The sequence below is a fragment of the Streptomyces sp. NPDC007901 genome (genome assembly GCF_042959465.1).
GTDB lineage: Bacteria > Actinomycetota > Actinomycetes > Streptomycetales > Streptomycetaceae > Streptomyces.
Window position 1 is genome coordinate 1071177 of sequence record NZ_JBIBKW010000001.1, and the last position, 55712, is coordinate 1126888.

Annotated in this window: 54 protein-coding genes, 1 tRNA gene and 3 pseudogenes (1 of these 58 only partly in view); 37 read left to right on the forward strand and 21 right to left on the reverse strand. The window is 70.1% G+C overall.

The window, feature by feature from the left end; all coding sequences use genetic code 11:
- The 8 genes and pseudogenes from ACFZDK_RS05100 to ACFZDK_RS05135 all read left to right on the forward strand — a co-directional run.
- A pseudogene (locus tag ACFZDK_RS05100) lies at positions 1-522 on the forward strand (histidine kinase); the annotation flags it as partial.
- Positions 519-1022, forward strand: a complete 504-nt coding sequence (locus tag ACFZDK_RS05105) for a roadblock/LC7 domain-containing protein (RefSeq protein ID WP_390969822.1) — start codon at positions 519-521, stop codon at positions 1020-1022. The pseudogene ACFZDK_RS05100 and the gene ACFZDK_RS05105, both read left to right, overlap by 4 nt.
- Entirely contained in the window at positions 1019-1444 is a 426-nt protein-coding gene (locus tag ACFZDK_RS05110) for a DUF742 domain-containing protein (protein WP_390969824.1), read from the forward strand. Before ACFZDK_RS05105 ends, ACFZDK_RS05110 begins: the two co-directional genes overlap by 4 nt.
- On the forward strand, positions 1425-2060 hold the full coding sequence (locus ACFZDK_RS05115) for an ATP/GTP-binding protein (RefSeq protein WP_355718474.1): 636 nt from the start codon (positions 1425-1427) through the stop codon (positions 2058-2060). The genes ACFZDK_RS05110 and ACFZDK_RS05115 overlap by 20 nt, the downstream gene beginning before the upstream one ends.
- A 27-nt stretch (positions 2061-2087) precedes the next feature.
- On the forward strand, positions 2088-3344 hold the full coding sequence (locus ACFZDK_RS05120) for a styrene monooxygenase/indole monooxygenase family protein (RefSeq protein ID WP_390969826.1): 1257 nt from the start codon (positions 2088-2090) through the stop codon (positions 3342-3344).
- A gap of 155 nt (positions 3345-3499) precedes the next feature.
- Positions 3500-4153 (forward strand): TetR family transcriptional regulator, encoded by a 654-nt coding sequence (locus ACFZDK_RS05125; protein ID WP_390969828.1) that lies wholly within the window; start codon positions 3500-3502, stop codon positions 4151-4153.
- 10 nt (positions 4154-4163) lie between these two features.
- Positions 4164-4448, forward strand: coding sequence for a hypothetical protein (locus ACFZDK_RS05130; RefSeq protein WP_390969830.1), 285 nt, complete (start codon positions 4164-4166; stop codon positions 4446-4448).
- A 116-nt stretch (positions 4449-4564) separates the two neighbouring features.
- The gene (locus ACFZDK_RS05135; protein WP_390969832.1) at positions 4565-5779 is read left to right on the forward strand and encodes an NlpC/P60 family protein; all 1215 of its coding nucleotides are present in this window, start codon (positions 4565-4567) and stop codon (positions 5777-5779) included.
- Between the two features lie 2 nt (positions 5780-5781).
- Here ACFZDK_RS05135 and ACFZDK_RS05140 read toward each other — a convergent pair whose 3' ends face one another.
- The 7 genes from ACFZDK_RS05140 to ACFZDK_RS05170 all read right to left on the reverse strand — a co-directional run bounded on the left by ACFZDK_RS05140 (position 5782) and on the right by ACFZDK_RS05170 (position 13068).
- On the reverse strand, positions 5782-6720 hold the full coding sequence (locus ACFZDK_RS05140; RefSeq protein ID WP_390969834.1) for a diiron oxygenase: 939 nt from the start codon (positions 6718-6720) through the stop codon (positions 5782-5784).
- Positions 6721-6896: 176 nt separating this feature from the next.
- The gene (locus ACFZDK_RS05145) at positions 6897-8390 is read right to left on the reverse strand and encodes a penicillin-binding transpeptidase domain-containing protein (protein WP_390969836.1); all 1494 of its coding nucleotides are present in this window, start codon (positions 8388-8390) and stop codon (positions 6897-6899) included.
- On the reverse strand, positions 8387-9757 hold the full coding sequence (locus ACFZDK_RS05150) for an FtsW/RodA/SpoVE family cell cycle protein (RefSeq protein ID WP_390969838.1): 1371 nt from the start codon (positions 9755-9757) through the stop codon (positions 8387-8389). The genes ACFZDK_RS05145 and ACFZDK_RS05150 overlap by 4 nt, the downstream gene beginning before the upstream one ends.
- Before the next feature lie 43 nt (positions 9758-9800).
- Complete coding sequence (locus tag ACFZDK_RS05155; protein ID WP_390969840.1) at positions 9801-10298, reverse strand: SH3 domain-containing protein; 498 nt, start codon at positions 10296-10298, stop codon at positions 9801-9803.
- Positions 10299-10518: 220 nt separating this feature from the next.
- Positions 10519-11748: an ATP-binding protein gene (locus ACFZDK_RS05160; RefSeq protein ID WP_390969842.1), complete on the reverse strand. Its 1230-nt coding sequence runs from the start codon at positions 11746-11748 to the stop codon at positions 10519-10521.
- On the reverse strand, positions 11748-12515 hold the full coding sequence (locus ACFZDK_RS05165) for a hypothetical protein (protein WP_390969844.1): 768 nt from the start codon (positions 12513-12515) through the stop codon (positions 11748-11750). Before ACFZDK_RS05165 ends, ACFZDK_RS05160 begins: the two co-directional genes overlap by 1 nt.
- A gap of 46 nt (positions 12516-12561) precedes the next feature.
- Positions 12562-13068 carry a protein phosphatase gene (locus ACFZDK_RS05170; protein ID WP_390969846.1) on the reverse strand — a complete coding sequence of 169 codons (507 nt, stop codon included), beginning with the start codon at positions 13066-13068 and terminating at the stop codon, positions 12562-12564.
- A gap of 100 nt (positions 13069-13168) precedes the next feature.
- Between ACFZDK_RS05170 and ACFZDK_RS05175 the strand changes: the two genes are divergently transcribed.
- Positions 13169-13972 carry an NERD domain-containing protein gene (locus ACFZDK_RS05175; RefSeq protein WP_390969848.1) on the forward strand — a complete coding sequence of 268 codons (804 nt, stop codon included), beginning with the start codon at positions 13169-13171 and terminating at the stop codon, positions 13970-13972.
- A gap of 44 nt (positions 13973-14016) precedes the next feature.
- Here ACFZDK_RS05175 and ligD read toward each other — a convergent pair whose 3' ends face one another.
- Positions 14017-14898, reverse strand: coding sequence for a non-homologous end-joining DNA ligase (ligD, locus tag ACFZDK_RS05180; RefSeq protein ID WP_390969850.1), 882 nt, complete (start codon positions 14896-14898; stop codon positions 14017-14019).
- A gap of 59 nt (positions 14899-14957) precedes the next feature.
- Here ligD and ACFZDK_RS05185 point away from each other — a divergent pair, with 59 nt between their 5' ends.
- From ACFZDK_RS05185 to ACFZDK_RS05195, 3 genes are all read left to right on the forward strand, one after another.
- On the forward strand, positions 14958-15929 hold the full coding sequence (locus ACFZDK_RS05185; protein WP_390969852.1) for a Ku protein: 972 nt from the start codon (positions 14958-14960) through the stop codon (positions 15927-15929).
- Between the two features lie 374 nt (positions 15930-16303).
- Positions 16304-16375: transfer RNA gene (locus ACFZDK_RS05190), tRNA-Arg, on the forward strand.
- A 637-nt stretch (positions 16376-17012) separates the two neighbouring features.
- Complete coding sequence (locus ACFZDK_RS05195) at positions 17013-17249, forward strand: hypothetical protein (protein ID WP_360522535.1); 237 nt, start codon at positions 17013-17015, stop codon at positions 17247-17249.
- 138 nt (positions 17250-17387) lie between these two features.
- On the opposite strand, the pseudogene ACFZDK_RS05200 reads toward ACFZDK_RS05195, so the two are convergent.
- Positions 17388-17681: pseudogene (locus ACFZDK_RS05200) on the reverse strand (site-specific integrase); the annotation flags it as partial.
- Here ACFZDK_RS05200 and ACFZDK_RS05205 point away from each other — a divergent pair.
- The gene (locus ACFZDK_RS05205) at positions 17660-17803 is read left to right on the forward strand and encodes a hypothetical protein (protein ID WP_390969854.1); all 144 of its coding nucleotides are present in this window, start codon (positions 17660-17662) and stop codon (positions 17801-17803) included. The pseudogene ACFZDK_RS05200 and the gene ACFZDK_RS05205 sit on opposite strands and share 22 nt — an antisense overlap.
- Positions 17804-18787: 984 nt before the next feature.
- Here ACFZDK_RS05205 and ACFZDK_RS05210 read toward each other — a convergent pair.
- The 3 genes from ACFZDK_RS05210 to ACFZDK_RS05220 form a co-directional block, all read right to left on the reverse strand.
- Positions 18788-20245, reverse strand: a complete 1458-nt coding sequence (locus ACFZDK_RS05210; RefSeq protein WP_390969856.1) for an NF041680 family putative transposase — start codon at positions 20243-20245, stop codon at positions 18788-18790.
- Between the two features lie 202 nt (positions 20246-20447).
- The gene (locus ACFZDK_RS05215; RefSeq protein WP_362755256.1) at positions 20448-20843 is read right to left on the reverse strand and encodes a VOC family protein; all 396 of its coding nucleotides are present in this window, start codon (positions 20841-20843) and stop codon (positions 20448-20450) included.
- An 88-nt stretch (positions 20844-20931) separates the two neighbouring features.
- Positions 20932-21309 carry a MerR family transcriptional regulator gene (locus tag ACFZDK_RS05220; protein WP_306927063.1) on the reverse strand — a complete coding sequence of 126 codons (378 nt, stop codon included), beginning with the start codon at positions 21307-21309 and terminating at the stop codon, positions 20932-20934.
- 75 nt (positions 21310-21384) lie between these two features.
- Between ACFZDK_RS05220 and ACFZDK_RS05225 the strand changes: the two genes are divergently transcribed.
- A complete protein-coding gene (locus tag ACFZDK_RS05225) occupies positions 21385-22113 on the forward strand; it encodes an SDR family oxidoreductase (protein WP_390969858.1) in 729 nt (242 codons plus the stop codon).
- Positions 22114-22192: 79 nt separating this feature from the next.
- Here the strand turns inward: ACFZDK_RS05225 and ACFZDK_RS05230 are convergent, their stop codons facing one another.
- Positions 22193-23434, reverse strand: a complete 1242-nt coding sequence (locus ACFZDK_RS05230; RefSeq protein ID WP_390969859.1) for an IS701 family transposase — start codon at positions 23432-23434, stop codon at positions 22193-22195.
- 480 nt (positions 23435-23914) lie between these two features.
- Between ACFZDK_RS05230 and ACFZDK_RS05235 the strand changes: the two genes are divergently transcribed.
- Positions 23915-24133 (forward strand): hypothetical protein, encoded by a 219-nt coding sequence (locus ACFZDK_RS05235; protein ID WP_390969861.1) that lies wholly within the window; start codon positions 23915-23917, stop codon positions 24131-24133.
- A 344-nt stretch (positions 24134-24477) separates the two neighbouring features.
- On the opposite strand, the gene ACFZDK_RS05240 is transcribed toward ACFZDK_RS05235, so the two are convergent.
- Together ACFZDK_RS05240 and ACFZDK_RS05245 are read right to left on the reverse strand one after the other, a co-directional pair.
- Positions 24478-25197 carry a hypothetical protein gene (locus tag ACFZDK_RS05240; protein ID WP_390969863.1) on the reverse strand — a complete coding sequence of 240 codons (720 nt, stop codon included), beginning with the start codon at positions 25195-25197 and terminating at the stop codon, positions 24478-24480.
- A gap of 276 nt (positions 25198-25473) precedes the next feature.
- On the reverse strand, positions 25474-26223 hold the full coding sequence (locus ACFZDK_RS05245; protein ID WP_390969865.1) for a DUF6928 family protein: 750 nt from the start codon (positions 26221-26223) through the stop codon (positions 25474-25476).
- Between the two features lie 427 nt (positions 26224-26650).
- On the opposite strand from ACFZDK_RS05245, the gene ACFZDK_RS05250 reads away from it, so the two are divergent.
- The 3 genes and pseudogenes from ACFZDK_RS05250 (at position 26651) to ACFZDK_RS05260 (ending at position 28978) form a co-directional block, all read left to right on the forward strand.
- Positions 26651-27499, forward strand: coding sequence for an LppX_LprAFG lipoprotein (locus ACFZDK_RS05250; RefSeq protein ID WP_390969867.1), 849 nt, complete (start codon positions 26651-26653; stop codon positions 27497-27499).
- Positions 27500-27991: 492 nt separating this feature from the next.
- Positions 27992-28543: pseudogene (locus ACFZDK_RS05255) on the forward strand (transposase); the annotation flags it as partial.
- Positions 28544-28564: 21 nt separating this feature from the next.
- On the forward strand, positions 28565-28978 hold the full coding sequence (locus ACFZDK_RS05260; protein ID WP_390969869.1) for a cytidine deaminase family protein: 414 nt from the start codon (positions 28565-28567) through the stop codon (positions 28976-28978).
- A gap of 423 nt (positions 28979-29401) precedes the next feature.
- On the opposite strand, the gene ACFZDK_RS05265 is transcribed toward ACFZDK_RS05260, so the two are convergent.
- The 3 genes from ACFZDK_RS05265 to ACFZDK_RS05275 form a co-directional block, all read right to left on the reverse strand.
- Positions 29402-29836: an NUDIX domain-containing protein gene (locus ACFZDK_RS05265; protein WP_390969871.1), complete on the reverse strand. Its 435-nt coding sequence runs from the start codon at positions 29834-29836 to the stop codon at positions 29402-29404.
- A gap of 202 nt (positions 29837-30038) precedes the next feature.
- Positions 30039-30263: a hypothetical protein gene (locus ACFZDK_RS05270; protein ID WP_390969873.1), complete on the reverse strand. Its 225-nt coding sequence runs from the start codon at positions 30261-30263 to the stop codon at positions 30039-30041.
- A 149-nt stretch (positions 30264-30412) separates the two neighbouring features.
- A complete protein-coding gene (locus ACFZDK_RS05275) occupies positions 30413-30634 on the reverse strand; it encodes a hypothetical protein (protein WP_390969875.1) in 222 nt (73 codons plus the stop codon).
- A gap of 95 nt (positions 30635-30729) precedes the next feature.
- On the opposite strand from ACFZDK_RS05275, the gene ACFZDK_RS05280 reads away from it, so the two are divergent.
- The gene (locus ACFZDK_RS05280) at positions 30730-31647 is read left to right on the forward strand and encodes a phosphotransferase (protein ID WP_390969877.1); all 918 of its coding nucleotides are present in this window, start codon (positions 30730-30732) and stop codon (positions 31645-31647) included.
- A gap of 29 nt (positions 31648-31676) precedes the next feature.
- On the forward strand, positions 31677-33299 hold the full coding sequence (locus ACFZDK_RS05285; RefSeq protein ID WP_390969879.1) for a hypothetical protein: 1623 nt from the start codon (positions 31677-31679) through the stop codon (positions 33297-33299).
- On the opposite strand, the gene ACFZDK_RS05290 is transcribed toward ACFZDK_RS05285, so the two are convergent.
- Together ACFZDK_RS05290 and ACFZDK_RS05295 are read right to left on the reverse strand one after the other, a co-directional pair.
- Positions 33296-33856: a hypothetical protein gene (locus ACFZDK_RS05290; protein WP_390969881.1), complete on the reverse strand. Its 561-nt coding sequence runs from the start codon at positions 33854-33856 to the stop codon at positions 33296-33298. The two genes, ACFZDK_RS05285 and ACFZDK_RS05290, sit on opposite strands and share 4 nt — an antisense overlap.
- A 35-nt stretch (positions 33857-33891) precedes the next feature.
- Positions 33892-34677: an alpha/beta fold hydrolase gene (locus ACFZDK_RS05295; RefSeq protein ID WP_390969883.1), complete on the reverse strand. Its 786-nt coding sequence runs from the start codon at positions 34675-34677 to the stop codon at positions 33892-33894.
- A gap of 166 nt (positions 34678-34843) precedes the next feature.
- On the opposite strand from ACFZDK_RS05295, the gene ACFZDK_RS05300 reads away from it, so the two are divergent.
- The 7 genes from ACFZDK_RS05300 (at position 34844) to rho (ending at position 44094) form a co-directional block, all read left to right on the forward strand.
- Positions 34844-35362, forward strand: a complete 519-nt coding sequence (locus ACFZDK_RS05300) for a response regulator (protein ID WP_390969885.1) — start codon at positions 34844-34846, stop codon at positions 35360-35362.
- A 119-nt stretch (positions 35363-35481) separates the two neighbouring features.
- Positions 35482-36543 (forward strand): ArgS-related anticodon-binding protein NrtL, encoded by a 1062-nt coding sequence (gene nrtL, locus ACFZDK_RS05305; RefSeq protein ID WP_390969887.1) that lies wholly within the window; start codon positions 35482-35484, stop codon positions 36541-36543.
- 19 nt (positions 36544-36562) lie between these two features.
- Entirely contained in the window at positions 36563-37954 is a 1392-nt protein-coding gene (gene lysA, locus ACFZDK_RS05310) for a diaminopimelate decarboxylase (protein ID WP_390969889.1), read from the forward strand.
- A 144-nt stretch (positions 37955-38098) separates the two neighbouring features.
- Entirely contained in the window at positions 38099-39391 is a 1293-nt protein-coding gene (locus ACFZDK_RS05315; protein WP_359220741.1) for a homoserine dehydrogenase, read from the forward strand.
- Between the two features lie 6 nt (positions 39392-39397).
- Entirely contained in the window at positions 39398-40456 is a 1059-nt protein-coding gene (gene thrC / locus ACFZDK_RS05320) for a threonine synthase (protein ID WP_390969892.1), read from the forward strand.
- Between the two features lie 288 nt (positions 40457-40744).
- On the forward strand, positions 40745-41674 hold the full coding sequence (gene thrB / locus ACFZDK_RS05325) for a homoserine kinase (protein ID WP_390969894.1): 930 nt from the start codon (positions 40745-40747) through the stop codon (positions 41672-41674).
- A gap of 404 nt (positions 41675-42078) precedes the next feature.
- Positions 42079-44094 (forward strand): transcription termination factor Rho, encoded by a 2016-nt coding sequence (rho, locus tag ACFZDK_RS05330; RefSeq protein ID WP_390969896.1) that lies wholly within the window; start codon positions 42079-42081, stop codon positions 44092-44094.
- A 106-nt stretch (positions 44095-44200) separates the two neighbouring features.
- Here the strand turns inward: rho and ACFZDK_RS05335 are convergent, their stop codons facing one another.
- Positions 44201-44776, reverse strand: coding sequence for a hypothetical protein (locus tag ACFZDK_RS05335; protein ID WP_390969898.1), 576 nt, complete (start codon positions 44774-44776; stop codon positions 44201-44203).
- Between the two features lie 449 nt (positions 44777-45225).
- Here ACFZDK_RS05335 and ACFZDK_RS05340 point away from each other — a divergent pair, with 449 nt between their 5' ends.
- From ACFZDK_RS05340 to ACFZDK_RS05385, 10 genes are all read left to right on the forward strand, one after another.
- Positions 45226-46998, forward strand: a complete 1773-nt coding sequence (locus ACFZDK_RS05340) for a trypsin-like serine protease (protein WP_390969899.1) — start codon at positions 45226-45228, stop codon at positions 46996-46998.
- Positions 46999-47225: 227 nt separating this feature from the next.
- Complete coding sequence (locus ACFZDK_RS05345; protein ID WP_390969901.1) at positions 47226-48344, forward strand: LCP family protein; 1119 nt, start codon at positions 47226-47228, stop codon at positions 48342-48344.
- A gap of 138 nt (positions 48345-48482) precedes the next feature.
- The gene (rpmE, locus tag ACFZDK_RS05350; protein ID WP_030672379.1) at positions 48483-48707 is read left to right on the forward strand and encodes a 50S ribosomal protein L31; all 225 of its coding nucleotides are present in this window, start codon (positions 48483-48485) and stop codon (positions 48705-48707) included.
- Positions 48708-48821: 114 nt separating this feature from the next.
- The gene (prfA, locus tag ACFZDK_RS05355; RefSeq protein WP_390969904.1) at positions 48822-49898 is read left to right on the forward strand and encodes a peptide chain release factor 1; all 1077 of its coding nucleotides are present in this window, start codon (positions 48822-48824) and stop codon (positions 49896-49898) included.
- A gap of 30 nt (positions 49899-49928) precedes the next feature.
- The gene (prmC, locus tag ACFZDK_RS05360) at positions 49929-50774 is read left to right on the forward strand and encodes a peptide chain release factor N(5)-glutamine methyltransferase (protein WP_355721044.1); all 846 of its coding nucleotides are present in this window, start codon (positions 49929-49931) and stop codon (positions 50772-50774) included.
- A 94-nt stretch (positions 50775-50868) separates the two neighbouring features.
- Complete coding sequence (locus tag ACFZDK_RS05365; RefSeq protein WP_217555092.1) at positions 50869-51516, forward strand: L-threonylcarbamoyladenylate synthase; 648 nt, start codon at positions 50869-50871, stop codon at positions 51514-51516.
- Positions 51513-52196, forward strand: coding sequence for a protein-tyrosine-phosphatase (locus tag ACFZDK_RS05370; protein ID WP_355721041.1), 684 nt, complete (start codon positions 51513-51515; stop codon positions 52194-52196). Before ACFZDK_RS05365 ends, ACFZDK_RS05370 begins: the two co-directional genes overlap by 4 nt.
- Positions 52197-52280: 84 nt before the next feature.
- Entirely contained in the window at positions 52281-53552 is a 1272-nt protein-coding gene (gene glyA / locus ACFZDK_RS05375; protein WP_390969906.1) for a serine hydroxymethyltransferase, read from the forward strand.
- A 138-nt stretch (positions 53553-53690) separates the two neighbouring features.
- The gene (locus ACFZDK_RS05380; protein WP_390969908.1) at positions 53691-55046 is read left to right on the forward strand and encodes an MraY family glycosyltransferase; all 1356 of its coding nucleotides are present in this window, start codon (positions 53691-53693) and stop codon (positions 55044-55046) included.
- 302 nt (positions 55047-55348) lie between these two features.
- On the forward strand, positions 55349-55712 hold the 5' portion of the coding sequence (locus ACFZDK_RS05385) for a hypothetical protein (protein WP_390969910.1). The gene runs 68 nt beyond the window's last position; 364 of the gene's 432 nt are visible here — the first part of the coding sequence; the start codon lies at positions 55349-55351; its stop codon lies off the right edge, out of view.

Genomic DNA, 55712 nt, shown 5'->3' on the forward strand with positions numbered 1-55712 from the left:
GACCGGCCCCGGCGCCGGCGGGCCGAGGACGACGACTGGCCGAGCCCGCAGTCCGCGACCGCGGTCGCGGACGGTGAGCACGTCCCACCGGGGCCACCCGCACCTGACCTCGGTACCCGCACGGCTGGTGCGGGTGGGAGCGGCTTCGGCGCGGCCGAGGAGCACTCCCGCCCGCAGTCCGCGACCGCCGGCGCCGAGTACGCCCCGCAGACCGGTGGCGGAGCCGAGGGCGAGGACGACGCCGAGGACGAGGTCACCAGCAAGGGCCTCCCCAAGCGCACCCCCAGGATCACCGCCCCCGCCGCGCCGCCCCGCCAGCGTGGCACCGGCGTCGACGCCGACGCCCTGCGCCGCAGGCTCGGCGGCTTCCGCCGCGGAGCCGACGCCGGCCGCCGGGACGTGGAGGCGGAGATCGCCGAGCAGACCGGCCAGAACCAGGTGCCGAGCGTCGTACGCGCCGTACCCGGAACAGCCGTATCCGAAGAAGCCACGGGGGGCACAGTCGAGGAGGCAAGCAGTTGACCGCGCCCAGTACCTTCGGACTGAGCAGTGAGGCTCGTAACCTGCACTGGCTGCTGAGCAACCTCATCGAGGAGGTGCCCGGTATCCAGTCGGTCGCCGTGGTCTCCTCCGACGGTCTGCTCCTGCTCTCCTCCGACCCCGGCTTCACCGAGGCGGCCCGCGAGGCGAAGACCGAGAAGCGCAAGGGCCCGCGCGGCTCCGCCGCCGACCTCGCCACCATCGTCTCCGGCATCGGCAGCCTCACCGTCGGCGCCGCCAGGCTGATGGACTTCGGCCCGGTCAAGCACACGATGGTCGCCATGGACGAGGGCAGCCTGTTCGTGATGTCGATCAGCGACGGTTCGCTGCTCGGGGTGCACGGCAGCGCGGAGTGCGACATGAGCGTGGTGGCGTATCACATGGCACTGTTCGTCGGCCGCGCCGGCCACGTCCTCACCCCCGAACTCCGCACCGAGCTACGCAAATCCCTTGAGGGCGACGCGACGAGGAGCGGCCGATGAGCAGCGCCCCGAAGAACGGCAGGCAGAACAACCTCCCGGTACGCGGCGGCGACCGCAAGCCCGCCCGCGTCCGCCCCTACTCGCTCACCGGCGGCCGTACCCGCTTCGGTCACGTCCTCCTCGTGGAGACGTTCGTCGCGGCGCTCGAAGCCCCGGAGGAGCGCAAGGAACTGACGAATGGTTCCCTCAACTCCCGGGTGATGCCGGAGGTGCTGGCCATCGTCGAACTGTGCCGCCGGATGCGCACGGTGGCCGAGATCGCCGCGCTGCTGAAGATGCCGCTCGGTGTGGTCCGGGTCCTGCTCAGTGACCTCGCGGACCAGGGAAAGATCCGTGTGTACGGAACGGGGACCGGTCACGGCGTCGGCCGCCCGGACCGCGCTCTGCTGGAAAGGGTGCTGAGTGGACTACGCCGTCTCTGACGCCACCGGCGTCGCCCCGCTCCTCGACGAGGAGGAGCAGCCGCGGTCCTGGCAGACGGACCGCAGCCGGGCCCCCATCGCGACGAAGATAGTCGTGGCGGGCGGTTTCGGCGTCGGCAAGACCACGCTGGTCACGGCCGTCTCGGAGATCACGCCGCTGCAGACCGAGGCGCTGATGACCGAGGCGAGCGAGGAGACCGACGACCTCACCGCCACGCCCGGCAAGCTCACCACCACGGTGGCCATGGACTTCGGCCGCATCACGCTCGACGACGACCTGGTGCTCTACCTGTTCGGCACGCCGGGCCAGCAGCGGTTCTGGTTCATGTGGGACGACCTGGTGCGCGGCGCGATCGGCGCCGTCGTCCTCGCCGACACCCGGCGCCTGAAGGACTGCTTCCCGGCGCTGGACTACTTCGAGAGCTGCGGGCTGCCGTACGTCGTCGCGGTCAACCACTTCGACGGCAGCGAGCGCTTCGAACCGGAGGACGTGCGCGAGGCATTGACGATCCCTCCGCGCGTACCTGTAATGATCATGGACGCCCGCCGTCGGATCTCGGCCATCGAGACACTGCTGTCCCTGGTCGCCCACGCGCTGGACGAAACCCCCGAGTAATCCCCCGAGTAGGAGAGCAGCCCCCGTATGCGGAAGATACTCGTCGTGGGGGCCGGTCAGTCCGGTCTCCAGCTCGCCCTCGGCCTCCAGTCCCACGGCTACGAGGTCACCCTGATGTCGAACCGGACCGCGGACGAGATCCGCTCCGGCCGGGTCATGTCGACGCAGTGCATGTTCCACACGGCACTGCAGCACGAGCGCGATCTCCAGCTGAACTTCTGGGAGTCCCAGGCCCCGAAGATCGAAGGACTCGGCGTCTCGGTCGCCGCCCCCGGCTCCTGGGGCGAGGGTCCTGCGGCCCGCGCGATCGACTGGGTGGGCAAGCTCGACGGGTACGCGCAGTCGGTGGACCAGCGGGTGAAGATGGCCGGCTGGATGGAGACCTTCGCGCAGCGCGGCGGCCAGCTGGTCATCCACGGCGCGGCGGTCGGCGACCTCGACTACTTCGCCCGTACCTACGACCTGGTCATGGTCTCGGCGGGCAAGGGCGAACTGGTCTCCATGTTCGGCCGCGACGCCGCCCGCTCCCCGTACACGGAGCCCCAGCGGGCGCTGGCCGTCTCCTACGTCCACGGTCTCGGCCCCCGCCCCGAGCACCCGGACTACTACGCTGTCCGCTGCAACCTGGTACCCGGCGTCGGCGAGCTCTTCGTGATGCCGACCCTGACCACTTCCGGTCCGGCCGACATCCTCTTCTGGGAGGGCATACCCGGCGGCCCGCTGGACGTCTTCAACGGCGTCAAGGACCCCTCGGAGCACCTCTCCCTGACCCTGGAACTCATGGAGCGGTACACGCCCTGGGAGCACGCGCGGGCCACCAAGGTCGAACTGACCGACGCCGGCGGCACCCTCGCCGGCCGCTACGCCCCCACCGTCCGCAACCCGATCGGCCGCCTCCCCGGCGGCGGCCTGGTCCTCGGCGTCGCGGACGTCGTCGTCGCCAACGACCCGATCACCGGCCAGGGCTCCAACTCGGCCTCGAAGTGCGCCGCCGCGTACCTCGACGCCATCCTCGAACGCGGGGAGAAGGAGTTCGACGAGACCTGGATGCAGGAGACGTTCGACCGCTACTGGAACACGGCCCAGCACGTCACCAAGTGGACGAACGCCATGCTCGCCCCGCCGCCGGAGCACATCCTCAACCTCATCGGCGCCGCCGGCCAGCTCCCCCCGGTCGCCGACCGCTTCGCCAACGGCTTCAACGACCCCGCCGACTTCGAGAACTTCTTCTACGAGCCGGAGAAGACGGGGGCGTACCTGGCGTCGGTGACCGGGGCTGCCTGATCAGGCCCGTTCTCGGCCGCGGGTGCGTGGCGGTTGCTCGCGCAGTTCCCCGCGCCCCGTCAGGGGCGCGGGGAACTGCGCGACCAGCCACGACGGCGCCGCACCCGACCACCACCCCGTCGCGGCACCCCCAGCGGAACACATACCCTGCACACATGACCCCCCAGGCCGCCACCCCCGCCTACCGTCGGCTGTCCGTCGAGGAGCGGCGGAGCCAGCTGCTCGACGCGGCCCTCTCCCTCTTCGCGCACCGCGCGCCGGAGGAGGTCTCCCTCGACGACGTGGCGGAGGCGGCCGGGGTCTCCCGTCCCCTGGTGTACCGGTACTTCCCGGGCGGCAAGCAGCAGCTCTACGAGGCCGCGCTCCGGTCGGCCGCCGAGGAGCTGGAGCACTGCTTCGACGAACCCCGCGAGGGCCCGCTGCTGCCCCGTCTCTCCCGCGCCCTGGACCGCTACCTGGCCTTCGTCGACCAGCACGACGCCGGTTTCAGCGCCCTGCTCCAGGGCGGCAGCGTGGTGGAGACCTCCCGGACGACGGCGATCGTGGACGGCGTACGGCGGGCCGCCGCGCAGCACATCCTCAGCCACCTCGACGTCGCCGGCCCTGGGCCCCGGCTGCGGATGACCGTCCGGATGTGGATCACGGCGGTGGAGGCGGCCTCGCTGATCTGGCTCGACGAAGGCAAGCAGCCGCCCGTCGACGAGCTGCGGGACTGGCTGGTGGACCAGTTCGTCGCCGTACTGAGCGTGACCGCGCGCCGCGACCCGCAGACGGCCGCCCTCGTCGACGCCCTCGCGGCGGATGGCTGAGACTGGTGCCGTGAAGAGTCAGGACACCCCCTTCGAGGGCGGCCCCATGGACGGCCGCGTCCTCCCCGTGCTGCTCGGCATGACCGGCCACCCCCCGAAGACGTACCGCATCCCGGTGCCGGACCCGGCCGGCGGCAGGCCCACGGTCCTGGTCTACCGCCGGGTGCCCCGCGGGCACAGCAAGCGCCTGGGCCTCACCCAGGGCTGGAAGTACGCGTACGACCCGACGGGCAAGGGCGCCGGCGGCGGCAGTCCGAAGTGGCCGTGGTCGAAGCCGGACCATACCGACGAGTGACAGTTGTGCGCCGAACCGCGCACACCCGTCGCGCGAATCGAGCAGACATGTCCGATTATCACGTGTGATTACCACGATGCCGGGCGGAGAGACCGTTCCGCATCGGAGGTGATGGCATGTCAGAGAGGTTCCTGCGGCTGGCCTGTACGGCCGCGGTGGTGGCGGCCCAGGCCGTCCTCGCGCCCGTACCCGCACTGGCCGCACCCGGCCCCGAGCGGCCGGTGGCCGAGCTGCTGACCGACCTTCAGCAGGCGTACCGCCAGACCGAACAGGCCACCGAGACCTACAACGCGACCGAGGAACGGCTGAACCGGCAGCGGACCGTGGTGACCCGGCTGGACGACGAGCTGGCCCGGGCCCGCCGCTCCCTGCACGGCAGCAGGTCCGAGGCCGGCCGGCTGGCCCGGCAGCAGTACCAGAACACCACCGGCTTCTCCCCGTACCTGCGGCTGCTCCTCGCCCGTGATCCGCAGCACGCCCTCGACGAGGGCCATGTCATCGGCCGGCTGGCCCGCGCGCGGGCCGAGACGGTGGGCCGCCTGGCGGACGACGAGAAGAAGCAGATCGACCTGGCCCGCCAGGCCCGCAAGGCGCTCGACGCCCGGCTCGCCCTCGCCGAGAGCCAGAAGAAGGCGCGCGACGAGGTGCGGGCCCGTCTCTCCGAGGTGGAGCGGATGCTGGCCGCCCTCACCCCCGACCAGCTCACCGCCCTTTCCGCCCTGGAGCAGGACCGGACGGCGGACGCCCAGCGCAAACTCACCCTCTCCGGCGCCCTGAGCGCCACCACACCGCCCCCCTCCCGGGAGGGCGACCGCGCGGTCCGCTACGCCGTGGAGCAGCTGGGCAAGCCGTACCAGTGGGGCGCGGCGGGCCCGGTCTCGTACGACTGCTCGGGCCTCACCTCACAGGCCTGGGACCACGCCGGCACCCCCATCCCGAGAACCAGCCAGGAACAGTGGGCCACCCTCCCGCACGTCCCGCTCAACGAGCTGCGCCCGGGCGACCTGGTCGTCTACTTCCCCGAGGCCACCCACATCGCCCTCTACCTCGGGGACGGCAAGGTGGTCCAGGCCCCGCGCCCCGGCGCGAAGGTGAAGGTCTCGCCCATCGCGGCGAACCCGATCCTGGGCGCCGTACGCCCGGACCCGAAGGCCCGGCCGCTGGCCCACTACACGCCGCCGACGGTGCCGAAGACGGCGACGGAAGGCCCGGACGAAGGGTTGGGGACTCCGCAGCCAACCGTGCCCGCACCAACCCAGGGGCGCGGGGCAGTATCCGATATGCGGCTCCGCCGCGTGGGCGCGATCAACCCCCGCTCACCGGCACTGTGAACTCAACCCAGTAGCCCCGAGCTCCTCCACAACCGCCGCCCGACCCCCCGAAGCACCCCGATGTCGTCCAGGAAGTCCGTCAGCCGCTTCGCACCCGTCTGCATGACCTCCCGCCGATGCCCACTCGCCTGCACCTGGGCGACGGCCTCCCGCCGGTCCAGCCCCACGTTCGGGTAGACCTCGGGATTGACGAAGGCGACCGAGAACACCCGGGCGAACTCGCCGGAGGTGACCCGCGTGAACTCCTGCGACCAGCGCGGCGCCGTCAGCATCTGGCGGCGCAGCTCCTCCCGGGCGTACCGGACGTGCCGGGCCTCCTCGACCACGTGGATGCGCGTGACCCCCCGGATCAGCGGCTGGACCCGCTCGTCCGGGAAGGTCAGCCGCTGCATCCAGTCCAGGACCTCCTCGCCGAGCAGCGTGGCGGTGAAGGAACCGGGCGTGGTGGAGATCGTCTTGAAGAGCCGGCCCAGGTTCTGGTGGGCCCGGCTCACCGGGTACCAGGGCGCGTCACCGCGTTCTATCAGCCGCGCGAACATCTTCGAGTGCCGGCACTCGTCCTCGATCTCGGTCAGCGCGTAGCGCACGTGCGCGCTCGTCGCCGCCTTGTCGTAGATGTGCCGGACCAGCAGCTGCATCAGGATCAGCTCGAACCAGATGCCGAGCGAGGCGAGCGCCGAGGCTTCGTGCTGGGAGAGCAGGATCCGCTGTTCCTCGCTCATCCGCTTCCACATCGGCGTGTCGTAGAGCGACACCAGCTCCGGCGGCCAGAACCACTTGCCCTCCTCGAAGGGCGCGTCCCAGTCCAGCTCCTTGTCCGGGTCGAAGGAGTGCTTCGCGGAGGAGACCAGCAGCCGTTCGGCCACCTGCTCGCGGTCCTTGAGGAGACCGAGCGCGTCCCGCAGTCCGTCGACCGCGTCCGCATCCGTCAGGGTCGTCATGGCTCCCTCACCTCGTTACCCGGGGGTACGTCTTCGTCCGCTCTTATGAGACTGCCCGTCAGCAAGACGGTCAAGCCCCCGCGCACGACTTGTTGACTCCGCGTCTACACCGATCCCCGATCCCCGATCCCCGATCCCCGATCCCCGGCCCCCGGCCCCCGGCCGCACCGAGCCGCTCAGAGCCCCAGCACCGCCCGCATCACCGCCTTGGCGATCGGCGCCGCGTCCCCGCCCCCGCTGATGTCCCCGCGATCCGCCGACGCGTCCTCGACCACCACCGCCACCGCCACCTTCGGCTCCATGTCGGTGTCCGCCTGCGCCCAGGACACGAACCAGGCGTACGGCACCCCGGAGTTGCCGATCCCGTGCTGCGCGGTGCCGGTCTTGCCGCCGACCGTGGCACCGCGGATCGCCGCGTTGGTGCCGGTGCCCTCCCGCACCACGTCCGTCATCAGCTCCTTCATCCGGACGGCCGTCGAGGGACTCATCACCTGCCGTACCGCCCCGGCGCCGCCCGTGGCGACCGTCTCGCCGGTCCGCCGCACGGTCCGGTCCACCAGATACGGCGGCCGGGCCATCCCCCCGTTCGCCACCGCCGCCGCGACCATCGCCATCTGCAGCGGGGTGGCGCGGGTGTTGTACTGCCCGATCGAGGACAGTGCCAGCTGCGCGCGGTCCAGGGTGGTGTCGAAGGTGCTCGGCGCGGCGGTGAACGGGATGCGCAGCCGGGTGTCGTTGAAGCCGAACGCCTCCGCCGTCGTCGTCATGTTCGCGACGCCCACGTCCACGCCCAGCTTCGCGAAGACCGTGTTGCACGACCACTCGAAGGCCGCCCGCAGCGAGGCGTCCGCGCAGCCGTCGCCCTCGTTGGTCAGCCGGGTCGTGGTGCCCGGCAGTCGGTAGGGGTCGGGGGAGTCGGTCGGCGCGTCCAGGTCGGTGACCACGCCCGCGTCCAGGGCGGCCGCCGCGGTGACCACCTTGAAGGTCGAGCCCGGCGGATACGTCTGCCGGACCGCCCGGTTGAGCATCGGCTTCTCCGGGTCGGCGTTCAGCCGCGCCCAGGCCGAGGTCACCGCCTCGCTGTTGCCGGACAGTTCGGCGGGGTCGTACGACGGGGTGGAGACCAGGGCCAGGATCCGGCCGGTCGACGGTTCGATCGCGGCGACCGCGCCCTTGCGGGCGCCGAGGCCCCGGTAGGCGGCCTCCTGGGCCTCCCGGTTCAGGGTGGTCACGACGTTGCCGCCGGGGGTCGACGACCGGCCCGTGTCGTCGTTCCAGAGCGGGAACGGCGACAGCATCGGGTCGGTGCCGGAGAGCAGCGCGTCCTCGGCGTGCTCCAGGAACGTGGTGCCGTACAGCTGGGAGGCGAAGCCGGTCACCGGGGCGTACAACGGGCCCTCGGGGTAGGTGCGTTCGTAGCGCAGCTGCTCCCCGCTGTCCCGGGAGTCGGTGACCGGCACACCGCCGACCAGGATGTCGCCGCGGGGGAGGCCGTAACGGGCGATCGCGGCCCGGCGGTTGGCCGGGTTGTGGTCGTAGGAGCGGGCCTGTACGACCTGGACGCGGGCCGCGTTGACGAGGAGGGCGAGGAGCAGCAGGGCGCAGAAGGCGCGGGCCCGCCGGACGTACCGGGCCACACCGCCCCGCTGCCGGCCGTACCCGGCCTTCACGGTGCCACCCGTCCGTCGTACTGGCTGCGGGCCGAGTCGCTCACCCGGATCAGCAGGGCCACGATCGCCCAGTTGGTGACGACCGAGGAGCCGCCCTGGGCGAGGAACGGCATCGCCATGCCGGTCAGCGGGATCAGCCCGGTCACCCCGCCCGCGATGACGAACACCTGGAGCGCGATGATCGAGGCGAGCCCGACCGCGAGCAGCCGGGCGAAGGGGTCGCGCAGGGCGAGGCCGGCCCGGTAGCCGCGCTCGACGAGCAGGCCGTAGAGGAGGAAGATCGCGGACAGTCCGGCGAGGCCGAGTTCCTCGCCCGCGGTGGCCAGGATGAAGTCCGACTTGGCGGCGAAGCCGATCAGGATGGAGTGGCCGAGGCCGAGCCCGGTCCCGAGGACCCCGCCGGCCGCGAACGCGAAGAGGGACTGGGCGAGTTGGTTCGGCCCCTGGCCCGCGTCGATCGACGCGAACGGATGCAGCCAGTCCTTGATACGGCCGTGCACATGCGGTTCCAGATGGCCCACGGCGACCGCGCCGAGCACGGCGAGCACCAGGCCCACGGCGATCCAGCCGGTGCGCCCGGTGGCGACGTACAGCATGACCACGAACAGCCCGAAGAAGAGCAGTGAGGTGCCGAGGTCGCGTTCGAGGATCAGCACGCCGACGCTCACCAGCCAGATGGTGACGATCGGGCCGAGCACCCGCCCCGTCGGGAACTGCATGAACCACAGCCGGCGGCCCGCGTAGGCGAGCGCGCTGCGGTTGGCGGCCAGGTACGCGGCGAAGAACACCGCGAGCAGCACCTTCGCGAACTCGCTGGGCTGGATGGAGAATCCGGCGATCCGGACCCAGATCCGGGCGCCGTTGACGGCCGGGAAGAGGATCGGCAGGAGCAGCAGCACCAGCGCGGCGGCCACGCAGACGTAGGCGTAGCGCTGCAGCACCCGGTGGTCGCGCAGCATCAGCACGACCAGGGTGAAGAAGCCGATGCCCAGCGTGGACCAGACGAGTTGGGCGGGGGCCGCGCGGTCGCCCGGGGTCTCCAGGTCCAGCCGGTAGATCAGGACCAGGCCGAGTCCGTTGAGGAGCACGCCGATCGGCAGCGGCAGCGGATCGGCGTACGGCGCGCGCAGGCGTACGGCGAGATGCGCGACGAGCGCGAGAACACCGAGCCCGGCACCGTAACCGGCGGCGCCGGGCGGAACGGTGCCGGTGTGGGCCAGGCCGACCGCGCAGTAGCCGTACACGGAGAGCAGGACCGCCAGCACGATCAGGGCGAGTTCCATGCCACGGCGCCGGGGGAGGCGCACGGCGGAGGTGGGTGACCCGGGCGCCGCCAGGGTGGATCCGGTCGTTCCGGCCTTGGTCATGTCCGGAACTTACCTAAATAGTGGGAGTCGCGGGCCTTGTTGCTCAGCACCAGCGTGGCGTATCGCCCGCGGTGTCGATGTAGTGGGCGGGACCCCAGGCCCAGGTGCCGTCGGCGACCCGGTACCAGACGCGGTCGCCGTACACGGACTCCCCGATGGTCCTGCAGGTGATGAAGACCTCCGTGCCTCGCCGCACGAACCGGACGCGCCCGCTGCCCCGGTCCGGACGGTCGAGCAGCCAGATGCCGTTCTGCGCGGTGACGACGCCCACGACGCGACCGGGGCTGTTCGGGTCGTTCGGGTTGCTTGGGTGATTCGGATCGCTCTGGTTGTTCTGGTTGTTCGGGTTGTTCGGGTTGTTCTGGTCGCCCGAGTTGCCGATGCCGTTGGGTCTGCCGGAGTCGTCGTAGGACCCGTTCCCCGGGTCACCGGTGTTCCAGTCGTCGTCCGCGTGGGCGGGTGCGGTGGCGCAGAGGGCGACCAGGGCGGCGGTGGCGGCTGCCGTCGCGACGGCACGGGCGAGGGGGCGGCGGGGGGACATGGGGCCTCCGGCGGGCGGGCGTTCTGGACGGACCTGACTAATCGCCACGCTAGGAGGAAGACGGAGAGGGCGCCCTTCGGCTTGGGCCGAAGGGGCTGTACTGGTCCCACCTGGGGGCGCGGGGCTGTATCGATATGCGGCTCCGCCGCGTGGGCGCGACCAGCCACAACGCACCCGCAGCCGCGCAGCGCACACGCACCCCCCTGAGAGAGCGCCGACCTTAGGGGAGCGTCAGGGTGGCCACCGCCCCGCCCCCCACCGCGTTCGCGAAGCCCAACCGCGCCCCCAGCACCTCCGCCTGCCCCACCGCGATCGTCAGCCCCAGCCCGTGCCCCTTGGCCCCGCCCTCCGTCCGGAACCGCTGCGGACCGTGGGCCACCAGGTACTCGGGAAACCCGTCCCCGTGATCCCGCACGGTGACCACCTTCCCCTCCACCGTGAGCACCACCCGCCCCCGCCCGTGCCGGTGGGCGTTGGCGACGAGGTTGCCCAGCACCCGTTCCAGCCGCCGCCGGTCGGTCTCCACCCACACGTCCCGTACGACCTTCACCTCGGTCTCCGTCCCGGACGCCCGCACCACCCGCTCGGCCAGCGTGCCCAGCGCCTCCGCGTCGGCCTCCGGCCGCTCCCGGCCCGCGTCCAGGCGGGAGATCTCCAGCAGATCCTCGGTGAGGGTGCGCAGCGCGGCCACCCGGTCCCGCACCAGTTCTGTCGGCCGCCCCGGAGGGAGGAGTTCCGCCGCCGCGTGCAGCCCCGTCAGCGGGGTCCGCAGCTCATGCGCCACGTCCGCGGTGAACCGCTGCTCGCTCAGCAGCTTGCTCTGCAGCGAGGCGGCCATGCCGTCCAGCGCGGCGGCGACCGCGGCCACCTCGTCCTGCGGCCGGGTCGGGTCCTTCGTCCGGGGGTCGTCGACGCGCGCGTCCAGGTCCCCGGCGCTGATCCGCCGGGCCACCTGCGCGGTGCCGTGCAGCCGCCGGGTCACCCGGGTCACCGCGAACGCGCCGACCAGCAGTGTCGCCCCGATCGCGAGGGCCGACGACCAGAGGATGGAGCTGTCGAGCGCGGCGATCGTACGGGCCTGCTGTGAGTAGTCGACGGCCACCGCCAGCGCCCGGTGCCCGTCGGCCGGGCCCGCCGCCCACATCAGGGGGCGGCCGTCGTCCTTGGCGACCATCGTGCCGCGCTCCCCGGCCAGCGCCAGCGCCCGCAGCCGCGGCGGCAGTCCGGGCGGGTCGACCCCGGCGTCCCGCCCCAGCGCGTCCCCGGCCCGGAAGTCGGCCGTCGCGTCCGCGAGCCGGGACAGCGCCTGGTCACGGGCCTGCGCGACGGTCTGGTCGGTGACCGACACATGCACCAGGACGCCGAGCAGCGCGGCCAGCGCACAGCACATCACCGTGATGAACGCGGCCGATTTCGCCGCGAGCGTCCCGGCCCACCGGGGGAGCCTCATCACGCACCCGCCGAAGCCGAAGCCGAAGGCGAGGCCGAACGCGACGCTGACGGTGACGCTGACGCTGACGGTGACGGTGTCCTGCTGTGCCGTCCCTTGCCGGTGCGCAGGAACTCGTCCCGCGAGAACACCATCGCCTTCTGCTGCGGATCCCACGCCCAGGTCGTCCGGTACTCGTACCCGGTGATCCCGGCCGGCGACCGTACGATCACCGTCCGCCCGGCCAGCTCGACGCCGATGATCGCGTCGTTGTCGTCCAGCACCTGCACCAGCCGGTGCTTCTCGACGGTGTACACGCGCAGCGCGGTCTGGTTGGTCGGATACAGCCGGAAGCCCAGCGTCAGCTCCTCCCGTCCGTCCCCGGTCAGGTCCCGGTAGTACGGCTTCAGCAGCGGACACCGCGCCCCGCCGCCGCCCGCCGTGCACCCCTGCATCCGCTCCGCGGTCGCGTGGTACGCCCCCTTCGCCCCGTAGTCCGCCGGGTCCGCGGCGATCTCCGCCCGTACGACGGCCACGGGATCCACCCGGCGGATGTCGTCGCCGGGGACCGTGATCCCCTCGACCGTCTCCGAGCTGCCCTCGTCGTAGGGCCAGGCCGGGCTGGACGCCGGCCGCAGGTCGGGCCAGAGCCGGGCGGGGCTGACCGCGGTCGGGGCCGCCCCGGCCGCCTGCAGTCCGCCGGAGTCGCCACAGCCCGCCGCGGCCACCGCCAGCAGGGCGACGGCGGCCGCGGTGAGGGCGACACGGACGGGACGACGGGTCGGCACGCTGCTCCTGAGCTCTGGGGCCATGGGTCTCGGGCCAGAGGAGAGGCTACTCGGCAAGGTCCTCGAGCAGCCGGGCGGTGGACAGACCGGCCCGGAGATAGGCGACGAACAGCTCGTTGTGCAGCGCCCAGGGCGAGCGCCGGGCCCGCACCAGCCGGATCGCCTCCTCGGCCGTACACCCCCGGTGCACCAGCGTCTGCGCGACCACCAGCCCCGACCGGTTGTACCCGCTGTAGCAGCGCACCAGCACCGACCGCCCGGCGTCCAGGGCCTCGCTCGCCGCCCGCGCCAGCCGCATCACACCCGCCAGCTGCGTCCCGTCCAGCGGTCCGTCCGGTATCGGCCACACATGGTGCTCGATCCCGTCACCGGGCCCGTGTCCGGGCAGCCGCAGCAGGCTCTGCACCACATCGAACTCGTCCCGTACGACGGCGGACTCCAGCCGCCCCGAACGCCCCCGGAACTCGTGGCCGCCCATCCACAGCCCGGCCACCACCTCGCTCCACGGACTGTCCGGAGCCGGCACGTCGTACTGCTCCTCACGGATCCGCACCGGCGCCTCCCCGTCGCGCGCGCCAACCCCTGTCAAAGGTAGCCGGGTTCTTGCCCCTGGAGCACCCCGCCTGTTCCCATGGACGAGGGGTGATGTCGCAATGAGCGGACTGCGCGTGGTGCCGACCTGGCGGCACGGCCAGGAGCGGCTGTACGTCTGCCGCACGGACGGACGGAACATCGCCTGGTACGACCGCGAGGCGGGCCGGGTCAACGTGCTCAGCGAGGAGCGCCTGGACGACGTACTCGAAACCCTGCGGCCGTTCCTGACCGGCCCGGTCACGGTCGGCCCGCCCCCGGTGCCCACGCCCGCCGAGCTGGCGCGGCTGACCCTGCACCCCGACGACGACCTGGCGCCCAACCGCCCCGGCGAGGCGCTGCTGATCGCCCTCGACCGGGACCCCGGCCCGGCCCACCGGCTCCGCCCGGACCCGCGCCGCCGTGCCCTGGCCGCCGAGCAGACCGTCGGCGACGCGCTGGACCGCCTGGACGGCGCCGGCTGGCACGCCCTGCACTCCGTCCCGCTCCCCGGCGGCGACCGCCTCCACCACCTGCTGATCGGCCCCGGCGGCATCTTCTGCGTGCACGCGCTCTCCGCCCGCAAGCAGAAGGTCCTGGTCGCCGACCCGATGGTCACCCTGGGTCGGCGTGACCCCCAGCCCCTGCTGCGCCGCCTCCGCGCCGACGCCGACCGGGCCTCGTACGCCCTCACGGCCGAGGTCCACCCCGTCCTCGCCCTCACCGAACCGGCGGACGTCACGGTCACGGCCCCGCCCCGCGAGGTCCGCGTCCTCCGCGACCGGGACCTGGACACCCTGTCCCGCCTCGGCGGCGTCCTCAAACCGGCGGACGTGGAGGCCCTGCACGCGATGGCACGGGACCGCAACACGTGGGGGAGGGTGTAGGGCGTCGCGTCCTCAGCGCAGCGGCCTCGGAGCTTTGGAGTCGCTCAGGGCAGTGAGGCTGCCCGCCCCGCGTCCAGCAGCGGCGCCAGCAGATCGCCGTGGTCCTGGACGCGCGGAGCGACGTCCCCCGCCCGGAACTCCAGCTGCTCCGCCGCCCGGCACTGCGCGACCTCCCCCCACGTCACCGGCGCCGACACCGTCTCCGTCCGCCGCGCCCGCACCGTGTACGGCGTGGCCGTCGTCTTCCGCCCCGCGTTCTGACTCCAGTCCACGAACACCTTCCCCGGCCGCAGACTCCGCGTCATCCGGTGCAGCACCAGCCCCGGCAGCGCCCGCTCCGCCTCCACCGCCACCCCCTTCGCGTACTCACTCGCCCGCGCACTGCTCGCCCCCCGCACCGCCGCCAGCAGATGCAGCCCCTTCGACCCGGCCGTCTTGGCGTACGCCTCGATCCCGTCCGCCGCCAGCCGCTCCCGCAGCCACAGCGCGACCTCGCAGCACTCCACCACCGAGGCCGGCGCCCCCGGGTCCAGGTCGAACACCAGCCGGTCCGCCTCGTCCGGCGCCTGCGCCCGCCACTGGTGCGTATGGAACTCGGTGACCAGATTCGCCGCCCACATCAGACTCGCGAGGTCCTGCACCAGCACCATCCGAGCCGCCCCCTCCGACCGCGCCACCTCGACGGTCGTGACCCACTCGGGCGTACCCGGCGGCACGTTCTTGGTGAAGAACACCTGGCCGTCCGGCCCGTCCGGATAACGCAGGAAGGACACCGGCCGGTCCCGCAGATGCGGGAGCAGCACATCGGCCGTCGTCGCGTAGTAGTGCAACAGCTCGCCCTTGGTGAACCCGGTCGCCGGATACAGCACCTTCTCCAGGTTGCTGAGCGCGACCCTCCGCCCGTCCACCTCCGTGATCGGCGTCATACGATGACAATCTCACACAAACCCCTCATGACCCGACCTTCGGCCGGAAGGAGCCACAAGTGCGATCCATCTGGAACGGCGCGATCTCCTTCGGTCTCGTCAGCATCCCGATCAAGCTGGTGAACGCCACGGAGAGCCACTCGATCTCCTTCCGCCAGGTCCACACCGAGGACAACGGCCGCATCCGTTACCGCAAGTTCTGCGAGCTGGAGGACCGCGAGGTCACCCAGTCGGAGATCGGCAAGGGGTACGAGGACGCCGACGGCACGATCGTCCCGATCACCGACGACGACCTCTCCCACCTGCCCATCCCCACCGCCCGCACCATCGAGATCGTGGCCTTCGTGCCGGCCGAGCGCATCGACCCGCTCCAGATGGACGCCGCCTACTACCTGGCCGCCTCCGGCGCCCCCGCCGCCAAGCCGTACACCCTGCTCCGCGAAGCCCTGAAGCGCAGCCACAAGGTCGCCATCGCCAAATACGCCCTCCGCGGCCGCGAACGCCTCGGCATGCTCCGCGTCGTCGGCGACGCCATCGCCATGCACGGCCTCCTCTGGCCCGACGAGGTCCGCGCCCCCGAGGGCATCGCCCCCGACACCGCCGTCACCGTCCGCGACAAGGAACTCGACCTCGCCGACGCCCTCATGGCCACCCTCGGCGAGGTCGACCTGGAGGACCTCCACGACGAGTACCGCCAAGCCCTCGAAGACGTCATCGCCGCCAAGGCAGCCGGCGAGACCCCACCGGAAACTCCGTCCTCCACCTCGGCCGGCAAGGTCCTCGACCTGATGGCGGCCCTGGAGAAGAGCGTCCGCGCGGCGAAGGAGTCACGAGGAGAGACAGCGGAGGCGGAGATCACCCCACTGCCCAGCAAGAAGCGGACGCCGAAGAAGACAACGGCCAAGAAGACAACGGCCAAGAAGACAACGGCCAAGAAGGCCACGACGAAGTCCACGACAACGAAGAAGCCGACGACGGCCAAGACGACGACGGCAGCGAAAAAGACGCCCCCTCGCAAACGCCCCGCCTGACACCAGCGCGCCCCAAGGGGCGCGGGGAACTGCGCGCCCAGCCCCCACCGGCCGCCAGCCCTCCGACAACCCGCAGACGAACCTCCGCATGCGAACCCTTCCCCCACCCCCGACGCCAAATGCCGCGACGACACCGACCAGCACCGGCGGAGACGGCTCCCCGGACCGGCCGCGATCGGCTTCAGGGCGCGCGCACGGCAAGCACCACTCACCCGACCCCGTCCTCACCCCCACCGGACCCCCGCCCACCGCTGACCCCCACCCGAGAACCCCCACCCCAAGCCCACCCACCGCCCGAGAAACCCGTTCATGAACACCCCGGGGGAGCTGGTAGTGTTCTACCCGTCGCCGCGAGCAAGCGCTCAACGCCAGACGCCCCCGTAGCTCAGGGGATAGAGCAACGGCCTCCGGAGCCGTGTGCGCAGGTTCGAATCCTGCCGGGGGCACTCGCCGAGGATCAGTAGAAATCAAACGCTGACCAGGGCGGATGCCGACTTGAGAGAGCGGGAGTCAGTCTCACTGACTCCCGCTCTTTCTCGTTGTCTCTCGCTGTCCACGCACCATCTGCGATACACGCGACACACCTCCGACACGCTCGCGCGCTCCTCACGAGCAGGGCACCCCTGACGACGTCGGGGCTCTGCGGAAGCATGTGGGCATGCCCAAACCGAAGAGCTTCACAGCGCGGTTAATGACCTAAACCGATCGAAACAGAGGCATCGGCGACCTCGCCGGCGATGTCGCTAATAATCCCGACTGGCCCTCACGGAAGGGGCGGTCGGGCAGCACGCCTACCTCGAAGAGTGCGGCGCCATCCCAGCCGTCATCGAGATGTTCGAAGACGCCTGGGTTCGATACGAGGCGTACCGGGCGGCGCTAGGCGATGCGCCGATAGCGCGGGCCAACAGGGCTTTTGGGCACTCGCTGCACCTCTAGCGCTAGGGCCTGTCCGACGGGTCGCGTCACCGACCCTGCACCCGACAGCAATGTCACCCGAACGGCCTAACATCACGTGTCGCCCACATGGATGAACATCAAGCTGAGTGGTGTCCCAACCGAGGCAATCCGTGAAAGGCGAACCAAATGCGCATTCGACGAATCCTCGCCGCCGTCATCGCCACGGCAGCCCTCGCCGGACTCGGCCTCACAGGCGCCGCCACCGCCACCGCCACAACCGCCACCGCCACAACCGCCACCCCCGCCAGCCTCACCCCGGGTGAGTGCGAGCAGGGCGGCGGAACGGTCGATCGGTCGAACACGTCCGCGGCCGGGCTCCCGACCTGCAAGGGCGGCAAGTTCAACGGGCAGGATGTCGACTAAACCCCGCTAGGCGCCCCGCAGCCACGCGCTGCGGGGCGCTCCCACGCGAGCGTAACCGGGAGAGCCGCAGGTACGTGCCGACCCATAAGGGCGGTCCGAATCTCCCGGACCGCCCTCGCAGCGCGATGACACGGAGCGCTATGCAGCGTCTCCGTCCTCTTCCAATGCCCTTGTGATCTTCGCGTTGGCGGCTTCCTCGTGGCCGTCGATGCAGCCGTGATAGCGCCGGTGGATCACCTCGGGAGAGTTGCCGACCCGCCGGGCAACCTCAGCGATCGGCACACCGGCATTCAGCCACCGCGTGATGCACGCATGCCGCAGGTCGTACGGGCGTCCCGCCAATGGCGAGTCGACCCGATCGGGCGGCAGTGCGTATTCGCGCGCTTCCTCCCACACTCGCCAGTAGGTGGATGAGCCGACCGCGTGTCGCCTCCGCGGACGTGCGTGATCACGGCGCCCAGGAAGTACAGGACGACACCGATCGCCGCCGCGATGCCGGGCGTGTGCGGAAGCTGACCGCCCGCCCCTGGCTTGACCTCATCGCCCTGGCCTGAGCGGCCCTACAGGGCCCCTGGGGCAGCACAGCAGGGAAGAGCATTTGCATGAGAGTGCCGCTACTGCCACTCATGCAGGAGCGGTGGAACAGTGTGACACCGCCTGATCAGGGTTTTTTCCCTGGTTTAAGGGCACTCGGCCAGGGAGCGCGGAGGCACCGAGATGAGTAGCGGAGAGAAAGTCAAAGCAAAGGCCGAACAGGTTGCAGGAAAGACCGTGCGAAAGGTGGCCCATGCCCATGCATAAGGACACCCTCGCAGCAAAGGGAGCCGCCCTCGAAGCCCGAGGCAAGATGCGGGCACGAAAGAGAGGGCCAAGGACTCCTTCAAGCGCTGATACTGCTGTGACATTGAGTTACCGTGCCAGGGAGCACAGCAGGGGCAGTTAGGGCGTGTATCGAAAATGGGTGCGCAGGCGCTCGACCTCGGCGCGATCGCGGCGGCTGCGGCGGGGCGGAGTCTGCATGGCTGATCTCTCCGGGGTTGGGCGGGGGTGGCTCCTCGCGCGTACGGGGGCGGCATCGACCGGTCGCGGGCGGCGAGGTCACTCGTTCAGATGATGACGGTTTGGGGGATTTTCCGCTGGTAAGCCTTGTCGTGGTTCTGATCTGCCAGCTAGGAGGGATAGGTATGAAGCGCATCGCTATGGCCTTGGCTGCACTCGCCACTGGAGTGCTGTTGTCCTTGACGTGCGTCGCACCCGCACACGCCGACATCGACGTCGACGTCCTCGCCAATGTAGATCTCTAGAACGGGGGCTCTGCGGCGTATCGCGGTGCTGCTGGGGCCTGAGTTGCCCAGGGGTCTGCAACGGGCTGCTGTGACTGCTGGGGGGCCTTGCGGCCTGTCTTGGTGACGTGGGCGGGGTCGGCAACGACGTTGCCGACAACGGTGAGCGCTGCCGATCTTGCCCACCAGGCTTGCCCGCCCCGGGATACCAAGCCGCTCCAAGATCCATTTTCGATACACGCCCTAGCTTGATCTTTAACCTGTGCGGCGTGGTCGTGGGGCGGTTGACGTCTTCGTTCGCTGTTTCGCGGGTTGTGTCTTGCGGGGTGTGTGCACGTCGTGGCGGGGTGTGGGCCGGGTGTTCTTTCTGCCTGGTGGTCGTCCGGGGCCGGGGCGGGAGGGTTTCGGTGCCTGGGCCGGGCAGCTGGCCATGGGGCGGATGTGCCGAAAGTCGCGGCGGACTCGGGCGGGGGTGAGCCTGTCCGGCGGGGTTGGTCTCTCCCAGGGCCGCCGTAGGTCGGCCGCCAGCGTCCGGGCGAGCCGCAGTTGGGTGTAGGCGGCGAGGATCAGCCATGTCCATCGGTCGGCTGCCTCGGGAGTGCGGATCTTTGGGGAGGTCCAGCCGAGGGTCTGTTTGAACAGGCGGAAGGTGTGCTCGATGTCGAAGCGTCGCAGGTATGCCTGCCAGAGACGGTCGGCGTCTGCCGGAGTGGCGTCGGTGCCTGACCACCACAGCCAGACCGGCTTGGGTGTTGCTCCGCTGGGCATGTGGTCGATGTCCAGGCGGATCACCGTCCCTTCGACGATCGGGAGGGTGCCGTCGGCGGCTGCCCAGGAAGAGCGGTGGGTCAGTTTGGGGTGCAGCCGGTCCCAGGAGCGGGCCCTGGCGGTGCCGTAGAGGCGGGTTTCGGTGACTGTTTCGGTGTCCGGGGTGCCCCAGGTGCCGGGCTGTCCGAAGACGAACTCGCCTCCGTGCCGGGGCGGCCGGCCCTGGGTGTGCGGCAGCCGGGGTGGCACAGCCCTGCGCAGGACGCGGTCGGATCGCATCCTGGCCAGCACCTGCACGGGCAGGTCTCCCAGGAGGAAGCCGAGGCGGGGGGCGTCGTATCCGGCGTCCGCGACGATAAGGATGTCCGGGTCACCCGTCTGCCACTGCCCGGCCGTGATCAGTCGCTGGAGCAGATCGCGCAGCTGCCGGGCGGTGACGGTGGCGGTGTCGTCCCCGGGGACCAGACGAAGCGCATCCAGAGGCGCGGTCCACGAACTGCGGCCCGGCTCCAGTGCGCAGACGATCGAGTAGGGCCAGCCGGGGACCGGGATGTGCTGGTCCTTTCCCCGCCCGTAGGTGTGGCACAGGATCTGCTGTGGTGAGGTGTGGGCGTCGGGCCGCAGCCAGCAGGTGACGTCGACGGCCAGGACCAGCCGGCCGTCGGCAGCCCGTGGCAGTGGCACTTCGGCCAGTGCCCTGCGCAGCCGGCCGGCATCAATGCGTCCACGGGCCACCGCGGCGTAGAGCCCTCCATGGCCGCGGCGGTGTTCACCCACCAGCGACAGCTCCGCCAGCGACCTCACCGGTCCGTCACTGCACAGAACGGCATCAGCCAGCTCGAACAACGCGTCCGAACGAGCGGTCAGGCAGGAGTAGAACTCGCCCCGGAAGCAGGACAGTTGTGCCAATGCGTCAGACCGGGCGTCGTGATGCAGCAGACTCATCCTCACGGCCTTCGTTCTGAATGTGTGTGTTCCTTGGTCGGAGCACATGTTCAGACGAAGGCCGCTTCCGCGTACGGCAGTTACCGGACCGAGTGATCAAGTTCGACGCACCATTCGACACCGGACGTTAAAGATCAAGCTAGGTCTTCTCGGCAACGTGACGGTTGCGGTGTGTGACAGGGTGCGGGCGCCCGCTCGCGGCCTAGTTCTGTGGTGCCAGGGTGCGTACGACGTCGAACTCGTTGCCCTCGGGATCTGCCATGACCACCCAGTTTCGGTCTGATCCCTGGCCCACATCCGTCTTGGTGGCGCCGAGGCCGAGCAATCTGGTCACCTCATCCTCGGTGCTGCCGTCGATCGGGCTGACGTCGAGGTGAAGCCGGTTTTTCACGGTCTTGCCCTCGGGCACCTGGATGAACAGCAGGGTGGGCGGCATCTGGCGGGCCCGAACGTCCTCGACGGTCGGCACCCAGGAGCCGATCTCGACCTTGCCTTTGCTCCGGTCGATCACCTTGAAGTCCAGGACCTCGCACCAGAAGGCCGCGAGCCTCTCCGGATCGTGGCAGTCAACGACCAACTCAGTGAACCTACTTGTCATGACTCTCCCCGATAGTGCGGACGGGGCTCAGAGTATTGGCTAGTACTCCAGCCGTAGATCGCTGGTGCGCCGTCCGAACCGACCGCGCCTACGGGTGCGTGTCCGTGATCGCGATGACCTCGTCGAGGCGGTCCAGGGCAGCCTGCAGGTCGTCGACCTTGGCCTGGATGCGGTCGCGCTCGGCGCGCAGCATGGCTCGTTGCTCGGCGTCGGTGTGCCCGGAGTCCCAGCACGGAAGGAGTTCCGTGATCCTTCGGCTGGTCAGGCCGGCGGCGAACATCTGCTGGAAGAAGCGGACCAGGGTGACGGCGTCCTGCCGGTAGAGGCGCTGGCCGGATGGGCTGCGCTCGGCGATGAGCAGCCCCTGCTGCTCGTAGTAGCGCACGGCGCGTACCGAGACGCCGGCGCCCCGTGCCACCTCGCCGATGCGGATCAGCCGCTCGCCTGCGGCCTCCGTGACGGTCATGGCGATTCCTCTCACTCCGGCTCTGATGATCAGCGCTTGCCTCTGACGTCAGCGTCAGGTTTTAGCGTACGGGGCATGGACATCAACAACTCAGTTGCCCTTGTCACCGGAGCCAACCGCGGCCTGGGCCGCGCCTTCGCCCAGCGCCTGCTCGAACGGGGCGCCCGCAAGGTCTACGCGACGGCTCGCCGACCGGAGACCGTGGACCTGTCCGGGGTCGAGGTGCTGCCTCTCGACATCGCCGATCCCGCATCCGTGAGGGCCGCAGCCGAGGCCGCCGCGGACGTCTCGCTGCTCGTCAACAACGCGGGGATCCAGACGGGGACCGACCTGGTGACCGGTTCGCTGGACGCGGTGCGGCACGAGCTGGAGACCAACGTGTTCGGCCACCTGGGAATGATCCGGGAGTTCGCGCCGGCGCTCGCCAGGAACGGCGGCGGCGCGATCGTGAACGTCCTCTCCGCCATGTCGTGGTTCGGGGGCAAGGGCGCCAATGCCTACCACCTGGCCAAGGCCGCCGCCTGGGCCATGACCAACGGCGTCCGCCTGGAGCTCGCCGAGCAGGGCACGCTCGTGACAGCGGTGCACCTCGGCCTGGCCGACACCGACATGGCGGCGGGCTGGCCCGTGGCCAAGATCGCGCCGTCGGACCTGGCCGATGCGGTGCTCGACGGTGTCGAGGCGGGCTCCGCCGAGGTCCTCGCCGACCAGTGGAGTCGGGACGTCAAGTCACGACTGCCACTGACGCCGGAAGAGTTCAACGCCGCGATGGACCGAGCCCTGGCGGCGCTAACGGCAGGCTGAGGGGCCCTCGGGCCACGCTGGCTTCGGTCGGTTGCTTCTGAGGTCGGTCACTTGATACTCCATCCGCAGTTGTGGATCTTCATGTTGTGGCCGCGCGTCGGCGGTAGTGGCACTCGCGGGTGCGTGCCTGGTGTCGGCGACGCCATAGTGACCAGCGCAGGCGATGGTCGCGTTGGCCGTTCGGGGATGCGGCGGGCAGGGCGAATAGTCGCTGTATTTCGTTGCAGGTGAGGGCGATGAGTCCGGTGCGGGCCGGGTATTCGCGGTGCTCGTCGGCGCGGATGACGGCCAGGAAGGCGTGGGCGAGCATCGCGAGGGTCACCCAGCGCAGCCAGGGGGTGTGGCGGCGGACCTGGTGCTCGTCCAGACCGGCGAGGCCCTCGGCGGCTTGGAAGGTCTCCTCGATCCTCCAGCGGGTTCCGGCGACGCGGACCAGGGCGGGCAGCGGTACTGGCCGCGGGCTGAAGCAGTGGTAGTAGGCCACCTCACCGGTGGTGCGGTTGCGGCGGATCAACAGCTGGCAGGTGCCAGCCGAGTGGGTGGGGATCAGGTCCACGGCGGTCCAGTCGTAACGGCGCGGGCCTTTTGCGCCGGCGCCTGCGGACAGTTGCTGCCATCCATGTCGAGGTACCTTGCGCATCAGCGCGTCGACACGGAACTTGCCGGCAGGGGTATGCACTTCGGTGCGGCAGGAGACGGCCATGACGTATCCCGTCCCGTGCGTAGCGATCACCGACAGCAGGGCCGGGTTGCCGCCGTAGACCTCGTCGCCGGTGACCCAGCCGGCCGTGTGACCGCCGGCCCAGAACCTCTCGAGCATCGCGGCGGCGAGCTGCGTCTTGGTGGCGAAACGCACCTCGTCGGGGTCCAGGCCCGCCCTGCGGCACCGCTCAGGATCGTCGGTCCATGCTCTGGGCAAGTACAACTCACGGTCGACGGCGGCGTGTCCGCGCGGCGTGGCATGGACAAGATAGACCGCGACCTGGGAGTTCTCGATCCGCCCGGCAGTGCCGGTGTACTGGCGCTGCACTTCGACGGTCGCGTTCCCCTTCTTCACGTCGCCAGTCTCGTCGACGACGAGGACGGCCTGATCGCCGCCGAGGTGGTCGACGACGTAATCGCGCAGATCATCGCGGACCGCGTCCGCGTCCCACTTGGCCCGCTCTAACAGATGCTGCATGCCATCCGGCGTGGCCTCACCGGCCCACTCCGCGATCGTCCAGCAGTTCTTGCGGGGCAGATCGGCCAGCAGTCCGCGAACGAACTTCCCCACCCGACGCCGGGGTTCAGAACGGGCGAACCGTCCGGCTATGCGCTCCATCAGCCCCTCGAACTCCTCGTCCCAACGGACAGGGCCTACGCTGTGGCCTGCGGCCACTATCTGATCTTCTGTCTTCACACACGATGATCACCGGTGGCCCCACCCGTCGGCACCGCCTCACTCTCCAAGATCCACAACTACGGCTGGAGTACTAGGCCGCCCGTCCGGCAGATCCGCGATCTTCCTGACTGACCAGGGCCATCAGATGGACTTGACCCGGCATCAGATACGCGAGAAGCCCCTGGTAGGAACAGGTCTGCGAAGATCACGTTCCGGAACCCAGAGGCTTCACGCGTTGACCAGTATCACCTCCGGGAGATGCCGCCCAGTTCATCGACCACCAGCACACGGGCGACCAGCCGGGCAGACCTCGGTGACCGTCCCGCCCATGGTTCGCATCGAGAGGGCCGCAGTCCGGTCCGCTCCTCATGTCACACTCCTGTAGCGCCGGCTGACAACGCATCGCACTTGGGGGCAGACATGACGACTCCACGCATTCGGAGAATCGCCGGCCAGATCATGTTCTGCGTCAGCCTGCTCTGGGCCGGCGGGGAGTCGATCTATGGAACCGGCATGTACCGCGTCGTCTCTATCGTGATGTTGATCATCGGCGGGGTGACGCTTGTCGGCACGGGCCTCGATCGCATCCGTCCCCGGCCGAAACGTCGCAAAGCACGCTTGCAGGATGCCGGGAACTGAACACCCGCCCCCGCGTGTCCGCTACGTGCCCGTCTTAGAGAGGCCCTGAGACGGCGGTACAGCAACGAAGCACAGCAACCACAGCAACCGGTCCCGTCCCGTAGCGTCCTTGCGGACCCGAAGTGTGGCCTGTATGACCGTCATTGACCGATCTATCTAGAGCTACGGATCAGAAGGTCACACAGCTCACGAGACGGCCCAGTCACAGTGACGAGGCTATTTGAATCTCCCCACCCGATGCTCGGAGTAGCTTCGGACTTGTTCGGCTTGATTCCCCAGACAGACCTGTGCTGGCCATGCGGATGGGCGCAGCAAGGGAGGGGACGCCGGGGCGGCCGGAATGGTTACCTGATCGGCTTCATCATCTCGGAGCGGATCCGGAGGGTGGTCCTGGCGGTGGTCTTCAGGTCGATGTTCATCGTGGTGGCGAAGGTCATGTCCGCCACCCGGGCCCAGGTGTTGCCGTCCGCCCAGACGCAGACCGGGTAGGTGAGCGTCGACCGGTCGGCCCAGGTCCGTGTCAGCACCTCGCAGTCGACCCTGATGCGGGAGCCGGATGGGGTGACCTCCTTCGGCGGCACGAGTACCTTCGCTTGGGTGGTGCGGGCGCTGTTGCCCGCCAGCACGCGGGCGCGCACCCCGGCGGTATTCCTGAACCGGCCGTACATGCCGGTCACGGTGAGCTCTCCCCGGTCGCCGTCGCCCGGGTCGGCCTGGTAGACCGCGACGACGCCGTGGACGGCTTCGGCGTCCCAGTTGTGCCGCCAGTTCCTCTCCAGCGTCCGGCCCAGGGTCGGGGAGTCGTCCTTGGTCAGCTTGTAGCGGCCGTCGAGCAGTGCCCCGGGCACGGTCAGGGCGTAATCGGCCCTCGGATAGCTGCTCTCGATCTTCTTTCCTACCAGTACCAGCGTCGCCAGAAGCGCGACGATCAGGAGGAAGACCCCACCGATGATCCAGGCCATGAGGCCGACCCGGCTCTTCTCCGGCGGGGGCGGGGGAGGCGAGGCGCCCCAGGGGTGGAAGGGCGTCTGATAGGGCGACTGCGGCGCCGGAGGCATGGACACGCCAGAACGGTACTCGACATCGTCCGAGCGGGCCGACCTGCGGAACGATCTCCCGATGGACATCCCTGGCCAAGTCGCGAACCAGGCAAATGAGGTACCGAGCGGTGAGTGTCTAACTGCGTGACAACGCCGACGAACACCGGCGAACGAGAGCGGACGTCTGCGGACCATCAGCCCGGGTGAGAGACGCACCCACCCAAGGCGCATGCCCTATGCAAGTTGCTTCGGGACGAAGGGGTCGAGAGCTAAAGGCGATCGCGCTCGACCAGCGAACCATCAGGGCCCAGTGTGTAGACGCGCGGCGGGGCCATGGCTTCCACGGCTCTGCACAACTCCGCTTCCTGCTCCGCGAGATCGGCCCGTGGGGGCCCGCGTATGGAATCCGTGCAGCTCGATGGCGTCTGCGTCGACGTCATCGGGCTCGGGGCGCCCCTCCTGGATGAAGCCGCAGAGCGCCCGCAACGCGTCCTCGCCCAGCTCCAAGGGGTGAAAAGGCAGGGGGTACGGCTCTTCCTCTTCGTCAGGCCAGGGCACGATGCCAGCCGGACGGTTTCCGGCCCAGTGGGACAGTTCGAAGGGAAGCGGTTCGCCGATGCTCTCGATGATGCCGCTGTCCGGTGACAGACTCAGCGAGCGGACCAGGCGTCCGTCCTCCCACAAGGCGAACGCAAGCCAGTCGACGACGCTGTGCATGGCGTGCAGGACGAGCCGTCGGCCGGCGCTTGCCGCCACGAGGTGCTCCGGGAGCTGGGAGGGGAGGTCGATCATCACCCTTTGATCACCGATGACCTCCACGCCGGGCCAGCTGGCCGCGTACGCCGTCCCCTTCGGGGGGTACACGCCGTCCCAGAGAGTCGAGCCTTCGCACTCCTCGATCTCCCGGCCCGGATACAGCCGCCGCATCATGGCGGCCGTTCGGTCGCGGTCCGCCGGCCCCACTCCTCGCAGCAGCCCCGGTATGTCGCCGTCGGCGTACACCAGCAATCCCGTCTTGGCTCCCACAGCCCCTCCCCGAGCGATGCTCATCCTGGCTGACGCAACATAACCGCACGCACTGACAACAGGGCTGCCACAGTCCCGTGCCCGGCCGGGCCGGCCCCGGACCCTCCCACGCTTCCCAACGACGACCAGACGCCAAGCCTGCACCCGTGACCACACCACAACCGCACCAGATCGGGCGGGGAACAGCGGGGAACCACGGTGAAAGCAGTCGGGCACGACGAGGCCGCACGGCGACCGTTCACCCAGGTCAGAGGCCAGACCAGCTCCGAATGACCGCAGCTTCCCAAGCTGAGAGTCCGACCGCACGTACGGCCGCCGAAGGCGGTACGAGTACGTCTGACGCGTGTACCTCACATGGCCCACAAGACCCCAGCAGACCTCAGGACACACACTCCGAGTCAGGCTCGCGCCCTTGGCATGAATCTGCCATCTGTCTTTGGGGTTTGCGGAGATGTCCGGTCTTGTGTCCGAACCGCGCAGAGTGGCAAGTGTGGCGTTCGCGGCCGTATTGCTCGCGGGGGGATCGGTTGCCTGCGGAGGAGGCGCCAAGAGCGATTCCGCGGTTACAGACCTACCCAAGGTAGCTCCGGCGGAGGCGGTAGCGAAGGCGGCGAAGAACTCCGAGGACATCACGTCGCTCCACTATCGGATCAGCGGGACCGTGCCAGGGAAAGGACGTCTGGAGGCCGAGGCGTCCATGAACACGCATCCGCTGGCCATGAGTATGAAGACGACCGCTGCGCCCGACCAGGGTGGGAACGGCCAGTTGGAGATCCGGTTCGTCGACAAGGTGATGTACGTCGGCGGGAGCGCGGTGCGTCCCGAGAAGCTGAAAGGCAAGAGCTGGCTCAGCGCTGCGCCGGCCATATGGGGACGAGGCGGGGCGGACAACCAGTCCTACGGCGTACTGCCCAGTCAACTGCAGGCGAGCCCAACCGCGCAGTCCACGCTTCTGACCGGGTCCAAAGACCTGCGGCTGATCGGGAACGAGACGGTCGACGGCGCCAAGACCACGCACTACAAGGGGACGGTCAACAGCAAAGGCCTGATTCGAGGGCGCCTCGACCAGTTCATGCAGCTTGAAGTCTCCGACCCGCTCACCATGGACCTGTGGATAGACGGCGACGACCGCACCAAACAGTTCCGCATGCGGGCCGAGCACAATGACGACATGGTCGGCACCGGAGACGGGCCGCTCGACCTGACCATCACCTTCCTCGACATCAATCAGCCTGTGACCATCAAAGCGCCGCCGACCAAGGACACCGTCCCACTCGCGGCCGACGCGCAGGAGGGCTGAGCGACATCTGGGCAGAGGAGAACGCTTGATACGCCGGCCCCGTCTCAGTTTCCGTCTCATTCAGCCCCGTTCACGACCGTTCAGGCGAGAACCACAACCCTCCCGGCGCCGACGACCGATCGGCCATGACCCCAGGTGAACGCCTCTGAACACAGCCCACCCGGCCACCACCACAGTTGGAAAGCGCGTTGCTCACGTCCCAAACTCGGCCCGAGTAACCATTCCCAGCCAGGATGGCAGCAACGGTTCGATCAAGTCCCGCAAGTCGCTTTCGGGTGATTCGGGCTCCATGCGATATCACCGTCTGCCTCCAACGTAGCCGAAATCTTCGATTTGGCCACTTCCTCGTGACCGTCGATACAACCGTGATATCGGCGATGAATCACCTTTGGAGAGTTGCCGACCCGCCGCGCTACTTCAGCGATCGGCACACCGGCGTTCAGTCACCGCGTAATTCACGCGTGCCGTAGGTCGTACGGGCGCCCCGCCAATGACGAGTTTGGCCCGCTCAACCTCCAGCCCCACCCCGGTCGGCAGTGGACCGAGCGGGGGAAGCGCAAAGACCCCGATGGGGAACCCCGACCCCGGAGGCGGGCGGCCTACACCCGTCCGCACGGGGTCAGGCACTTGTTCGCCGCCTACGACTTGGGCAAGGACAAGCTTTACGGTCACATCAAGCCGAAGAAGAACCGGACGAAGTTTCTGGAGTTCTGCCGCTACCTGCGCAGCCTCCACCCGCCCAGGACCCGCGTCGCGATCGTGCTCGACAACTTCTCTCTGCACCTGACCACGAAGAATGACACCCGCGTTGGCGACTGGGCTGCGGCCAACAGCGTCGAATTCGTCTACACACCGACCAACATCTCCTGGCTGAACCGCATCGAGGCCCAGTTCACCGCGCTGCGCTACTTCGCGCTGGACGGCACCGACCACGCCAGCCACAAGGAGCAGGGCAGCATGATCCGCCGCTATATCATCTGGCGGAACAAGCACATCGCCGATATTCGCTTGCACACCATCGTCACTCGGGTCGGCGTCGCCTGACACCTGACGAAGGCAGAGAAGATGACCACGCAGACCCACCCCGTCGACCACGAACTCATCCAGGCCGCAGCGCACGTCGCCCGCACTCGCTGTCGGGGTGACAACCACACCATGGCAGCCGCAGCCCGCGCCCGGGACGGCCGGATCGTCACTGCGGTGAATGCCTACCACTTCACCGGAGGGCCTTGCGCCGAACTGGTCCTCATCGGCGCCGCAGCCGCCCAGGGCGCCTACGACCTGGACACGATCGTCGCCGTGGGTGACCGCAACCGGGGGATTGTTCCCCCGTGCGGCCGGTGCCGTCAGGTACTTCTCGACTACTTCCCCGCCATCAAGGTCATCGTCGGGGAAGACGACCGCATCCGAACCGTCCTCATCTCGGACTTGCTGCCCGCAAGCTACGTCTGGGCCGACCACCAGCTCGACGTCGAGTAGATCCTGCCGCTCGGCACGAGCTGACACCGCCAGTCGGCGATAGGGCGAACGTTGCCTGATGCGGCACCAGTGTCTCTAGTGCTGTGACCGGAAAGGTTTGCCGGGAAGCTCGCGGCGTCCGGTGCGGTGCATCGCAAGGCGGAGCATCGCCCGCGTACTGGACGTACTCGGGTGATGCGACAACGCGGCGAGGTGCCGTGCCGGGCGTCGCGAGCCGGTGAACCTTTCCGGTCGCAGCACTAGAAGCACGACGAGGGCTGCAAGCGCGTTCACCCCGCCAGTCGTGCAGACGGCATGACTCGGGCGTTCAACCTTCCCCGGCCAAGGCTGCCACGTCGACCGTGCGTTTGACGATCGGCCGACCTTGGGCGGCGGCCGCGGTTGGAGTGAGTCTCCCTTCCCGGGAATTGCCCAGCGACACTCTCAGGCGCCCCACGTCTTGGCGTGCTCGCACAGGTAGTCGACGAGTTCGGGCGGTTGGAGTTCGAGCGCCGCCACGGCAGACGCGTCCCGCGCGACGCGGACCGGCGAGAAGTCGCCGGTGTCGGCATCGTCCAGGTCGGGACCACCGCGACGGCTCAGATCCATGTCCAGTACCTCGGCGAAGAAGTAGTGCCGCACGACCGTGACCTTTTCACCCGGCTCGGTCAAGGTCAGGAACTCGGTGGCGGCGCCGATTGTGGCGCCGAGTTCTTCCATGACTTCGCGGTGCAGGGCCGCTTCAAGGTCGGCGTCGTAGGGTTCGACGCCTCCACCGACCGTTGTGCAGTACGGCAAGCAGCCCGGCCATCTTCGGCGCAGGAACACCAGCTGACCGTCATCCAGCAGGACCGCGCGAACGTTGTGACGGACCCTCATACGCGCGACGATAGTGCGCTCGTCCCGGTGAGGAGGCTCGAACCGGGCAGGCTGAGGACAGGGAAGCTGTCACAGAGGCCGACGATCACAACTCGATCTGGTTGACGACAGACCTTGGTGGCTTGCCTCGGCTGCGGGCATTCGGAGCGAAGCCGTCATCGGAGTCACAGGGGTGCCGCCCTCGCCTCCTTCGATCCCTCGATCACCCGCCCGCCTCCGGCCCCCACCGCTCCGGCCCCACCCCGCGCCAATCGATCCACGGTGCTTCCGTGACCTCCGCCGGGTCGATTTCCAGGCCGGCTCGGCGGAGGAACTCGGCGAGGTCGGTCGGGTTGTGGGCCAGGCCGAGGATCTCGCCGTCGACGCGGACGCGTCGGCCACCGGTGGGGGACGGTGGATGGACGATCACGCGTATCGGTCCGGCCATGCCTTCAGGATCGTCCGGGACGTAGGGCCCCGCACTCCGGCTTGTCATTCGGGGACCTCCGGTTCAGTGTCCAGGCGGCGGGACGCGTACGGCGCGGGCGTGGCTCGTACCTTCACCGCCGTCGGTGACGCCCCTCAGCAGACGTCACCTCACCCCACCCCACGGTCGGAAGGCCGCCCCAGGTGCCGCAGTTCCCACCATGCTGTGGGGCTCGGTCGCCGTTGCTGCCAATAAGGGTGGAAGAACAGCTGGGTCGACAGCCGGTGCAGGCGTCGGCGCAGTTCGGTACGGCCGGGGCGTTCGGCGAGCTGTCGGTACGTGGCGCTCCATTCCTGCTGCGCCTGGGCCAGGTCGGCGGGAAACGATCGCATGACCGGATTCAAGCACGTGTTCGATTTATGCGTCCATCGGCGTTCCGCTTTGCCCTGTCCGGGAGGGGGTCGCCGTCCGTATACCGTGGCTCGGCATGACTCATACCGGGAGTGAGATCACCGCAGAGCTGGTCCGGGATCTGCTGCGTGACCAGCACCCGGACCTGGCCGATCGCCCTGTGGAGTTCGGCGCCCGCGGCTGGGACAACCAGTTGTGGCGGCTCGGCGACGACCTCGCCGTCCGGCTGCCCTGGGCGACGCTGTCCGCGGACGCGCTGCTGCGCAAGGAGCATGCCTGGCTTCCCGCCCTCGCCCAGGGGCTTCCCCTGCCGGTCCCCGTTCCACAGCGGCTCGGTGAGCCCTCCGAGCGGTTTCCGCGGCCTTGGATCGTCACCACCTGGGTGTCGGGAACGCCTGCCGACCGCGCCCCTGTCACGCGTGCCGCGGCGGCGGCCCGAGCCCTGGCCGACTTCCTGACCGCCCTTCACCGGCCCGCACCCGAAGGAGCGCCCGCCGGGCGCGGCCGTGGGGGTCCGCTGGCCGACTGCGCCGAGGGGTTCGCCCGGCAGTTGGCGTCGGCCATCGAGATGGGGCTGGTCCCTGACCCGGACGCCGTTGGTGCCGTCTGGGAAGACGCCGTCGCCGCGCCCGAGTGGGCGGGGCCGGCGCTGTGGCTGCACGCCGATCTGCATCCGGCCAACGTCCTCACCGGGGACGGCACCATCTGCGGTGTGATCGACTTCGGGGACCTCTGCGCGGGCGATCCGGCCTGCGATCTCGCCGCCGCGTGGACACTGCTGCCGGACGGCGCCGCCGACCGCTTCTATGACGCCTATCGGCCGGTCACGGACGCGGCGACCCGGCGCCGCGCCCGCGGCTGGGCGGTGCTGAGAGCCCTCGCCTGCATGTGTATCGGAGAGGCAGGTGTCCACGGCCGTCCGGGCGGCAAGCCCACCTGGGGGCCACCCGGCCATGCCGCGCTGCGGCGCCTTGTCGCAACGGCCCGTCACTGATCGTCAGGCGGCGCGAAGGTGATGGTGAGATGAGAGAGGGGCTGGGGGGCGTCCACATGCCGGTGCCCGGCGGCGTCCACCAGCGACCCTCGGCGATCACGGCCCTATATCGCGCGCCCTGCCCGCACCCGGCACCCTACGATCACCTGGTTCGACTGCTGGAGGCTGGAGGGGCGGACGTGCTGGAGGGCATCGAGGACGGGACGGCGGCGGCGACGCGGCTCGCGGGAGGGGCGCCGCTTCGGAGCGTGATCGATGTCGCCGACCCCGGTGACTGGCTCACGCTGGACGCGGGAGTGCGTGCGGTGGCCTGGTACGGCCCGCGGTTCCTGCCGGAGTGGGAGCACTCCGCGCCGCTGCCCGCCGACCTGGCCGAACTCGGGGAGTCCCGGCTCGCGCTCGCCCTGTGCCACCGCGACGGCCGGATCCGCCAGGAGGCGGTGCGCCGGTCGGCCCGGTACCCCGCTCTGCTGCCGTTGGTCGTGATCCGCTGCGCCGATTGGGCCGGACCGGTGCGCGAGAGCGCCCGGCAGTTGCTGCGCGAGGCCCTGGACGTGGACGCTGCCCCCGTCCTCGCCCCCGTCCTCGCCCCCGATCTCGCCCCCGGCCTCGCGCCGCTCGTTCTCCGCGTCGGCCGCCGCGACAGAGGTGCCTTCGCTGTCGATGTGCTCGGTCAGAGCCTGCGCCGGGCATCCCATGGGCAGCTCGCCGCCCTCTTCGCCGATTCCGACCGCGTCGTCCGGCGGTTCGCGTACCGGCTGGCCGTCGAGGGGCGGCTGCTCCGTCCCGCCGAGCTGGCCCGCGTGGCCGCCCGGGACAAGGACACCGTGGTCCAGGACCTGTGCGCCACGGCGGCGCTCACGGCTCTGGCGGACGAGCAGGCGTACGAGGATGTGCTGCCTACGCTGCTGTCCGCACGCAACCCGCGTACCCGTTCGGCCGGCGTCACCGGCCTGCGGCGGGCGGGTCGGTCGGAGCAGGCGGAGGCGTTTCTGAGCGACCGCTCCGCGCTGGTGCGAGCTTGCGCCCGGTATGTCGTACGACAGCACGGTGGTGATCCGGCGGCCTGGTACCGGGAGCGGTGCCTGGCACCGGACGACAGCGAGTTGGCGCCCGGTGCGGTCATCGGGCTGGCCGAGTGCGGGAACCGCGCGGACGCCGGGCTGCTGTGGCCGCTGCTCGCGCATCCGGAGGCCGGGGTGCGGGCGCGGGCGGTGGCGGGGCTGCGGGTGCTGGACCGCGCGGATGCGAAGCGGTTGCGACCGCTCCTCGACGACCCTGCCGCCAGTGTCGTCCGCGAGACGGCCGTCGCCCTGCTTCCTTCGGCGAAGGATCTGCCCGCCGACTGGCTGCTGGAGCGCACCGGTTCGGAGCGGCCCCGGCACGTCCGTGTCGGCGCGTTCCGGCTGCTCGACGCGTGTGGCGGCATCGCGGCGCTACGGGCGGCGGTCGGTCTGCTGGAAGACCCGGACACGAAGTTGCGCGCCTGGGCCGGGCAGTCCGTGCAGCGCTGGCATCCCTCGGCGGACGTGCGGCTCCGCGACCCGGAGGTGGGGGAGCTGCTCGACCGGAGTCGGCACCTCTTCAGCGATTACGTGCTGCGTCGACGCAAGCGGGAAGCCGGGGTGGACGACCTGTCAGAAACGGCCTAGTGCCAGCAGGTTTCCTCGCCGCCGTCCCTCCGCGTGCCGACTGATATCGAGTAGGCGCGGCCCGTCCTGGCCTCCGGCTCGGGGGAGAAGCCTCGTGGGTGCAGGTCGAGGTTGAGGAGGAGGTGTCGGCCCTGTTCGGTTCTGGTCCAGCAGGCGCCCTCGACGGTGGCGGGCGGTGCCTCGGGGGCGGGGTCCTGTTCGTACGTCCAGCCGGCCGCGGCGGCGGCCTTGGAGTAGTGGGTGAGGACGTCTTCCGGGGTGTCGGGGGATATGTACAGGCGGTCCGCGTGCAGCCAAGGTGCTCCGGCGCTGTCGTCGTCGCAGCCGGTGGTCACGCCCACGCCGCGGTAGTTGGCGGGTGGGGAGGCGTTGGTGGGGGCGGTGTCGAGCAGGGGCTGGGCGGCGAGTCGTTTGAGGGCGGTGGCTGTGTCGTGGCAGCCGTTGCCGCGGTCGGTGGCGACGATCGAGCAGGCGGTGAGGAGCGTGGCAGGGAGGAGGAGGGTCGCCGCTGACAGCATGCGCGCGGCGACCGACGAAGGCGATGAGGTGGTGGGCAACGGTGCTCCTGGGAGTGGGGGAGCCGTCGGGCGGGTCAGGAGCCGTCGGGTGCGGGCGCGGTGAGTGCGGTCGCGGTGGCTCGGGCGAAGGCGTCCGGGTTGTCCAGCATGATGTTGTGGCCGCAGTCGGGGATCGGGATCACGGTGACGCCGGACGCGGTGAGGGTGTCGGTGCCCGGGAGGGGAGCGTCGGCCTCCGGGAGCAGGTAGGTGCGGGGGATCCGCAGGGTCAGGAGGAGCTCGCGCATCGTGGGGGTGGTGCCGCGGGTGAGGTGGACGGCGCTGCGGTGCAGGGCCTCGCGGTCGGCGAGGCGCATGGTGGACCACCAGTGCGGGCCGGCCAGGTCGCGGGTCTCCTGCCAGCCGCCGGCCAGGAAGTCCTCCTCGGAGCAGGCGGCGATACCGCTGCTGCCGAGGGCGCCGCGCCGGGGCGTGATCGGGTCGAGGTTGGCGTCGACCAGGACCAGCCGGGAGACCAGGTGCGGGTGGCGGGCGGCCAGGACGATGGCCACCGAACCGCCCATGCTGTGGGCGATCAGGTCCGCCCCCGTGACATCCGCCTCGGTCAGGGCCCGGGCCAGGGCGTCGGCGTGTGCCTCCAGGGTGTAGTCGAACGCCGTGGGACGGTCGCTGATGCCGTGCCCGAGGAGGTCGATCAGGAGGGAGCGGTGGCCGGCCAGCGAGGGGTGGACGGCGGTCTCCGTGAAGTAGGCGGGCGAGGTGGCGCCCAGGCCGTGGACGTAGACCCGGGTGGGCTCGCGCCCAGGGAGTTCGACCCAGCGGATCCGGTCACCCCGGGGCGTGGCGGCGGCGCTGTGCACAGTGCGGCTCCTTCGCTCGTCTTCCCTTGTCACGATCGGTAGCAGGATCGGTCGTGGGATCGGTCGTGGGATCGGTCGTGGGATCGGTCGCGGGATCGAGGGCAAGATCGGTAGAGCGAGAGGCTAGCCGGTCGTCCGCCCGGCGGGTGCGGCTCGCTCGCACGAGGTGGAAGTCCGGAAAACCCGGACGCGGTGGCCGGTCCGGACCTACTCTCGAGTTGTGCCAGGCGCGTCGGGGCGGGTGCTTGTTGTGGACGACAACAAGGTCATCCGACAGCTGATCAGGGTCAATCTCGAACTGGAGGGTCTCGAGGTCGTGACCGCGGCCGACGGTGCCGAGTGTCTGGATGTCGTTCATCGGGTACGGCCCGATGTGATCACCCTCGATGTGGTCATGCCCCGGCTCGACGGACTGCGGACGGCCGCTCAGCTGCGTGCCGATCCACGGACCCGTGATCTTCCGCTCGCCATCGTGAGTGCCTGTACGCAGTACGAGGTCGAGACCGGCCTCGATGTCGGCGTCGACGCGTTTCTCGCCAAGCCCTTCGAACCGGCCGAACTCGTCCGTATGGTGCGGGAGTTGATGGAGCGGCGGACGGGGCGGCAGGAACGCGGGCGCGAGGGGGAGGACAGCGAGGTCGAGTACTCCGGGGAGCGGACCGGGGGCAACCCCGTCTACCCGTAGCGTCCTGGACGCACGGTCCTGAGCGTCCGGGACGCACCGTCCTGGACACACCGTCCACATGCCGGACCGTCCCCAAACCGACTCGCCTACCCACCCCCCTCCTCCCCTACGCTTGTCCCGTGACCCCCGTCGAGCTCTCCCGTACCGTGCTGCACGCGGTACGTCGTGCTGTGGACGACGGGGAGCTCAGCGTCAGCGTGCCGGAGCGGGCCGCGGTGACCCCGCCGGGGCCCGGGGGCTGCGGGGACTACGCCACGAACATCGCGCTGCAGCTCGCCCGCCCGGCCGGGCAGCCGCCGCTGCGGGTCGCCGAGATCCTGCTGCCCCACCTCGCGAACTGCGCCGGCGTCGACGACGTCGTCGTCACCGGACCCGGGTTCCTCAACATCAGCCTCAGCCCCGCCGCGTCGCCCACGGCCACCCTGGTCGCGGAGATCCGCGCCCTGGGGCCCCGCTACGGCCACGGCGACGCCCTCGCCGGGCAGGTGGTCGCGCTGCGGGTGCCGTACGAGATCCGGGCCGAGGTCGTCGCCGACGCCGTGGTGCGGATCGTCGCCGCGCAGGGCGGGCGCGGTGAGGTCGATCACGGCGACCCCGTGAACCTGCGGCCCGTACCGGCACCGGAGGACCCCCTGCCGCTCGGGCCGGACGCCGCCCAGTGGGCCCTGCTGCATCCCGCCGCCCACGACCGGCCCCGGGTCACCGCCGACCACCTGGTGCAGCGGGAGAGCAATCCGCTGTTCCGGGTGCGGTACGCCCACGCCCGCACGCGCGCCGTCGGGCGCGGCGCCGGACGGCTCGGGTTCGATGCCGTACCCGGCGATCCGGTACAGGGCGATGGTGGTCCGGGACATGGCCATGGCGATCCGGTGCACGGCGACGCCGTACCCGGTGCCGGCACGGACGCCCCGAGCGTCCTCGTCGCCACCCTCGTCACCGCCCTCGCCGACTACCCCCGCATCCTCACCGCCGCGGCCACCCACCGCGCCCCCGACCGGCTCGCCCGGCACCTCGTCACCGTCGCGGATGCCGTCCTGCCGTACCTGACGACCGTGCTGCCGCGCGGCGACGAGAAACCCTCGGCCGCCCACCGTGCCCGGCTCGCCCTCGCCGAAGCCGCCGGGACGGTGCTGGCCGGCGGCCTGTCCCTGCTCGGCATCGACGCACCCGATCACCTCTGAAGAGAGCGCCAGAAGAGCAATGAGCCGTTCCGCACACCCCGCCGGGCCCCGGCACGCCGACGTCCTTCCCGAGGGCCACTACGCCGCTCCGCCCACCGACCTCAACGCCCTCGACCCCAAGGTGTGGGCCCAGACCGTCAGCCGTGGCGAGGACGGTGTGGTCAGTGTCGGCGGTGTCGACGTCAAGGCCCTCGCCGAGCAGCACGGCACCCCCGCCTACGTCCTCGACGAGACCGACTTCCGCGCCCGGGCCCAGGCCTGGCGCAGCGCCTTCGGCCCGGACGCCGACGTGTTCTACGCCGGGAAGGCGTTCCTGTCCCGAGCCGTCGTGCGCTGGCTGCACGAGGAGGGGCTCAACCTGGACGTGTGCTCCGGCGGGGAGCTGGCCACCGCGCTGTCCGCCGGCATGCCCGCCGACCGCATCGCCTTCCACGGCAACAACAAGTCGACGCACGAGATCGAGCGGGCGGTCGACGCCGGTGTCGGGCGGATCGTGCTCGACTCCTTCCAGGAGATCGTCCGCGTCGCCCACATCGCCCAGTCCCGCGGCAAGCGGCAGCGCGTGCAGATTCGTATCACCGTCGGGGTCGAGGCCCACACGCACGAGTTCATCGCCACCGCCCACGAGGACCAGAAGTTCGGGATCCCGCTGGCGGGCGGGCAGGCCGCCGAGGCCGTGCGGCGGGCGCTGCAGCTCGACGGGCTCGAACTGATCGGCATCCACTCGCACATCGGGTCGCAGATCTTCGACATGTCCGGGTTCGAGGTCGCCGCGCACCGGGTCGTGGGGCTGCTCAAGGACATCAGGGACGAGCACGGGGTGGAGCTGCCCGAGATCGACCTGGGCGGCGGGCTCGGGATCGCGTACACCAGCGACGACGACCCGCGCGAGCCGCACGAGATCGCCAAGGCGCTCACCGAGATCGTGTCGCGGGAGTGCGAGGCCGCCAGGCTGCGCACGCCCCGGATCTCCGTGGAGCCCGGGCGGGCCATCGTCGGCCCCACCGCCTTCACCCTCTACGAGGTCGGCACCGTCAAGCCCCTCGACGGGCTGCGCACCTACGTCTCCGTCGACGGCGGCATGTCCGACAACATCCGGACCGCGCTCTACGACGCCGAGTACAGCGTCGCTCTCGTCTCCCGGACCAGCGACGCCGAGCCGATGCTCGCCCGCGTCGTCGGCAAGCACTGCGAGAGCGGGGACATCGTCGTGAAGGACGCGTTCCTGCCGGGCGACCTGGCACCCGGTGACCTGATCGCCGTACCGGCGACCGGCGCCTACTGCCGCTCCATGGCGAGCAACTACAACCATGTGCTCCGGCCGCCCGTCGTCGCGGTGCGCGACGGCGAGGCCCGGGTGATCGTCCGCCGGGAGACGGAGGAGGACCTCCTGCGTCTCGACGTCGGCTGACACGGGTTGTCACGGGCGGAAGATCTCCTGTCTTCCGCCTCCCGGAAATGAAATAGATGTCTCACGATCCGGACGAAGGGTAGAAAACGCCGTCCGGTGAGTGAGACTGGTCCAACCGTAGACGGTATGAGGAAACGAGGTCGGATGATGCGTACGCGTCCGCTGAAGGTGGCGCTGCTGGGCTGTGGGGTTGTCGGCTCAGAGGTGGCGCGCATCATGACGACGCACGCCGACGACCTCGCCCAGCGGATCGGCGCCCCGGTGGAGCTCGCCGGGGTCGCCGTACGACGGCCCTCCAAGGTCCGTGAGGGCATCGACCCGAGCCTGGTCACCACCGACGCGACCGCCCTGGTCAAACGCGGGGACATCGACGTGGTCGTCGAGGTCATCGGCGGTATCGAGCCCGCCCGCACCCTCATCACCACCGCCTTCGAGCACGGCGCGTCGGTCGTGTCGGCCAACAAGGCGCTGCTCGCCCAGGACGGCGCCGCCCTGCACGCGGTCGCCGAGCAGAACGGCAAGGACCTGTACTACGAGGCCGCCGTCGCGGGCGCCATCCCGCTGATCCGGCCGCTGCGCGAGTCCCTCGCCGGCGACAAGGTCAACCGGGTGCTCGGCATCGTCAACGGGACCACCAACTTCATCCTCGACAAGATGGACAGCACGGGGGCGGGGTACCAGGAGGCGCTCGACGAGGCCACCGCGCTCGGGTACGCGGAGGCCGACCCGACCGCCGACGTCGAGGGCTTCGACGCCGCCGCCAAGGCCGCCATCCTCGCCGCGATCGCCTTCCACTCGCGGGTCCGCCTCGACGACGTCTACCGCGAGGGCATGACCGAGGTCACCGCCGCAGACTTCGCCTCCGCCAAGAACATGGGCTGCACCATCAAGCTGCTCGCCATCTGCGAGCGCGCCGGCGACGGCGGCTCCGTCACCGCGCGCGTGCACCCCGCCATGATTCCGCTGACCCACCCGCTCGCCTCGGTGCGCGGCGCGTACAACGCCGTCTTCGTCGAGTCCGACGCGGCCGGCCAGCTGATGTTCTACGGGCCCGGCGCCGGCGGTGCGCCCACGGCCTCCGCGGTCCTCGGCGACCTGGTCGCCGTCTGCCGCAACCGGCTCAGCGGGGCAACGGGGCCCGGCGAGTCGGCGTACGCCGCCCTGCCCGTCTCGCCGATGGGCGATGTCGTCACGCGCTACCACATCAGCCTCGACGTCGCCGACAAACCGGGTGTTCTCGCCCAGGTCGCCACCGTGTTCGCCGAGCACGGGGTTTCCATCGATACGGTTCGGCAGACCGGCAAGGACGGCGAGGCCTCCCTCGTCGTCGTCACCCATCGGGCCTCCGACGCCTCCCTGTCCGGGACCGTCGAGGCGCTGCGCAAGCTCGACACCGTGCGGGGTGTCGCCAGCATCATGCGGGTTGAAGGAGAGTAACCAGCAATGACCCACCAGTGGCGCGGAATCATCGAGGAGTACCGGGACCGGCTGCCCGTCTCCGACACCACGCCGGTCGTGACGCTCCGCGAGGGCGGCACGCCCCTCGTGCCCGCGCAGGTGCTCTCCGAGCGCACGGGCTGCGAGGTCCACCTCAAGGTGGAGGGCGCGAACCCGACCGGGTCCTTCAAGGACCGCGGTATGACCATGGCGATCAGCAAGGCCAAGGAGGAGGGCGCGCAGGCGGTCATCTGCGCCTCCACGGGCAACACGTCCGCCTCCGCCGCCGCGTACGCCGTGCGCGCGGGCATGGTCTCGGCCGTGCTCGTCCCGCAGGGCAAGATCGCGCTCGGCAAGATGGGCCAGGCGCTCATCCACGGCGCGAAGATCCTCCAGGTCGACGGCAACTTCGACGACTGCCTCACCCTCGCCCGCAAGCTGAGCGAGAACTACCCGGTGGCGCTGGTCAATTCGGTCAACCCGGTGCGCATCGAGGGCCAGAAGACGGCTGCCTTCGAGATCGTGGACATGCTCGGCGACGCGCCCGACATCCACGTCCTGCCGGTCGGCAACGCGGGCAACATCACCGCGTACTGGAAGGGGTACACGGAGTACGCCGGTGACGGCATCGCCGCCAAGACCCCCCGGATGTGGGGTTTCCAGGCCTCCGGCAGCGCCCCGATCGTGCGCGGCGAGGTCGTCAAGGACCCGTCGACCATCGCCACCGCGATCCGGATCGGCAACCCCGCCTCCTGGCAGTTCGCGCTCGCGGCCCGGGACGAGTCCGGCGGCCTCATCGACGAGGTGACGGACCGTGAGATCCTGCGCGCCTACCGGCTGTTGGCCGCGCAGGAGGGTGTCTTCGTGGAGCCCGCCTCCGCCGCCTCCGTGGCCGGTCTGCTCAAGGCCGCCGAGCAGGGCAAGGTCGACCCCGGCCAGCGCATCGTCTGCACGGTCACCGGCAACGGTCTGAAGGACCCCGACTGGGCCGTCGCCGGCGCCCCGCAGCCGGTCACCGTACCGGTCGACGCGGCCGCCGCCGCCGAGCGCCTCGGGCTCGCCTAGAGAACCGCTCGAGGCGTACTCGAGAAGTACCGCAGGAGTACGCCGGAAGCAGGGAGTGCGAGGGCACTCCCTACGAAGGGGGCACAGGGGGCTTACGACACGCATCGTGCGCCTCCTGTGCGCCCTATGTCGCCACAGAACCTTCCTTCGATAGGCTGTACTGAACCCGCCCGCTGCATATGCCTCCGCATATGGCGCGGTGCCGCGCCGTCTCCACGGCCCGAGGGTCATCACGTACCTATCGAGTGTCATTCGACCATCACGCAGCTCAAGGAGAGTCATCGAGCGATGGCCGGTCCAGCGTTCCGCGCCGCCGCCGTCCGGGTGCGCGTCCCCGCCACCAGCGCCAACCTCGGCCCGGGCTTCGACGCCCTGGGCCTCGCGCTGGGGCTCTACGACGACGTCGTCGTCCGGGTGGCCGACTCAGGGCTGCACATCGACATCGCGGGTGAGGGCAGCGAGACGCTGCCGCGCGACGAGAGCCACCTTCTCGTCCGCTCCCTGCGCACCGCCTTCGACCTGCTGGGCGGACAGCCCCGCGGCCTGGAGATCGTGTGCGCCAACCGCATCCCGCACGGCCGCGGCCTCGGCTCCTCCTCCGCCGCGATCTGCGCCGGCATCGTCGCCGCGCGCGCCGTCACCATAGGCGGCGAGGCCAGGCTCGACGACGCCGCGCTCCTGGAGCTGGCGACCGAGATCGAGGGCCACCCCGACAACGTCGCGGCCTGTCTGCTGGGCGGCTTCACGCTCTCCTGGATGGAGTCCGGCGCCGCCCGGGCGATCAGGATGGAGCCCGCCGGTTCCGTCGTTCCGGTGGTTTTCGTGCCCGGGAAGCCGGTGCTCACCGAGACCGCGCGCGGACTGCTCCCGCGCACCGTGCCGCACGTCGACGCCGCCACCAACGCGGGCCGTGCCGCCCTGCTCGTCGAGGCCCTCACCCGGCGCCCCGAGCTGCTGCTGCCCGCCACCGAGGACCGTCTCCACCAGGAGTACCGCGCCCCCGCGATGCCGGAGAGCGCGGCACTGGTGGAGCGGCTGCGCGCCGACGGGATCCCGGCCGTGATCTCCGGCGCCGGCCCCACCGTGATGGCGCTCGCCGACGCCGAGAGCGCCGACAAGGTGCAGGCCCTGGCCGGTGCGGACTGGGCCGCAAACCGCCTGGACCTGGACCTGTACGGCGCGAGCGTGCTGCCGCTCGCGCCCTCGAGTGACATTTGACGCGCACGATTGCCGGATTTGGAGAGGGGGAATGTTTGTTGGATCCGGTAGTGTTAACCTCAAGTCTGCACCCGACCCCACCATGGCGAGGTGCTTCGTGTCCCCGTCCGGGACAGACATTCTTCCGGGAGTCTCCCAAGCCACTCAGCGTTTCGTATGTCGTACATGGGCAGTACGCCGTACGCGGGCACTGAGCGGGCCGCTGGGCACGCTCCGGAATTGGTGCGACCACGCCTCGTGACACCGGGTGCCACGGCTGCGGAAGCGCCGTCATCAGAAATTCTCTCCGCCGCTTTGGCGGACCACCGCCCCGGCACGGTCCACACAGCAAGGACCGAAAGCCGGACAGCACAACCGGTCGCCGAGCCAGACAGGCCGACGTCCGCTCCAGGGAAGGACCCTTCGTGAGCGACACCACCGATCTGATGGGCGCACGTGTCGAGGAGACCGCTGCCGCGCCCGCCACGGACGCCTCCGCGCCTGCCACCGGTGCCGGCTCCCGGCGGCGCCGCGGTACCGGCCTCGAGGGCATGGTGCTGGCCGAGCTTCAGCAGGTCGCATCCGGCCTCGGCATCAGGGGCACCGCGCGGATGCGCAAGAGCCAGCTGATCGAGGTCATCAAGGAGGCGCAGGCCGGCGGGGGAGCTCCCGCCAAGGCCGAGACGGCCACCGAGACCAAGCCGAAGCGCCGGGCCACCTCCAAGGCCCGTACGGGCGAGGACGCCGCCGAGAAGAAGGCGGAGCAGCCCGTCGCGGCCCCCGCCGAGCAGGCCGTGGCCCAGCAGCAGATCGAGATCCCCGGCCAGCCGGCCAGCGAGGACGCGCCGGCCGAGCGCCGCCGTCGCCGCGCCACCGCCGAGGCGGGCAGCCCCACCGCGAACGGTGCGGACACGATCGTCGCCGAGGCGAAGAGCGAGCCGAAGGCGGAGACCCCCGCCGCGCAGCCGCAGCAGGGCGACGCCGGTGACGGCGAGGGCCGCGGCCGCCGCGACCGCCGTGAGCGCGGCCGTGACCGCGACCGCCGCAGCAAGGGCGACGAGCAGCAGGGCGGCGGCCAGGGCGGCCGCCAGGACCAGGGCGGTCGCCAGGACCGGCAGGACCGCCAGGACCGTCAGCAGCCGCAGCACCAGGGCGGCGGCCGTCAGGACCGGGGCGCCGGTCCACAGGACGACGACGAATTCGGTGACGGCCGCCGTGGCCGTCGTGGCCGTTACCGGGACCGCCGTGGCCGCCGTGGCCGTGACGAGATCGGCGGCGCCGAGCCGCAGCTCGCCGACGACGACGTGCTGATCCCCGTCGCGGGCATCCTCGACATCCTCGACAACTACGCGTTCATCCGGACCTCCGGCTACCTGCCCGGTCCGAACGACGTGTACGTCTCCCTCGCCCAGGTCCGCAAGAACGGCCTGCGCAAGGGCGACCACATCACCGGCGCGGTCCGCCAGCCCAAGGAGGGCGAGCGGCGCGAGAAGTTCAACGCGCTGGTCCGCCTCGACTCCGTCAACGGCATGGCGCCCGAACACGGCCGTGGCCGCCCGGAGTTCAACAAGCTGACCCCGCTCTACCCGCAGGACCGCCTCCGTCTGGAGACGGACCCGGGCGTGCTGACCACCCGCATCATCGACCTCGTGTCGCCGATCGGTAAGGGCCAGCGCGGTCTGATCGTGGCCCCGCCGAAGACCGGCAAGACCATGATCATGCAGGCGATCGCCAACGCGATCACGCACAACAACCCCGAGTGCCACCTGATGGTCGTCCTGGTCGACGAGCGTCCGGAAGAGGTCACCGACATGCAGCGGTCGGTCAAGGGCGAGGTCATCTCCTCGACCTTCGACCGCCCGGCCGAGGACCACACCACGGTCGCCGAGCTCGCCATCGAGCGTGCCAAGCGTCTGGTGGAGCTGGGCCACGACGTCGTCGTGCTGCTCGACTCGATCACGCGTCTGGGCCGTGCGTACAACCTGGCGGCGCCGGCCTCCGGCCGCATCCTGTCCGGTGGTGTCGACTCGACCGCCCTGTACCCGCCGAAGCGCTTCTTCGGTGCGGCCCGCAACATCGAGGACGGCGGCTCGCTGACCATCCTCGCCACCGCCCTGGTGGACACCGGGTCCCGCATGGACGAGGTGATCTTCGAGGAGTTCAAGGGCACTGGCAACGCCGAGCTCAAGCTCGACCGGAAGCTCGCCGACAAGCGCATCTTCCCCGCGGTGGACGTCGACGCGTCCGGCACCCGTAAGGAAGAGATCCTGCTCGCCCCCGACGAGCTCGCCATCGTCTGGAAGCTGCGCCGGGTGCTGCACGCCCTCGACCAGCAGCAGGCGGTCGAACTGCTCCTCGACAAGATGAAGCAGACGAAGTCGAACGCCGAGTTCCTGATGCAGATCCAGAAGACGACGCCGACGCCCGGCAACGGCGACTGAGTGTTGTCGTCAAGGTCGTAAAGCAGAGAAAAGGGCCGCCCTCCGCAAACAGCGGGGGGCGGCCCTTTATTTGTGCAGCGATTCCGGCCCTGTCAATCCGGCTCCTTTACCTCTGCTTTTCGAACGATCCGGTGGCGGGAGCTACGCACGGGACGACATCCGTTTCCTCGCCCGCCGCCGTACCCGCCTCGCAGAGCCGGCCGCCCTTCTCGCGCAGGTCGAGGTGGAAGCGCGTGACCTTGCCGTCCTGCTGGAGGCCGTGGATGCGCTCGTCGATGTAGCCCAGGGCGTTCAGGCTCCTGCGCACCTTGGCGGGGGTGGGGTCCGGGACCGCCTGCAGCGCCTGGATGATGCGCTGTTCGTGCTGGACACTCGCACACCAGTCCCGGTCGCTGAGCTGCGCCTCCGTAGGGGCGCCGGGCAAGATCGGTTCCGTCGGGGGAGTCTCGGTGGGGGCGAGACTCTGCTCCCCTTCCGGCCCGGTGGTCGAGGCACACGGCTTCGCGACCTCGTCCAGCATCACCGCGAACGCCGCCTGCTCGGAGGTCGACCGGGTGGCGCTCCCGCTGTCACCCGACCCGTTGCCTCCGCAGCCGGCAAGGGCCAGCGCGGCGAGGGCGGCGGCCGTGAGGGTGCGCCCGGGGCCGGTGAACGCACTGATGGGGGTGGTGATGGGTGTCATGCGTGCAGTCTCCGGCCGGTGTTCCGCGTCGCGCATGAGTGCGTGTACTCATCTGCGGAGGCCGGCTTTACCTGCCCAAAAGAAGCGGGTGCAAGCGATCAGGGTTGAACTGGTGTCCGCGCTCGCGGAATTGCGGTAGCCGTATTCGCCGTGCTGTTGCCTCCGCAGGAGCTACGGGCGCGGCGTGGCCGGCGGGCTGTGGTGCGGTGTATCGGCTCGGTGGGCGACGGCTTCACGGACGCGTGGCCCTGGTCATCCCGGAGCAAAGAAAGGGGCTGCCCCCCGCAAGGTGCGGGGGGCGGCCCTTCGCGTTTCCTTCTCCGATGTACGATCGCGCCCTTCGGTCAATTGACCGATTCACGAACTCCTGATCCCGAGGGGGGACTTAGGTGGGTACACCCACGTCCGGGAGCGGTCGGCACAGACGCCGGATACGTTTCGCTCTGCCCGTGGCCGCGGCCGGAATCGCCGCCGCAGTCACGGCCGCACTGATCTCGACGTCCGCCAGCGCGGCCACCCAGCCGGCGCCGACGGCCAAGCCGGCCGTCAGCACGCCGTCGCAGGCCACGCTGAAGCAGCGGGCCGCCGACGCCGTCGCCGCCGTCAACGGCGAGACCACCACGAAGACGTCGAGCAGTGGCTCCGCCGTCTCGCCGAAGATCATCGGTGGCGGTACGACCACCATCTCCTCGGCGCCCTGGATGGCCCAGCTCTGGTACTACGACGACAAGGGCACCACCAGCACCAGCGACGACGTCGGCTTCTTCTGCGGCGGCTCGGTCGTCTCGCCCACGAAGATCCTCACCGCCGCGCACTGCGTCAAGGGGTACAAGTGGAGCACCACGAAGTCCGTGGTCATCACGGGCACCGCCTCGCTGCCCACCACCAACAGCGACGGCAGTGACAACCTGCACGGCGGCACCGTCTCCGCCGTCCTGCGCCAGTGGAACCATCCGTCGTACACCGTGTCGACCCGCGGCGCCCCCAACAACGACGTCGCCGTGCTCACCCTGGCCGCCCCGGTCAAGGCCACGCCGATCCGGCTGACGACCAGCACCGACACGACCTCGTACAAGGCGAACACCAGCGCCAAGGTCTACGGCTGGGGCCGCACCAGCTCCACCTCGGACGACATCTCCGAGACCCTGAAGACGGCCACGCTGCCCGTCCAGTCCGACACCACCTGCACGGGCGCCTACGGCAGCGACTACGTCAAGGGCCACATGGTCTGCGCCGGCAAGGCCGCCACCGGTTCCGACACCGGCACCACCACCACCTGCAACGGTGACTCCGGCGGCCCGCTGGTCGTCGGCGGCCGGATCGTCGGCGTGGTCTCCTGGGGCGTCGAGGACTGCGTCGCCAAGGGCGCCTACCCGGTCTTCACGAAGGTCAGCACCTACGTCGGTGCCGCCTACGCGCAGATCACCGACACCAACCTGAGCCTGTTCAACAACCTCAACGACGGCAAGGCCGACCTGTTCGCGCGCAAGTCGTCCACCAAGGTCGGCTACGAGCTGGACTCCAAGGGCAGCTCGCTCGCCTCCCGCGTCTCCTGGGGCGACTTCAGCGGCGTCAACGTCATCCTCCAGGCCGACCTCAACCGCGACGGCCTCCAGGACCTCGTCTACCGGTTGTCCTCCAGCGGTGACGTCTACTGGCTGCACTTCGTGCTGAACAGCGACCAGACCGACGGCACCTGGACCGAGACGAAGATCTTCTCCGGCTGGAAGACCCGCAAGGCCGTCGTGATCCCCGGCGACCTCACCGGCGACTACCTGCCGGACGTCCTCTCCGAGGACTCCAGCGGCGTGCTGTGGCTGTACCCGGGCAAGGGCAACGGCACCTTCGCCGCCCGCGTCAAGATCGGCACCGGCTGGAGCCAGTACAACCAGCTGCGCGGCGTCGGCGACTTCAACGGCGACGGCAAGGCCGACCTGCTGGCCCGCAAGAGCAGCGGCGGCGACCTCTACCTGTACAAGGGCACCGGCAAGTCCGGCACCGGCCTCTTCTCGGCCCGGGTGAAGGTCCGCTCCGCCTGGACCGGCTTCAACACCCTCGCCGCGGTCGGCGACATGACCGGCGACGGCAAGGCCGACCTGCTGGCCCGTACGACCGGCGGCACGCTGTACCTCTACCCGGGCACCGGCAAGGGGACCAGTGAGATCTTCGGCACAAGGAAGTCGCTCGGTACCGGTTTCCAGCAGTACGACATCTTCGGCTGACATGGCTGGTGAGCGGGGGTTCGCCCCACTTGCCCGATGACTCCCGATCACGCAGTGTGCCCATCGCTCCACGCGGTGGGCACACTGCGTTGTGCAACCCTTTCCCGAGTTTCGCCGTCTGACCAGGCGGAGCGACGATGGTCCGGTACGTGCCGATGATCCGGGTACGCCGGACCTGACCCCGACCGCAGGGGGTACCGAGCAGCCGCAGGAGAACAGAGGAGCCCATGTCCGCGGAGAGCACGCCAGGTCCGGGCATACCCGGGCCCGGCACGAAGGCCACGAACCACCGCAAGCCCCGAGGGGCGGGCCGCAGGGCGCTTCTCGTCACGGCCTGGACGGCGGCGGGCATCCTCGTGCTGGGCGGCACCGGCGTCGGTTACCTGTACTTCAAGCTCAACGGCAACCTGAAGACCGTCGACATCAACCAGGCGCTCGGCACCGACCGGCCCACCAAGGTCGACAACGGCTCCGAGAACATCCTGGTCCTCGGCTCGGACTCGCGGTCCGGCGCCAACAAGAAGCTCGGCGGCGGCGCGGACGACGGCAGCGCCCGCTCCGACACGGCGATGATCATCCACGTCTACGAGGGCCACAAGAAGGCCAGTGTGGTCTCCATCCCCCGGGACACTCTGATCGACCGCCCGTCCTGCACGGACGCGCAGGGTGTCAAGCACTCCGCCGCGACCGGCGTGATGTTCAACTCCGCCTACTCCACGGGCGGCGCGGCCTGCGCGGTCAAGACGGTCGAGTCGATCACCGGCATCCGGATGGACCACTACCTGGAGGTCGACTTCTCCGGCTTCGAGAAGCTCGTCGACGAGCTCGGCGGGGTCGAGGTCACCACCACCAAGGCCATCGACGACCGGGAGAGCCACCTCGACCTCAAGGCCGGCACCCACACGCTCGACGGCCGGCAGGCGCTCGGCCTGGTCCGCACCCGGCACGGCGTCGGCGACGGCTCCGACCTGGGCCGCATCCAGCTCCAGCAGGCGTTCGTGAAGGCCCTGATCAACCAGGTCAAGCAGGTGGGCATCTTCACCAGCCCCAAGAAGCTGTACGACCTGGCCGACACCGCGACCAGGACCATCACCACCGACTCCGACCTGGGCTCGGTGAACTCCCTCATCGACTTCGCGAACGGCCTGAAGTCCATCAGCGCCAAGAACATGCACATGGTGACGATGCCGGTCCAGTACGACCCGTCCAACCCGAACCGGGTGATCGTCGCCGAGGCGAAGGCCAAGCAGGTCTGGAAGGCGCTGAAGAACGACGAGCCGATCCCGGCGTCCGCGACGAAGGGCACGGCGACGGGCCAGGCCAAGGGCGTCGTGACGACGTCGTGAGGCTCAGGGAATAGATCACCCGACCCCTCGGTTTTGGGCAATGCGGCCAGCCCTGGCAGACTGGTACGTCGGCCCCGGTTCACGCCCCGCAAACCCGCGACGGCGACCCGGTGCCCTCCCGAAATCTAGGAGAATCCCTTGAAGCGCGACATCCACCCCGAGTACGTCGAGACGCAGGTCAGCTGCACCTGTGGCGCGTCGTTCACGACTCGCAGCACCATCCAGTCCGGCACCATCCGTGCTGAGGTCTGCTCCGAGTGCCACCCGTTCTACACGGGCAAGCAGAAGATCCTCGACACCGGTGGCCGTGTGGCCCGCTTCGAGGCCCGCTTCGGCAAGGCTGCCGCCGGCTCCAAGAAGTAGCGAGCCCCATTTCGCCGGTCCACGGCCACGCCCCCGCGAGGGGTGTGCCCGGGACCGGCGTTTTTGGTCGCCCGCCTTCCCTTCCGTACGCCGTAGCAGTATCAGGAGCCAAAAATGTTCGAGGCCGTCGAGGAACTCGTCGTCGAGCACGCAGACCTGGAGAAGAAGCTCGCCGACCCGTCGGTCCATGCCGACCAGGCCAACGCGCGCAAGCTGAACAAGCGCTACGCCGAGCTCACCCCGATCGTCGCCACGTACCGCTCCTGGAAGCAGACCGGCGACGACATCGAGACCGCGCGGGAACTGGCCGCCGACGACCCCGACTTCGCCGCCGAGGTCAAGGAGCTGGACAAGCAGCGCGCCGAGCTCACCGAGAAGCTGCGGCTGCTGCTCGTACCCCGGGACCCGTCCGACGACAAGGACGTGATCCTGGAGATCAAGGCGGGAGCGGGCGGCGACGAGTCCGCGCTGTTCGCGGGTGACCTGCTGCGCATGTACCTGCGATACGCCGAGCGCGTCGGCTGGAAGACCGAGATCATCGACTCCACCGAGTCCGAGCTCGGCGGCTACAAGGACGTCCAGGTCGCCGTGAAGACCAAGGGCGGCCAGGGCGCCACGGAGCCCGGGCAGGGCGTCTGGGCGCGGCTGAAGTACGAGGGCGGTGTGCACCGCGTGCAGCGCGTGCCGGCGACCGAGTCGCAGGGCCGTATCCACACCTCCGCCGCCGGTGTGCTCGTCACGCCGGAGGCCGAGGAGGTCGACGTCGAGATCAACCCCAACGACCTGCGGATCGACGTCTACCGGTCCTCCGGGCCCGGCGGACAGTCCGTCAACACCACCGACTCCGCCGTGCGCATCACGCACCTGCCCACCGGAGTCGTCGCCTCCTGCCAGAACGAGAAGAGCCAGCTGCAGAACAAGGAGCAGGCCTTGCGTATCCTGCGCTCCAGGCTGCTCGCCGCGGCGCAGGAGGAGGCGGAGAAGGAAGCCGCCGACGCCCGTCGCAGCCAGGTCCGCACCGTCGACCGCTCCGAGAAGATCCGTACGTACAACTTCCCGGAGAATCGTCTCTCGGACCACCGCGTCGGCTTCAAGGCGTACAACCTGGACCAGGTCCTGGACGGCGACCTCGACGCGGTGATCCAGGCCTGCGTCGACGCGGACTCGGCCGCGAAGCTGGCAGCCGCATAAGAGGTACCAGTTACTACACGGAGGACCAGCGTGAACCTGCTGCTCGCCGAGGTGGCCCAGGCCGCCCAGCGGCTGGCCGACGCCGGCGTGCCCTCGCCGCGCAACGACGCGGAGGAGCTCGCCGCGTTCGTGCACGGCGTGAAGCGGGGCGCGCTGCACACCGTGCAGGACTCCGACTTCGACGCCCGCTACTGGGAGGCCATCGCCCGGCGCGAGCAGCGCGAGCCGCTCCAGCACATCACCGGGCGGGCGTATTTCCGGTATCTCGAACTCCAGGTGGGGCCGGGCGTGTTCGTGCCCCGGCCGGAGACCGAGTCGGTGGTCGGCTGGGCCATAGACGCGGTGCGCGCGATGGACGTGGTCGAGCCGTGCATCGTCGACCTGTGCACCGGCTCCGGCGCCATCGCGCTCGCCCTCGCCCAGGAGGTCCCGCGGTCCAGCGTGCACGCCGTGGAGCTGTCCGAGGAGGCGCTCCAGTGGACCCGCAAGAACGTGGCGGGCTCCAGGGTCGACCTGCGCCAGGGAGACGCCCTGGACGCCTTCCACGACCTCGACGGCCACGTCGACCTGGTGATCTCCAACCCGCCGTACATCCCGCTCACCGAGTGGGAGTACGTCGCTCCCGAGGCCCGCGACTACGACCCGGAGCTGGCCCTGTTCTCCGGCGAGGACGGCCTGGACCTGATCCGGGGCATCGAACGCACCGCACACCGGCTGCTGCGCCCGGGCGGTGTCGTCGTCATCGAGCACGCCGACACCCAGGGCGGCCAGGTGCCGTGGATCTTCACCGAGGAGCGGGGCTGGGCCGACGCGGCCGACCACCCGGACCTCAACAAGCGCCCCCGCTTCGCGACCGCCCGCAAGGCGCTGCCGTGAGCACCCCCCAGACTGTTTGCCGGAAGTCCCGGAATCCCTGGAACCGGATGTCCCGGAAGTACGTGTACTTCGTGTACGAGGAGGCCCGCTAGACATGGCACGGCGATACGACACCAATGACGCGACCGACCGCGTGACGGGTCTGCGCGAGGCCGCGTCAGCCGTCCGCCGGGGCGAACTGGTGGTGCTGCCCACCGACACGGTGTACGGCATCGGCGCCGACGCGTTCACCTCGGAGGCGGTCGCCGACCTGCTCGACGCCAAGGGCCGGGGCCGCAACATGCCCACCCCCGTGCTGATCGGCTCCCCGAACACGCTCCACGGTCTCGTCACCGACTTCTCGGAGATGGCCTGGGAGCTCGTCGACGCGTTCTGGCCGGGCGCCCTCACCCTGGTCGCCAAGCACCAGCCGTCCCTGCAGTGGGACCTGGGCGACACCCGGGGCACGGTCGCCGTCCGCATGCCCCTGCACCCGGTCGCCATCGAGCTGCTCACCGAGGTCGGCCCGATGGCCGTCTCCTCCGCCAACCTCACCGGCCACCCGTCCCCGGAGACCTGTGACGCGGCGCAGGAGATGCTCGGCGACTCCGTCTCCGTGTACCTCGACGGCGGCCCGACCCCGGGCAACGTGCCCTCGTCCATCGTCGACGTCACCCGCGAGGTGCCGCTGCTGCTGCGCGCCGGCGCCATCTCGGCGGAGGAGCTGCGGAAGGTCGTACCCGACCTCGAGGTGGCGAATTGACAGCCCCTGACGCGGGGCGTGGCATAGGCAACGGGGAGAGCGCGGCGGAGATCACGACGACGTTCGTGGGGCTGCCTCGTGACAGTTTCCGGATCCTCCATGTCAGCACCGGCAACGTGTGCCGCTCGCCGATCACCGAGCGGCTGACCCGCCATCTCGTGACGGACCGGCTCGGCACCTTTCTCGGCGGCGGGCTGATCGTGGAGAGCGCGGGCACCTGGGGCCACGAGGGCGCTCCCATGGAGGCCAACGCGGAGGCCGTGCTGGCCGACTTCGGCGCGGACCCGACCGGGTTCGTGGGGCGGGAGCTGCTCGACGAGCACGTCATCCGCGCCGACCTGGTGCTGACCGCCACCCGTGACCACCGCGCCCAGGTCATCTCCATGGGCCACTCGGCGGGCCTGCGCACCTTCACCCTGAAGGAGTTCACCCGCCTGGTCCGCGCGATAGACCCGGCGACCCTGCCGCCGCTCACCGAGGGCGTGGTGATCCGCGCCCGCGCCCTGGTCCGCGCGGCGGCGGCGCTGCGCGGCTGGCTCCTCGCCCCCACGGCCGAGGCCGACGAGGTGTACGACCCGTACGGCGCCCCGCTGCCGTTCTTCCAGTCCATCGGGGACGAGATACACGAGGCGCTGGACCCGGTCGTCACGGCGCTCACCGGCGTCCCGGCACGGATGTAGCCCCAGGCGCCGCACACACCGCGCACCCCACCCACCCCGGGCCTACATTGGACCTACGTCACCGTCGACCGCCCGGAGCCCGTCATGTCGGTCACCCCTACCCTCGATGAGGCCGGTCCGCTGCTGCGGCGGCAGGACCCGGAGCTGGCGGAGATCCTGCTGGGCGAGCTGACCCGGCAGTCGACGTCGCTGCAGCTGATCGCCGCCGAGAACTTCACCTCCCGGGCCGTGCTGGCCGCGCTCGGCTCACCGCTCGCCAACAAGTACGCCGAGGGCTACCCGGGCGCCCGGTACCACGGCGGCTGCGAGATCGTGGACGTCGCCGAGCGGCTCGCCGTCGACCGGGCCAAGGCCCTCTTCGGCGCCGCGCACGCCAACGTGCAGTCCCACTCCGGGTCCTCCGCCGTGCTGGCCGCCTACGCCGCCCTGCTGCGCCCCGGTGACACCGTCCTCGCCCTGGGGCTGCCCTACGGCGGTCACCTCACGCACGGGTCGCCGGCCAACTTCTCCGGCCGCTGGTTCGACTTCGTCGGCTACGGGGTGGACGCCGAGAGCGGGCTCATCGACTACGACCAGGTACGGGCGCTGGCCCGCAGCCACCGGCCCAAGGCGATCGTGTGCGGGTCCATCGCCTACCCCCGCCACATCGACTACGCCTTCTTCCGCGCGGTCGCCGACGAGGTGGGCGCGTATCTGATCGCCGACGCCGCGCACCCCATCGGGCTGGTCGCCGGGGGAGCGGCACCGAACCCGGTGCCGTACGCCGACGTCGTGTGCGCGACCACTCACAAGGTGCTGCGCGGACCGCGCGGCGGGATGCTGCTGTGCGGATCGCCGGAACTGGCCGAGCGGCTCGACCGGGCCGTGTTCCCGTTCACCCAGGGCGGCGCCCAGCTGCACACCATCGCCGCGAAGGCGGTCGCGTTCGGGGAGGCGGCAACACCGGCGTTCACCGGGTACGCCCATCAGGTGGTCGCCAATGCGCGCGTTCTCGCGGCCGCGCTGGCCGACGAGGGGCTGGCGGTGACCACGGGCGGCACCGACACGCACCTGATCACGGCCGACCCCCTGCCGCTCGGCGTGGACGGGCGGACCGCCCGGGGGCGGCTGGCCGCGGCCGGGATCGTGCTGGACTGCTGCGCCCTGCCGCACGGCGACGCCCGCGGGCTGCGCCTGGGCACCGCCGCCGTGACCACGCAGGGCATGGGGGAGCCGGAGATGACCCGGATCGCGGCCCTCCTCGGCGGTGTGCTGCGCGGCGGGGCGGACGGGGCGCGGGTGCGTGCCGAGGTGCGCGAGCTCACGGCCGGATTTCCGCCGTATCCCGGCTGGGACGGGGTAGGCGGAGGGTCGTAACGAACCTGGTGAAGACTGTCTTATGTCCGGCTCACAGCCACCCGTGCAACCATCTTCGCTACCCGGAAGTCCCCATGCATATGCGTCCCTCGCTAGGGTGTGGGGCTGTGATGGCCAGCGAGACCTGTGGGGAAGCCCGTGCGTGAATACCTGCTGACGCTCTGCATCACGGCCGCGGTGACGTATCTGCTGACAGGGCCGGTACGGAAGTTCGCGATCGTGGCCGGGGCCATGCCGGAGATCCGGGCACGTGACGTGCACCGGGAACCCACTCCGCGCCTCGGCGGTATCGCCATGTTCTTCGGCCTGTGCGCGGGTCTGCTGGTCGCGGACCACATGACCAACCTCAACGAGGTCTTCGAGAAGTCGAACGAGCCGCGCGCGCTGCTCTCCGGCGCCGCGCTGATCTGGCTGATCGGCGTGCTCGACGACAAGTTCGAGATCGATGCCCTGATCAAGCTGGGCGGTCAGATGATCGCCGCGGGCGTCATGGTCATGCAGGGTCTGACGATCCTGTGGCTGCCCATCCCGGGCGTCGGCACGGTGGCGCTCACCCCGTGGCAGGGCACCCTGCTGACGGTGGCACTGGTGGTCATCACCATCAACGCGGTGAACTTCGTCGACGGCCTGGACGGCCTGGCCTCCGGCATGGTGTGCATCGCCGCCGCGGCGTTCTTCATGTACGCCTACCGGATCTGGTACTCGTACGGCATCGAGGCCGCCGCCCCGGCCACGCTGTTCTCGGCGATCCTGATGGGCATGTGCCTGGGCTTCCTGCCGCACAACATGCACCCCGCGCGGATCTTCATGGGCGACTCCGGCTCGATGCTGATCGGCCTGGTGCTGGCCGCCGGTGCGATCTCCGTCACGGGCCAGGTCGACCCGGACGTCATGAACCTGTTCGCCGGGTCCGAGCGCAACACCGTCCACCAGATGGTGCCGGTCTACATCCCGCTGCTGCTGCCGCTGACGATCATCGCGGTGCCGGCCGCCGACCTGGTCCTCGCCATCGTGCGGCGCACCTGGCGCGGCCAGTCGCCGTTCGCGGCCGACCGGGGCCACCTGCACCACCGGCTGCTGGAGATCGGCCACTCGCACAGCCGGGCCGTGCTGATCATGTACTTCTGGTCGGCGCTGATCGGCTTCGGGGCGCTGGCCTACTCGGTGAACTCCGCGTCCATGTGGATCGTGCTCGGGGTGGTGTTCCTCAGCGCGATCGGCCTGGCGCTGCTCCTGCTGCCGCGGTTCACCCCGCGTGCCCCGATGTGGGCGCAGGCCGTCGTGCCGCCCCGCTACCGGCGCCGGGGGGCGTCCGCGGAGGAGGCTCCGGAGCCGGTGGCCGTCGTGCTGGAGAAGGCCGAGGAGGCGTGCGACGAGCAGGCCGACGGGCACCGTTCCCCGGTGACCGCGGCAGTGGCCGGAGTCAACGGTGCGACCGCCATCGGCGCCCGTTCGCGTTTCCTGGATCGGCGCCCTTCCGAGACCTCCCGCTGACCCCGCCAAGGTAAGAATCTGACTAGAGCATTGCCAAGTCGTGGGGGAGTAAACACCCCCAATATCAGACATAACGGCTCGGTTTTCGCTCGGACGGGCAGGTTCACTCTCATGTGTGACAGCTGGCACACCTACCAGGTAAAGACCTCATCAAATAGTTTGTGATACGGTTCACGAGAACCCCGGACAGAGCCGAAGGACCCAAGTGCGATGGTCCATTGGCGTGAGGTCTTCGCCCCTCCGGCCGGGACTACGCTCGTCCATGACGACACCTGCCCCCCTGTGAAAGCGGAGTTGCCGCCATGCCGTCCAATGACGCCCGGAACCTGGCCCAGGCCGCCGTACCCACGGCCGCCGTCGGCGTACTCGCCGCCGTTGTCAGCGGTGTGGTCGCGGGTGGCAAGGGGGCGATCGGTGCGCTCGTCGGGACGGTGATCGTGATCCTCTTCATGGGGATCGGTCTCTACGTTCTGCAGCGCACGGCCAAATCCATGCCCCAGCTCTTCCAGATGATGGGTCTGATGCTCTACGCGGCCCAGCTCCTGCTGCTGGTCGTCTTCATGGCCCTGTTCAAGAACACGACGCTGTTCAACCCCCGGGCCTTCGCCATCACGCTCGTGGTCGCCACACTCACCTGGATCGCCGCGCAGACCCGCGCCCACATGA

Bases quoted from the DNA above. Each gene is read 5' to 3' on its own strand.
- ACFZDK_RS05110 (WP_390969824.1), top strand. From the start codon at position 1,019: ATGAGCAGCGCCCCGAAGAACGGCAGGCAGAACAACCTCCCGGTACGC.
- ACFZDK_RS05120 (WP_390969826.1), top strand. From the start codon at position 2,088: ATGCGGAAGATACTCGTCGTGGGGGCCGGTCAGTCCGGTCTCCAGCTC.
- ACFZDK_RS05125 (WP_390969828.1), top strand. From the start codon at position 3,500: ATGACCCCCCAGGCCGCCACCCCCGCCTACCGTCGGCTGTCCGTCGAG.
- ACFZDK_RS05135 (WP_390969832.1), top strand. From the start codon at position 4,565: ATGTCAGAGAGGTTCCTGCGGCTGGCCTGTACGGCCGCGGTGGTGGCG.
- ACFZDK_RS05140 (WP_390969834.1), bottom strand. From the start codon at position 6,720: ATGACGACCCTGACGGATGCGGACGCGGTCGACGGACTGCGGGACGCG.
- ACFZDK_RS05150 (WP_390969838.1), bottom strand. From the start codon at position 9,757: ATGACCAAGGCCGGAACGACCGGATCCACCCTGGCGGCGCCCGGGTCA.
- ACFZDK_RS05155 (WP_390969840.1), bottom strand. From the start codon at position 10,298: ATGTCCCCCCGCCGCCCCCTCGCCCGTGCCGTCGCGACGGCAGCCGCC.
- ACFZDK_RS05160 (WP_390969842.1), bottom strand. From the start codon at position 11,748: ATGAGGCTCCCCCGGTGGGCCGGGACGCTCGCGGCGAAATCGGCCGCG.
- ACFZDK_RS05175 (WP_390969848.1), top strand. From the start codon at position 13,169: ATGAGCGGACTGCGCGTGGTGCCGACCTGGCGGCACGGCCAGGAGCGG.
- ligD (WP_390969850.1), bottom strand. From the start codon at position 14,898: ATGACGCCGATCACGGAGGTGGACGGGCGGAGGGTCGCGCTCAGCAAC.
- ACFZDK_RS05195 (WP_360522535.1), top strand. From the start codon at position 17,013: ATGCGCATTCGACGAATCCTCGCCGCCGTCATCGCCACGGCAGCCCTC.
- ACFZDK_RS05205 (WP_390969854.1), top strand. From the start codon at position 17,660: ATGAGCCGACCGCGTGTCGCCTCCGCGGACGTGCGTGATCACGGCGCC.
- ACFZDK_RS05210 (WP_390969856.1), bottom strand. From the start codon at position 20,245: ATGAGTCTGCTGCATCACGACGCCCGGTCTGACGCATTGGCACAACTG.
- ACFZDK_RS05215 (WP_362755256.1), bottom strand. From the start codon at position 20,843: ATGACAAGTAGGTTCACTGAGTTGGTCGTTGACTGCCACGATCCGGAG.
- ACFZDK_RS05220 (WP_306927063.1), bottom strand. From the start codon at position 21,309: ATGACCGTCACGGAGGCCGCAGGCGAGCGGCTGATCCGCATCGGCGAG.
- ACFZDK_RS05225 (WP_390969858.1), top strand. From the start codon at position 21,385: ATGGACATCAACAACTCAGTTGCCCTTGTCACCGGAGCCAACCGCGGC.
- ACFZDK_RS05230 (WP_390969859.1), bottom strand. From the start codon at position 23,434: ATGGAGCGCATAGCCGGACGGTTCGCCCGTTCTGAACCCCGGCGTCGG.
- ACFZDK_RS05235 (WP_390969861.1), top strand. From the start codon at position 23,915: ATGACGACTCCACGCATTCGGAGAATCGCCGGCCAGATCATGTTCTGC.
- ACFZDK_RS05245 (WP_390969865.1), bottom strand. From the start codon at position 26,223: ATGAGCATCGCTCGGGGAGGGGCTGTGGGAGCCAAGACGGGATTGCTG.
- ACFZDK_RS05250 (WP_390969867.1), top strand. From the start codon at position 26,651: ATGTCCGGTCTTGTGTCCGAACCGCGCAGAGTGGCAAGTGTGGCGTTC.
- ACFZDK_RS05260 (WP_390969869.1), top strand. From the start codon at position 28,565: ATGACCACGCAGACCCACCCCGTCGACCACGAACTCATCCAGGCCGCA.
- ACFZDK_RS05265 (WP_390969871.1), bottom strand. From the start codon at position 29,836: ATGAGGGTCCGTCACAACGTTCGCGCGGTCCTGCTGGATGACGGTCAG.
- ACFZDK_RS05270 (WP_390969873.1), bottom strand. From the start codon at position 30,263: ATGGCCGGACCGATACGCGTGATCGTCCATCCACCGTCCCCCACCGGT.
- ACFZDK_RS05275 (WP_390969875.1), bottom strand. From the start codon at position 30,634: ATGCGATCGTTTCCCGCCGACCTGGCCCAGGCGCAGCAGGAATGGAGC.
- ACFZDK_RS05280 (WP_390969877.1), top strand. From the start codon at position 30,730: ATGACTCATACCGGGAGTGAGATCACCGCAGAGCTGGTCCGGGATCTG.
- ACFZDK_RS05285 (WP_390969879.1), top strand. From the start codon at position 31,677: ATGAGAGAGGGGCTGGGGGGCGTCCACATGCCGGTGCCCGGCGGCGTC.
- lysA (WP_390969889.1), top strand. From the start codon at position 36,563: ATGAGCCGTTCCGCACACCCCGCCGGGCCCCGGCACGCCGACGTCCTT.
- ACFZDK_RS05315 (WP_359220741.1), top strand. From the start codon at position 38,099: ATGATGCGTACGCGTCCGCTGAAGGTGGCGCTGCTGGGCTGTGGGGTT.
- thrC (WP_390969892.1), top strand. From the start codon at position 39,398: ATGACCCACCAGTGGCGCGGAATCATCGAGGAGTACCGGGACCGGCTG.
- thrB (WP_390969894.1), top strand. From the start codon at position 40,745: ATGGCCGGTCCAGCGTTCCGCGCCGCCGCCGTCCGGGTGCGCGTCCCC.
- ACFZDK_RS05335 (WP_390969898.1), bottom strand. From the start codon at position 44,776: ATGACACCCATCACCACCCCCATCAGTGCGTTCACCGGCCCCGGGCGC.
- ACFZDK_RS05345 (WP_390969901.1), top strand. From the start codon at position 47,226: ATGTCCGCGGAGAGCACGCCAGGTCCGGGCATACCCGGGCCCGGCACG.
- prfA (WP_390969904.1), top strand. From the start codon at position 48,822: ATGTTCGAGGCCGTCGAGGAACTCGTCGTCGAGCACGCAGACCTGGAG.
- ACFZDK_RS05365 (WP_217555092.1), top strand. From the start codon at position 50,869: ATGGCACGGCGATACGACACCAATGACGCGACCGACCGCGTGACGGGT.
- glyA (WP_390969906.1), top strand. From the start codon at position 52,281: ATGTCGGTCACCCCTACCCTCGATGAGGCCGGTCCGCTGCTGCGGCGG.